Source organism: Streptomyces sp. NPDC051578 (assembly GCF_044454045.1).
GTDB lineage: Bacteria > Actinomycetota > Actinomycetes > Streptomycetales > Streptomycetaceae > Streptomyces.
In genome coordinates this window covers 1-56,406 of record NZ_JBITDH010000013.1, presented here as the reverse complement: position 1 = coordinate 56,406, position 56,406 = coordinate 1, and the positions used below count along the sequence as shown (strand labels likewise).

The following is a 56,406-nucleotide window of genomic DNA, read 5'->3' as shown; positions in this document are numbered from 1 at the left end:
TAGACGCTGACCGCGTCGCGCGGGTTCTCGCTGCGCAGGCCCTTGACGTACTCCACCACCGGCCGCGTGATCTCGCGGTACGGGGAGTCGAGGATCTTGAGCGGTACGTTGATCCCGCGCCGCTCCCACTCCGCCTTGAGCGCCTTGGTCTCGGCCGGGTCGACGCTGATGCTGAGCGCCTCCAGGGTGTCGGAGCGGGTCAGCTTGGCGAAGGCCAGGGCGCGCAGCGTCGGCTTGTGCACCTTGGAGACCAGGACGATCGAGTGGACCCGCGAGGGCCGCACGCTGTCATCGCTCGGCCCCTCGTCGGCGGCGATCTCGTCGGCGACGCGGTCGTAGTGCTTGCGGATGGCGGTCATGGTGCCGTAGAAGATCAGCATTCCCAGCAGGGCGACCCAGGCCCCGTGGGTGAACTTGGTGGCGAGGACCACGACCAGCACCAGGCCGGTGAAGAAGGCGCCGAAGGCGTTGATCGCGCGGGAGCGGAACATCCGACGCCGCACGGCCTGGTCCTTCTCGGCCCTCAGGTGCCGGTTCCAGTGCCGGACCATGCCGGTCTGGCTGAGGGTGAAGGAGACGAAGACGCCGACGATGTACAGCTGGATCAACTTGGTCGAGTCCGCGCCGTAGATCCAGACCAGCAGGACGGCGGCGCCCGCGAGCAGCACGATGCCGTTGGAGAAGGCGAGGCGGTCACCGCGGGTGTGCAGCTGGCGCGGCAGGTAGCGGTCCTGGGCGAGGATCGAGCCGAGCAGCGGGAAGCCGTTGTACGCCGTGTTGGCGGCCAGGAACAGCACGAGTGCGGTGGCGGCGGCGAGCACGATGAACAGGAAGCTGCCGTTGCCGAAGACGGCCTCGGCCACCTGGGAGATCACCGGGTTCTGGACGTAGCCCGTGCCGACCTCGGCGCCGTTGTGGAGCAGGTCCGTCGCGGGCTTCTCGGCCATCCTCACGTGAGTGGCCATGGCCAGGGCGATGATGCCGCAGAACATCGTCACGGCCAGGCCGCCCATCAGGGCGAGGGTGGTCGCGGCGTTCTTGCTCTTGGGCTTGCGGAACGCGGGCACGCCGTTGCTGATCGCCTCGACGCCGGTCAGGGCGGCACAGCCCGAGGAGAAGGCCCGCAGCAGGAGGAAGACCAGCGCGAAGCCGGCCAGGCCCTGGTGCTCCGCCTTGATCTCGAAATCCGCGGTGGGCGCCTTCATGGTCTCGCCGAGGACGAGGCCCCGCCATGCACCCCACGCGATCATGATGAATACGCCCGCCACGAAGACATAGGTGGGAATCGCGAAGAGTCGCCCCGATTCCTTCATGCCGCGCAGATTCATCAAAGTGAGGAGCAAGATCATCCCAATCGCGCAGAGCACTTTGTGCTCGACGACGAAGGGGATGGCGGAGCCGAGGTTCTCGACGCCGGAGGAGATCGACACGGCGACGGTCAGGACGTAGTCGACCAGCAGCGCGCTCGCGACGGTCAGACCGGCCTTGGGGCCGAGGTTGGTGTTGGCGACCTCGTAGTCACCGCCGCCGCTCGGGTAGGCGTGGACGTTCTGCCGGTACGACGCGACCACGGTGAACATCAGCACCACGACCGCGAGCGCGATCCAGGGGCTGAAGTGGTACGCCGACACGCCCGCGATCGACAGGACCAGCAGCACCTCCCCGGGGGCGTAGGCCACCGAGGAGAGCGGGTCCGAGGCGAAGACGGGTAGGGCGATCCGCTTGGGGAGGAGCGTTTCTCCGAGGCGGTCGCTGCGGAGCGCCCGGCCGATCAGGATCCGTTTGGGCACGTCGGTCAGTTTGGACACGCCAAGGATCGTAAGCGTTCGAAAACCGGCTGACGAACCCCCCGCCCCTATTCGCGGGCAATCAAGCTCCAATGAGCCCCCACCCGCACCCCAAACGGCCACACTGGTGACCGCCCGTGTGTAGCTTGGGCCATGGTCTGAGACCCTGTTTAGCCAGAGCATGCAATGAGGCTGGTAATCAGCGAGCCGCTGTCAGCCGGAAGGACGGCCGTGCACATCGTCATCATGGGCTGCGGAAGGGTGGGCTCCGCCCTCGCGCAGACCCTGGAACAGCAGGGTCATACGGTCGCAGTCGTCGACCAGGACCCCACCGCATTCCGTCGACTGGGGGCATCGTTCGGCGGTCGCCGCGTGACCGGGGTCGGCTTCGACCAGGACACCCTGCGGGAGGCGGGCATCGAGGAGGCGGGTGCCTTCGCCGCCGTCAGCAGTGGTGACAATTCCAACATCATCGCCGCCCGCGTGGCCCGCGAGATGTTCGGTGTGGAGAACGTCGCGGCCCGCATCTACGACCCCAAGCGCGCCGAGGTCTACCAGCGCCTGGGCATCCCCACCGTGGCGACCGTCCGGTGGACCGCCGACCAGATGCTGCGCCGGCTGCTGCCCTCGGGCGCGGAGCCGCTGTGGCGCGACCCGAGCGGCGGTGTGCAGCTCGCCGAGGTGCACACCTCCGCCGCCTGGATCGGGCACAAGGTCAGCACGATCCAGGAGGAGACCGGCGTCCGCGTGGCGTTCCTCACCCGGCTGGGCGAGGCCATGCTGCCGACTTCGCAGACGGTCCTCCAGGAGGGCGACCTCGTCCACGTGATGATGCGCACGGACGAGATCGAGAAGGTTGAGGCGGTCTTCGCCCAGGGGCCCGAGGAGGCACACGCATGAGGGTCGCGATCGCCGGAGCCGGCGCCGTCGGCCGCTCCATCGCGGGCGAGCTGCTGGAGAACGGCCACGAGGTGCTGCTGGTCGACAAGGCACCGACCGCCATCTCGGTGGAACGCGTGCCGCAGGCCGAGTGGCTGCTGGCCGACGCCTGTGAGATCACCTCGCTCGACGAGGCCGCGCTCCAGCGCTGCAACGTGGTCATCGCCGCCACGGGTGACGACAAGGTCAACCTGGTCGTCTCCCTGCTCGCCAAGACCGAGTACGGGGTGCCCCGGGTCGTGGCACGGGTCAACAACCCGAAGAACGAGTGGCTCTTCAACGAGTCGTGGGGCGTCGACGTCGCCGTCTCCACGCCCCGCCTGATGTCGGCCCTGGTCGAGGAGGCCGTCAGCGTCGGTGACCTGGTGCGGCTGCTGCGCTTCAGCCACGGCGACGCCAACCTCGTCGAGCTGACGCTGCCGTCCGACTCCTCGGTCGCGGGCACGCAGATCAGCGAGATCAGCTGGCCCGAGGACACCTCGCTGGTCACGATCATCCGGGGCAACCGGGTACTCACCCCGCACGGCGAGGAGACCCTGGAACCGGGTGACGAGCTGCTGTTCGTGGCCGCCCAGGCCCGCGAGGAGCAGCTGGAGGAGCTCCTCCAGGCCCGTCACTGAGGCGCGGCGCACGCGCGAGGGGCCGCCGACCACATCGTGGCCGGCGGCCCCTCCGCCGTCTCAGGAGTCCGGCCCCCGTGTCACGCCCGTCGCTCGCGCGCCGCGGCCTTCGCCGCCTTCTCGGCGGCCTCCTCGGCCTCGTACTCGGCGATGACGTCGATGGGCGGCGGCGCCTTCGCCAGGAACACCCAGGTGAAGTACACCGCGAGCACCATCGGCGGCAGCTTGAGGGTGATCAGCACCCACCCGAGCTGGGTCGCGTCCCCCCACCAGTACAGCGGGAAGAGGATCGCGTACTTGGCGAGGAAGATGATCCCCCACGCCAGGCTGGCCTTGGTGTACGCCTTCTTGCGCCCCGGGTTGCGCGTGCGCCAGGACAGGTTCTCCTTGAACACCGGCCCGAGGATGACTCCGAGCAGCGGGAAGCCGATCAGCGCCGAGAGCGTGAAGGCCACCCCCAGCCCCGCCCCGTAGATCATGCCGGGCAGGTAGAAGCCCTTCGCGGTGCCGGTGAAGAGCGCGAAGGCCACGCCCACGCCGACGCCGAAGACGCCGCTGAACGCGTGCTTGACGGTGTCCTTGCGCAGCAGCCGCACGATCACCAGCACGACCGCGACGACGGCGGCCGCGATGGCGGACATCACCACGTTCTTGTTGATCGTGTAGATCATCACGAAGAGCAGGCCGGGGAGCATCGTCTCCACGGTGCCCCGGATCCCGCCGAAGGCGTCGAAGAGCGCTGCCTGCGTCGCTGCCTTCTGGTCGTCGGCGGGACCGGCCGGGCCGGCGCCGTCCGGGGCGGGGATGTTCGGTTTGTCGAGTGACGTCACCGGCTACTGCTCCTGTCCGAGCGGTCGGAGTTCGTACTTCGGGTTGAAGAGGACCCGGCGCCCGTGACTCATCGCGATCCGCCCGGAGGCGATCATGCGCCGCCCGGGCTCGATTCCCACGATCGAGCGACGCCCGAGCCACACCACGTCCAGCGCGGCCGAGCCGTCGAACAGCTCGGCCTCCAGGGCGGGCACACCGGCCCGCGGACGCAGGGTGACCGTCCGCAGCGTACCGGTCACCTTGACTATCTCCCGGTCGTAGGAGTCGCAGATCCGCGTGCATCCCGCGGCTTCTGCGTCCTCCTGCAGCTCCGCCGAATGCAGCTCCTCCTGGGAGGTGGAAAGACGCTCTATCATCCGGCGGAACCGGCCCGCCGGCCTGGCCGGTTTCGCGGGCTTCTCGGGACGCGGTTCAGCACTCATACAGGAAGCGTACCGGCGCGCCCGCTACCTCTCGAAGCGGTATCCCATGCCCGGTTCCGTGACGAAGTGCCGCGGGTGCGAGGGGTCCGCCTCCAGCTTGCGGCGCAGCTGCGCCATGTAGACCCGCAGGTAGTTGGTCTCGGTCCCGTAGGAGGGGCCCCAGACCTCGCGCAGGAGCTGCTTCTGGCTGACCAGTTTCCCGCTGTTGCGCACGAGGACCTCCAGCAGGTGCCACTCCGTGGGGGTCAGGCGCACGTCGCGCCCCTCGCGCACCGCCTTCTTGGCGGCCAGGTCGACGGTGAAGCCCTCGGTCTCCACGACGACCTCGTCCTCCCCGGCGCCGGTGGAGGGTTCGGCGCGGCGGACCGCCGCGCGCAGCCGGGCCAGCAGCTCGTCCATGCCGAACGGCTTGGTGACGTAGTCGTCGGCGCCGGCGTCCAGCGCCTCGACCTTCTCGTCGGAGCTGTGGCGGGCGGAGAGCACCAGGATCGGCACCCGCGTCCAGCCGCGCAGTCCCCTGATCACCTCGACGCCGTCCATGTCGGGCAGGCCCAGGTCGAGGACGACCACGTCGGGGTGGCGGGCCGCGGCGATCTCCAGGGCGCCCGCGCCGTCGGCGGCGGCGTCGACCTCGTACTTGCGCGCCTTCAAGTTGATCACGAGGGCTCGGACGATCTGCGGCTCGTCGTCCACCACGAGCACTCGGGTCATCGAGGGCCTGCTTTCTGTTCCACGGAGGGGAGGTCGAACGGATCAACAGGTTGATCCACATGTGCCACGCGATCAATGTGGTCAAGCTGGTCAACGTGAGGGGACCCGGCCGGGGTTCCCCGGGCTGCCGCCCGCAGGGTCAGCACCATCGTGAGCCCGCCCCCGGGGGTGTCCTCGGCCGCGAGGGTGCCGTCCATGGCCTCGGCGAAGCCGCGGGCCACCGCGAGTCCGAGGCCGACCCCCGCTCCGCGCGGCGCGTCCCCGTGCCGCTGGAAGGGGGCGAAGATCCGGTCCTTGGCCTCGTCCGGCACCCCGGGCCCGCGGTCCACGACCCGTACCTCGACGCGGTCGCCGAGGAAGCTCGCCGCGACCACCACCGGCTGTCCCTGCGGGCTGTACTTGACGGCGTTCTCCACCACGTTGGCCACCGCCCGCTCCAGCAGCCCCGGGTCCACCGCCACCATCGGCAGCGTCTCGGGGACGTCCAGCACCACGCTGTCCTCGGGTACGCCGCCCAGCGCCATCGGTACCACCTCGTCGAGGTCGATCTCCCGGATCAGCGGGGTGACGGTGCCGGTCTGGAGCCGGGACATGTCCAGCAGGTTCCCCACGAGGTGGTCGAGCCGGTCGGCGCCGTCCTCGATCCCTTCGAGCAGCTCGGCCCGGTCCTCCTGCGACCACTCCACGTCATCGGAGCGCAGCGAGGACACCGACGCCTTGATGGAGGCGAGGGGGGTGCGCAGGTCGTGGCTGACGGCGGCCAGCAGCGCGGTCCGGATGCGGTTACCCTCGGCCAACCGGCGGGCCTCCTCGGCCTCCCCGACCAGCCGCTGGCGGTCCAGCACCACGGCGGCCTGCGCGGCGAAGGCGCCCAGCACCCGGCGGTCCTCGGCCGGCAGGACCCGCCCGGACAGGGCCAGCGCCATGTGGTCGCCGATCGGCATGTCCACGTCGGCGTCCTCGGGCCGGGCGACGGGGGCGGGCCCGACGCTGCCGGCGGGCTTCCAGGGCTCCACGTCGTCCGCGCGCTCCAGCAGGGCCACGGACTCCATGGCGAAGGTCTCCCGCACCCGCTCCAGCAGCGCGTCCAAGCTGGTCTCCCCGCGCAGCACGCTGCCCGCGAGGAAGGACAGGATCTCGGACTCGGCACGCAGCCGCGCGGCCTGCTGGGTGCGCCGGGCGGCGGCGTCCACGACGGAGGCGACGGCCACCGCCACCCCGAAGAACACGGAGATGGCGACGATGTTCTTGGGGTCGGAGACGGTGAAGCGGTGCAGCGGCGGCGCGAAGTAGTAGTTCAGCAGCAGGGAGCCGAAGGCCGCCGAGGCGAGGGCGGGCACGAGGCCGCCCAGCAGGGCCGCCGCCACCGTCAGGGCGAGGAAGAGCAGCATCTCGTTGGCGAGGCCCGGGTCGCCGCTCATGTGCGTGAGCAGCACCGAGAGCAGGGCCGGGAACACCACCGCGACCACCCAGCCCGCGACGATCCGGGTCCGGCCGAGCCGGGCGGCCGAGCGGACCACCGGCAGCCCGCGTCCCTTGGCGACCTCTTCGTGGGTGACGATGTGCACGTCCAGGTCGGACCCCGAGTCGCGGGCCACGCAGGCTCCCACGCCCGGTCCGAACACGTACTGCCAGGCCTTGCGGCGGCTTGAGCCCAGCACGATCTGGGTGGCGTTGACCCCGCGGGCGAACTCCAGCAGGGCCTCGGGGATGTCGTCGCCGATCACATGGTGAAACGTTCCGCCGAGGTCCTCCACGAGGGTCCGCTGGACGGCCAGTTCCTTGGGCGAGGCGGAGGTCAGACCGTCGCTGCGGGCGATGTACACGGCCAGCACCTCGCCGCCCGCGCCCTTCTCGGCGAGGCGGGCGGCGCGCCGGATCAGGGTCCGCCCCTCGGGGCCGCCGGTGAGCCCGACGACGATCCGCTCGCGCGCCTGCCAGGTGGAGCGGATGCCGTGCTCGCCGCGGTACTGCCGCAGGTACTCGTCGGCCCGGTCGGCCACCCACAGCAGGGCCAGCTCCCGCAGCGCGGTGAGGTTGCCGGGCCGGAAGTAGTTGGACAGGGCCGCGTCGACCTTGTCGGGCTTGTATATGTTCCCGTGGGCCATCCGGCGGCGCAGCGCCTGGGGCGACATGTCGACCAGCTCGATCTGCCCGGCCCGCCGCACCACCTCGTCGGGCACGGTCTCCCGCTGCCGCACCCCGGTGATGGACTCGACCACGTCCCCGAGGGACTCAAGGTGCTGGATGTTCGCCGTCGACACGACGTCGATGCCGGCCTGGAGCAGTTCCTCGACGTCCTGCCAGCGTTTGGCGTTGCGCGAGCCGGGGACGTTCGTGTGCGCCAGTTCGTCCACGAGGGCCACCGAGGGCCGCCGGGCCAGGACCGCGTCCACGTCCATCTCGGTGAAGACGGCGTCGCGGTGGCGGAGCTCGCGCCGCGGCACCTGCTCCAGCCCGTGGAGCAGCACCTCGGTCCGCTGCCGGCCGTGGTGCTCGACGAAGCCGACGACGACGTCGCCTCCCCGCTCGACCCGCCGGTGGCCCTCCGAAAGCATGGCGTACGTCTTGCCCACACCGGGTGCCGCGCCGAGGTATATCCGTAGCTTGCCGCGTCCCATGCGCCCATTCTCGGGGACGTCCGCGCACTTCACCGACCGGTGGGGCGCCGTACGCCCATCCCTGACGGATCCCTGACGCGGCCGCCCTCGGCGCGGCCCGGAAGGCCCGGGAGGCCCGGGAGGCCCGGGCAGCCCGGGCCCGCGAAGAGACGCCAAGGCCTGCCAAGGCCTGCCCCTGCCTGTGGAGACACGAGAAGGCCGGTGGGCCGCACCCGCGAGGGGTACGGCCCACCGGCCCGTAAAGCCGTGCACAGCGTGAACAGCCGTGAACAGCAGGAGCGGGGGTCAGCGGACCTCGGTGATCTCCGGCCCGCGCTCCAGCTGGCCCATGTCACCGCCGAAGCGGGAGCCCTCCGCCTCGCCGGTCTGCTGCACGCCGTCCGGCACCATCTGGGCGTCGTTCGGCAGCTTGAGGACGATCGGGTCGCGGGGCGCCATCGGGCCCTCGCCGCGCACGACGACGGTGTCCCGGAAGATCTGCTCCAGCACACCGCCGGCCTCGGGGCGCACCGCGGCCTGGCCGGAGATGACGCCGCGCAGGAACCAGCGCGGGCCGTCGACGCCGACGAACCGCACCAGCTGCGCACCGGTCTGCCCGTCGGGCAGCGGTACGGGTACCTGCGCGCGCAGCTCCCAGCCCAGGGGGCCCTCGACCTCGTCGATGATTCCGCCCTGCTGGGTGATGCCCGCGGCGATCTCCTCGCGGACCTCGCCCCAGATGCCTTCCTTCTTGGGCGCGGCGAAGGCCTGCAGCTGCACCGCGCTGTCGCCCAGGACGACGGTCGCGGCGACGATGGCGTCGCCCGCGACCTCCACGCGCAGCTCCATGCCCTCGACACCGGGTACGAGGATGCCGCCGAGGTCGACCCGGCCGTCTTCCGGCTTGCCGGGCACTTCGGAGACGTCCCAGGGGCCGTCGGGCCGGGGCGCCGGCGGCAGGTTCACTCGGCGGGGCGTGGCGTCGTCGAGCCGGTCGGCGTCGTTCTGCTCATCGCCGTGCTCGTTCTCGACGACCTGCTCGGCCGCGCCGCCGTCGTTGACGGAGTCGTTCTTCTTGCGACGTCCGAACACGTCACTGTCCTTCCCGGTCGGTTACGACCGAAGCGTAGCCATTCCCACCCTGCTGACCAGCTCCGGATCCGGCCACGGCCGCATGACCGCCGGTGGAGCCGAAACCCCCCTCGGCCCGGGCCGAGCCGGGAAGTTGCGCCACCTCGTGGAAGCGCACCTTCTCGACCCGCTGGACAACCAGCTGGGCAATGCGGTCGAAACGCTCGAACCTGACGCTCTCGCGCGGGTCGAGATTGACCACGATCACCTTGATTTCCCCACGGTACCCGGCATCCACCGTCCCCGGGGCATTCACGAGCGCGAGCCCGCAGCGGGCGGCCAGGCCCGAGCGGGGATGCACGAAGGCGGCGTACCCGTCGGGCAGGGCGATCGAGACGCCGGTGGGCAGTACGGCCCGCTCGCCGGGCGCCAGCTCGGCGGCCTCGGTGGTCACCAGGTCGCAGCCCGCGTCGCCGGGGTGGCCGTAGGAGGGCAGCGGCACCTCGGGGTCGACGCGGCGGATCAGCACGTCGACCGGTGCGTGGTCGTTCTGAGTCATCAGGGGTTCACCTCGAAGGCGCGCGAGCGCCTGACCTGGTCCGGGTCGGCCATTGCCGCCCGGATCTCCTCGGGCCGTCCGTTGTCGATGAAGTGGTCGACCTTCACCTCGATGAAGAGGGCTTCGGCGCGCACGGCGACGGGCCCCTGCGGGCCTCCTATTCGGCCGACCGCCGTGGAGTAGATCTTCCGCCCGGCGACGGCGGTGACCTCGGCCTCCAGGTACAGCACGGTGCCCACGGGGACCGGCCGGACGTAGTCGGTCTCCAGTCGCCCGGTCACCGCGATGACGCGCAGCAGCCAGTTCAGGGAGCCCAGCGTCTCGTCGAGCGCGGTGGCCAGTACGCCTCCGTGCGCGAGACCGGGCGCGCCCTGGTGGGCGGGCTTGACGGTGAACTCGGCGGTGACGCGAACGCCCTCGCCGGCCCGGGCCTCCAGGTGGAGGCCGTGCGGCTGGCCGCCGCCGCAGCCGAAGCAGTGCTCGTAGTGCGCACCGAGGAGTTCGCCGGGGGCCGGCGCGTCGGGGTGCCGGACCGGCGCCGTGGCGTCCGCCGGGGGCGTCAACGCTGTGTTTCGTCCACTCACAGCCGCTGACCTTACCCGCGCGGCTACCCGCCGGTCGCCCCGTGGCAGGCTTGAGGCCATGCAGCTCTCCACCGCGCACCACGACGAACGCCTGACCGCCCCCCGCTCCTGGTGGGCCATCGCCGTACTCACCGGCCTGGCGTGCGCCCTGATGCTGCTCCCGCTGGGCACGCTGCCGCTGCTGGCCGGGCTGGTCGGGGGCACGGCGCTGGCGGGGATGCTGGTGAGTTCGTACGGCTCCGCGCGCGTGCGCGTGGTGAACGGTGCGCTGGCGGCGGGCGAGGCCCGGATCCCGGTGGCGGCCCTGGGTGAGCCGGAGGTCCTGGACGCGGAGGAGGCCCGGGCCTGGCGCACGTACAAGGCCGACCCCCGCGCGTTCATGCTGCTGCGCAGCTACGTCCCGACGGCGGTCCGCGTCGAGGTCACCGACCCGGCGGACCCGACCCCCTACGTCTACGTCTCCACCCGCGAGCCCGAGGCCCTGGCGGCGGCGATCCGCTCGGCGCGGACGCAGGCCGGCTGACGGCTGGTCCGGGAGGACCTAGCGGCGCTCTTCGGGACCGGGGCCCTCGATGGCGGCCCTGGTGGCCTCGGGAAGGGGCTCTGAGGCCCGCTCAAGGGGCGGCAGCTGGGGGAGGGCGTCCCAGGGCACGGCGCGGGCCCGCAGGTCGTCCCGGACCTTGTGGGCGAGCTTGCGGGTGTCGCGGCGGTTCATGACCGCGCCGACGGCCGCGCCCACCATGAAGGGCATCAGGTTGGGCATGTTGCGGACCATCCGCTTGGTGATCTGCTGGCGCAGTTCGCGCTTCATCTGACCGCCCAGCGCCGCGTTCAGCGTCGTCGGCTTGGTCAGGTCCACCCCGCGCTCCTCCGTCCAGGACGTGAGGTAGGCGAAGGTGCGCTCCTTGAGGTTCCCGGGGGGCCGCAGCCCGTAGACCTCGTGGAGTTCGGCGATCAGTTTCAGTTCGATCGCGGCGACCCCGGTGACCTCCGCCGCCAGTTCCGCCGGCATCGCGGGCGGCACGGGCAGCATCGCCGCGGCGCCGACACCGGCTCCTACGGCGGACGTGGCGTGGGCGGCGCCGGCGATCAGCTTGTCGGCGAGCCGGTCGGGGTCGAGGCCCGGGAACTGCGCGCGCAGGGTCGCGAGGTCCCGAACCGGAACGCGCGGTGCGTTCTCGATGACGCGGTCGGTGATGTACAGGGCGGCGGCCTTCGCACCTTCGCCGCCCTTGCGCACACCGTTCCTGACGGCTTGCATCCGACGGGTCCCGGACGTACGGGGCCCGTCGCCGGCCGCCTTGGCCGACGGCACCGCGGGGGCGGTGTCGGAGGGCACGGCGGGATCGCCGGAGGTCGCGTGGCCCGTCTCCGAGCCCGTTTCCACCCGCGTCTCCGCTGGATCACCAGACTTCCGGAAGCGGTGCTTCCGGAAGGGCGACGACCCTTTCACGGCCGAGGCCTCTCAGTCGCAGTCGCGACAGATCGGCTGGCCGTTCTTCTCGCGCGCCAGCTGGCTGCGGTGGTGCACCAGGAAGCAGCTCATGCAGGTGAACTCGTCGGCCTGCTTGGGCAGGACCCGGACGGCCAGCTCCTCGTTGGAGAGGTCGGCACCGGGAAGCTCCATGCCCTCCGCCGCGTCGAAGTCGTCCACGTCCACGTTCGAGTGGGACTTCTCGTTGCGTCGAGCCTTCAGCTCTTCGATGCTGTCGTTGTCTACGTCGTCGTCGGTCTTGCGCGGAGTGTCGTAGTCCGTTGCCATGGTTCGCTCTCCCCCTCTGGGATTTAGCGGTGTCTCAGCGCACGTAACGCGCGAGAGGCCGGACTTGTGCCCGACCTGAGGCGGAGATTTTGCCTCACATCAAGGTCTGTTACTCAATCGACACCCAGCCGGACCCCCGAAGGAGCTTGTGGCTGGGATGACGACCGGGACCGTACACGGTCCGGAGGCCGCCTTGCACAAACGCCACCCCGTGTATTTCCCGCCATTTGGGGGGCCGGAAACCCGGACTTCCCGGGCTTTCCGGCCGCCCTGGGGTCACGGAACGCGCACGGCCGGACACCCGCTCATGTGATCGATCACACAGTGGCGATCTGACCGTTGAGCCGGGAATTCAGCCGATAGCGAACGCGGGCGCGTCCTGGTCACAGGGGCAACGTGACACGCATCACGAGGCCACCGCCCTCCCGGGGCGTCGCCTGGATGCGGCCGCCGTGTGCGCGCGCCACGGAGCGCGCGATGGACAGACCGAGCCCCACACCCTTGTCGCTGCCCGTTCGCTCCGTACGCAGCCGCCTGAACGGCTCGAAGAGGTTGTCCACCTCGTACGCGGGAACCACGGGACCCGTGTTCGATACGAGCAGCACCGCCTGGCCGTGCTGGACCTCGGTCGTGACCTCCACCCAGCCGCTCTCCGGCACGTTGTAGCGGACGGCGTTCTGCACCAGGTTCAAGGCGATCCGCTCCAGCAGCACGCCGTTTCCCTCGACGACGGCGAGCGAGCGCTCTCCGCGGATCTCCACGCCCTTCGCCGCGGCCTCCGCCCGCGCCTGGTCGATGGCGCGGGAGGCGACCTCGGCCAGGTCCACGGGCTTGCGCTCGACGATCTGGTTCTCGCTGCGGGCCAGCAGCAGCAGCCCCTCGACCAGCTGCTCGCTGCGCTCGTTGGTGGCCAGGAGCGTCTTGCCGAGCTGCTGCAGCTCCACCGGTGCCCCGGGGTCGGAGAGGTGGACCTCCAGCAGCGTCCGGTTGATCGCGAGCGGTGTGCGCAGCTCGTGCGAGGCGTTCGCGACGAACCTCTGCTGGGCCGTGAAGGCCCGCTCCAGCCGGTCGAGCATCTCGTCGAAGGTGTCGGCGAGCTCCTTGAGCTCGTCGTCCGGCCCGTCCAGCTCGATCCGCCGGGTCAGGTCGGTGCCCACCACCCGGCGGGCGGTACGCGTGATCTTGCCCAGCGGCGAGAGGACCCGGCCCGCCATCGCGTAGCCGAAGGCGAAGGCGATGATGCTCAGACCCAGCAGGGCCATCAGCGAGCGGCTCAGCAGGTCGTCCAGGGCGTGCCGGCGCTGGTCGAAGATGCACTGGCTGATCGCCGAGTAGAACTGGTCGAACGACATGTCTGCGCCCACGCCGGAGCAGGTCGTGCTGGTGACCTCGATCTTCGTGCCGCCGACGATCTTGAAGGGCAGGGCGTTGCCCTCCCGCAGGGCCTGCGCCGCCAGCAGATAGATGATCGACAGCAGCAGGATGCCCGCGATCAGGAACATCCCGCCGTAGAGCAGGGTGAGGCGTATGCGGATGGTCGGCCGCAGCCACGGGAAGGGACCCTCGGGCTGGCCGGGGTCCCAGGTCGGTTTCGGGGGTGCCGCTGGTGGCGCCGGAGTCGCTGCCATGGCGTCAGATCCGGTATCCGGAACCCGGCACGGTCACGATGACGGGCGGCTCTCCGAGCTTGCGGCGCAAGGTCATGACCGTCACCCGCACCACGTTCGTGAACGGGTCGGTGTTCTCGTCCCAGGCCTTCTCCAGCAGCTGCTCGGCGGAGACCACGGTCCCCTCGCTGCGCATCAGGACCTCCAGCACCGCGAACTCCTTCGGCGCCAGCTGCACCTCACGGCCCTCGCGGAAGACCTCGCGCCGGTTCGGGTCCAGTTTGATCCCGGCGCGCTCCAGCACGGGCGGCAGGGCGACCGTCGTACGCCGGCCCAGGGCGCGCACGCGGGCGGTCAGCTCGGTGAAGGCGAACGGCTTGGGCAGGTAGTCGTCCGCCCCGAGCTCCAGCCCCTCGACCCGGTCGCTGACGTCCCCGGAGGCGGTCAGCATCAGCACGCGCGTGGGCATGCCGAGCTCCACGATCTTGCGGCAGACGTCGTCCCCGTGCACCAGCGGGAGGTCCCGGTCGAGTACGACCACGTCGTAGTCGTTCACTCCGACGCGCTCGAGGGCCGCGGCGCCGTCGTACACGACGTCCACGGCCATGGCCTCCCGGCGCAGGCCGGTGGCCACCGCATCGGCGAGCAGCTGCTCGTCCTCGACGACGAGTACGCGCACGTCGTTTCCTTCCTTCGAGCCCAGAAGGGCACACGTGTATTGCGTCGCCCATCCTGCCCGTTTCGGCGGTAAACCGGCTGTAAGGCGCCATGCGCCGCCCGCCGGGGCCGGTTCCGTGCGGACGGAGGCGATGATTCGGTGGGCTCACGAGGTTTCTGCGCCCAGGGTGCCGGGGAGGACGATGGAACACCCCATCCACTCCTGACGGCGGACTGCCACGGGCAGCACCGCCGCGACCCACGAAGAGGGGGCGCACCCACCATGGACGCATTCACCGCGGGTCTCCTGCAGCGCATCAGGGCCACGCAGTCGGACCTCAGCAAGGCCCGTGAGACGGGCGACGACTACCTCGCGGATGTGGAACAGGCGGAGCTGGAAGACCTCCACCGCCTCGCGGCCGAGCACGGCGTTCCGGTCACCGCCGCCTGACCGAGAGCCGCCTCACCGACAGCTGCCTCGCCGGGAGCCGCCTGACGCAAGGCGCCTGACCGACACCTCTTGACCCCCGGCACTTCTTCTCGGACCCCGGCCGCCCCACGGCGGCCGGGGTCCGCCCATGCCGGCGGCTGCGCGCGGTCAGTCGTGCCAGGCCCCGGCTTCCTCCAGCAGCGGCTGCAGCGAGGCGAACACGGCCGGGGTGGCGGCCAGCGCCAGCTCCCCCGAGGCCGGCCCGCCCGGCCGGCCGCCCGTCACGGCGCCCGCCTCCCGGGCGATGAGCGCGCCCGCGGCGAGGTCCCAGGGGTTCAGCCCCCGCTCGTAGTACCCGTCGAGCCGCCCGGCGGCGACGTCGCAGAGGTCCAGGGCCGCCGACCCGGCGCGGCGGATGTCCCGCACCCGCGGCAGGATCCGCCGGACCACCTCCGCCTGCTGCTCCTTGCGGCCCTGGAGGTAGGCGAACCCGGTCGCCACCAGCGCCTGGTCCAGCGGCGCGGCGGCGCGGCACCGCAGCCGTACGTCCCCCAGCCAGGCCCCTTCGCCGAGCACCGCGTGGTACGTCTCCCCGCGCATCGGCGCCGCCACCACGCCGACCACCGTCTCGCCGCGGTACTCGGCGGCGATCGACACGCTCCAGCTGGGCAGCCCGTACAAGTAGTTCACGGTGCCGTCCAGCGGGTCCACGACCCACCGCACACCGCTCGTCCCGGGGCTGTCGGCGCCCTCCTCGCCGAGCAGCCCGTCCTGCGGCCGGCGCTCCGCGAGGATGCCCGTGATCAGCTTCTCCGCCGCGATGTCCATCTCGGTCACCACGTCGATCGGACTGGACTTGGTCGCCGCCACCGCCAGGTCCGCCGGCCGCCCGTCCCGCAGCAGCTCGCCCGCCCTCCGGGCGGCTTCGCGGCCCACGGCCAGCAGTTCGGCCCTCAGCGCGGCCGGGTCGTGTTCGTCGGTACCCATGCTTCGTCCCACTCCCTACGCGTACGGACTGTCAGCGCCCGCGGCCGCCGGCCGGGGTGCCCGCGCGGGACAGCAGCCCACCGCGCAGAGGTCGTGGCTGGGGCCGAGCGACCCCAGCGCGCACCGCTCCACCGCTTCGCCGCGTTCGGCGGCGGCCCGCTCCAGCACGAGGTCCCGTACCGCCGCCGCGAACCGCGGGTCGGCGCCGACCGTCGCCGACCGGGCCACGGGCAGGCCCAGTTCGGCGGCCTTCGCCGTCGCCTCGGTGTCGAGGTCGTACAGGACCTCCATGTGGTCCGAGACGAAACCGATCGGCACCATCACCACCGCCGGGGCGCCCGCCTCGTGCAGGGCCTCCAGGTGGTCGCAGATGTCGGGCTCCAGCCAGGGGATGTGCGGGGCGCCGCTGCGCGACTGGTAGACGAGCTCCCAGGGCAGTTCGGTGCCCGTCTCGGCGCGCACCGCTTCCGCGATCAGCCCGGCGACCTCCAGGTGCTGCCTGACGTACGCGCCCCCGTCACCGTGCTCCGGGGCGGGGCCGGAGGAGTCGGCGGCCGCGGTCGGGATGGAGTGGGTGGTGAAGGCCAGGTGCGCGCCGGCGCGCACGCCCTGCGGCAGGGCGGCCAAAGAGTCGAGTACGCCCTCGACCATCGGCTGCACGAAGCCCGGGTGGTTGAAGTAGTGCCGCAGCTTGTCCACCTTCGGCAGCTCGGCCACGCCCTCCTCGGCGAGGGTGGCGAGCGCGTCGGCGAGGTTCTCCCGGTACTGGCGGCAGCCGGAGTACGAGGCGTACGCGCTGGTGGCGAGCACCGCGATGCGGCGGCGCCCGTCGGCGGCCATCTCCCGCAGTACGTCGGTGAGGTAGGGGGCCCAGTTCCGGTTGCCCCAGTACACGGGCAGGTCGAGGCCGTGCTCGGCGAAGTCCTTGCGCAGGGCGTCCAGGAGCTCGCGGTTCTGGCCGTTGATGGGGCTGACGCCGCCGAAGCGGAAGTAGTGCTGCCCGACTTCCTTGAGCCGCTCGCGCGGGATGCCGCGTCCGCGCGTGACGTTCTCCAGGAACGGCACGACGTCCTCGGGGCCCTCGGGGCCGCCGAAGGAGAGCAGGAGCAGGGCGTCGTAGGGGCCGGCGTCGGGGGCGCGGAGCTGGTCGGACATGCCTCGAATCCTGCCACCAGGCGGCTGCGGCGGGAAACGGACCCGGGAGCCGACACGGCGCACCACGCAAGTAAGGTCACCCTTACTGAGTCCGTTTTCTCGCCATGCGGGTGCCTTGTCGGCGGTCGTAACCTGTTCAGGCCTTTGACATCCTTACGGAGGGCCCGTGCCCAGTCCCTACCGCGCGATCTTCGCCGCCCCCGGCACCAAGGGGTTCAGCGCCGCCGGCTTCATCGGCCGCATGCCGCTCTCCATGGTGGGCGTCGGCATCCTGACCATGATCTCGGAGATCACCGGCCGCTACGGGCTGGCGAGCGCGCTCACCGGCACCCTTGCCCTCTCCGCCGCGGCAGTCGGCCCCCAGATCTCCAAGCTGGTCGACCGCCACGGGCAGCGGCGGGTGCTGCGCCCCGCGACCCTCTTCGCCGTCGCGTCGGTGGCCGGGTTGCTGGTCGCCGCGGCGAACGGCTGGCCCGACTGGACCCTCTTCGTCTTCTCCGTCCTCGCGGGATGCGTGCCGAGCGTCGGCTCGATGGTCCGCGCCCGCTGGACGGCGATCTACCGGGACACCCCGAGCCTGCACACCGCGTACTCCTTCGAATCCGTGGTGGACGAGGTCTGTTTCATCTTCGGGCCGATCGTCGCCATCTCCCTGTCCACGACCTGGTTCCCGGAGGCCGGGTCGCTGGTGGCCGCCCTGTGCCTGCTGGTGGGCGTGTGGTGGCTGACGGCGCAGCGCGCCACGGAACCGGAGCCGCACCCGCACGACGGGCGCGGGAACCGGTCCTCGGCCCTGCGCTCCCCCGGACTCCAGGTGCTCGTGGCCACGTTCGTGGCGACCGGGGCGATCTTCGGCTCGATCGACGTCGCCACGCTCGCCTTCGCCGACGAGCGCGGCCACAAACCACTCGCGAGCGTGATCCTCGCCGTGTGGGCCCTCGGCTCCTGCCTCGCCGGGATCGTCTTCGGCCTGCTGCACCTCAAGGGAACGGCCGAACGTCGATGGGTACTGGGCATCTGTGCGATGGCCGTGAGTATGATCCCCCTCCTACTGGCCGGGAACTTGCCGTTTCTGGCCGTGGCGCTCTTCGTCTCGGGCCTCGCCATCGCTCCCACGATGATCACCACGATGGCCCTGATCGAGGCGCACGTACCACGCGCGAAGCTGACCGAGGGCATGACCTGGATCAGCACCGGCCTCGCGGTCGGTGTCGCGGTCGGCTCCTCCGTGGCCGGCCTGGTCATCGACGCGGCCGGCGCCAAGAGCGGGTACGTCGTCTCCATATCGGCGGGTGCGGCCGCGGCCGCGGTGGCGTTCGCGGGTTACCGCCGGCTGACGAGGCCGGCGCAAGGGGAGGAGCCAGCTACCGATGGGGACGGCGACAGCAGGGCGGAACGGGCGGGCCGGGGCGGCGGGGACGCCGACCGGGTGGCGTAACTGGGCGGGGAACGTCAGCGCGACGCCCGCCCGGGTGGTGACCCCGGCCTCGGTCGGGGAGCTCCAGGAGGCGGTCCGCGGGGCCGCCGGGGACGGACTGCGGGTGAAGGCCGTCGGCACCGGCCACTCCTTCACCGCGGCCGCCGTGACCGACGGGGTGCTCATCCGCCCCCAGGCGCTGCGGGGCATCACGGCGGTCGACCGGACCGCCGGCACCGTCACGGTGGCGGCGGGCACGGTGCTCAAGGACCTGAACGCGGCCCTCGCCCGGGAAGGCCTGTCGCTCACGAACATGGGCGACATCATGGAACAGACGGTCGCGGGCGCGATCAGCACCGGCACCCACGGCACCGGCCGCGACTCGGCCTCCATCGCCGCGCAGATCCGCGCCCTGGAGCTGGTCACCGCGGACGGCAGGCTGCTGTCATGCTCCGAGAAGGAGAACCCCGAGGTCTTCGCGGCGGCACGGATCGGCATCGGCGCGCTCGGCATCGTCACCTCGGTGACCTTCGCGGTCGAACCGCTCTTCTTCCTGACCGCCCGTGAGGAGCCGATGGGCTTCGACCGGGTGACGGCCGAGTTCGACGAGCACGTGGCGGAGAACGAGCACTTCGAGTTCTACTGGTTCCCGCACACCGGCAACTGCAACACCAAGCGGAACAACCGCAGCCAGGGCCCGGCCGCCCCGCCCGGAGCGGTCAGCGCGTGGGTCGAGGACGAGCTGCTGTCCAACGGCCTCTTCCAGGCGGTCAACTCGCTGGGCCGCGCCGTTCCGGCGGCCATCCCCTCCATCGCCCGCGTCGCGAGCCGCGCCCTGTCCGCGCGGACCTACACCGACATCCCGTACAAGGTGTTCACCAGCCCGCGCCGGGTGCGTTTCGTGGAGATGGAGTACGCCCTTCCGCGCGAGCACGCCGTCGGGGTCCTGCGGGAACTCAAGGCGATGGTCGACCGCTCCGACCTGCGGATCAGCTTCCCCGTGGAGGTGCGGACGGCTCCGGCGGACGACATCACCCTCTCGACGGCCTCGGGGCGCGAGACGGCGTACATCGCGGTGCACATGTACAAGGGCACGCCGTACCAGGCCTACTTCACGGCGGCCGAGCGGATCTTCACCGCGCACGAGGGGCGGCCGCACTGGGGCAAGGTGCACACCCGGGACGCCGAGTACTTCGCCGGTGTCTACCCGCGCTTCGGCGAGTTCACCGCCCTGCGCGACCGGATGGACCCGGACCGGCTGTTCGGCAACGACTACCTGAGGCGGGTCCTGGGCGCCTGACGGCGGCTCAGGAGGAGCTCGGCGTCGGTACGGGTGCCGGGGTGGGCGACGAGGACGGGGTGGGCGTGGGCTTCGGGGTGGGCACGGGGTCCGGTTCCGGCGGGCTCGGGGTCGGCGTCGGCGTCCGGTCCGCGGGGCGGGAGGGGGCCGGGTCGGGCTCCGGGTTCCGGCCGCCGCGGGAGCGCCCGGGGTCCGGGGAGGCCCCGCCCTTGCCGTCCTTGCCGTCCTCGCGCTCGGGAGGGGACTGCCGGTGGTCGGCGGCCTTGCGGGTGCCGCCGGAGAGGAGGGTGCCGCCGCCGTCGCTGACCGAGGTGCCGGCCGCGGCCTCGTAGACGCCGAGCCCGCCGACGGCCAGCGCGAAGGCGGCCCCCGATGCCAGCGCCGTGCGCTTCCAGCCTCGTACGCGGGTGCCGTGGACGGTGGCCCCGCCGAACTCCCCCGCCGCCGGGGGCCGCGGCGGGCCGGCCTCGGGCCGGACGCCCGTGCGCAGGCGGTCGCCGGTACGGAGGCGGTCACCCGTGCGCAGGCGGTCGCCGGTACGGGGGCGGTCGCCGATGCGCAGGCGGTCGCCGGTGCTGCGGAACACGTGCTGGATGACGGGGCCGCCCGCGGTGGCGACCACGCTCACGACCCCGGCGCCCAGGATGGTCCCGTACACACCCAGCTTCGACGCGAGCAGTGCCGCCGCGACGGTGGCGAGGGAGGAGCCGGCGATCTGAGCGACGCTCAGATCGAGCTTCTTCTTCTCCGGTGCGGTGCCGTCGTGTGCCATCCCGTGTCTGCCCTGCCTCTCGCGCCTCTCTTCTTCCGGTCGTTACAGACACCCGGACGAAAGGGATAGTTCCGTTTCTGCGGATTCTGTGAAGCAAGACACCAGAAAACGGACCGCTGCGCAGGTGGGCCACGCCCGGACCCCGGTTCAGGGCAGGCCAACTCCCGCCGCCCGGGACAACTTCGGCGGCGCGGCGGTCCACCCAGGTGGCCCGAATGGAGTACTGTGGCGAGCCCTGGGGCCGTCCTTCCTTTCGGATGTCCGGACCCGGGAGAGGGGGCCGACGATGGAGAAACGGCACTCAAGACCGGCGATGCCGCGGTGTTGCACGGGTTTCTGATGCGCACAGTAATCGTTCGGTCACTGTGCGTGCCCAACAGGTAACCGTGCCATAACGGCGATCAAGGGCGCATGCCCGACACGCCGGTTTAACTCGGCAAGGTTGTGGCAGGCTGCACCCGGGCAGGCCACACTCGACTAGCGGAAGCAGCGACGCACGTGACGTCGGCAGGCACCACCCGGGAGGTCCCCATGCCCGAACTGCGTGTCGTGGCCGTCTCCAATGACGGCACACGACTGGTGCTCAAAGCTGCCGACAGCACGGAGTACACGCTTCCGATCGACGAGCGTCTGCGGGCTGCCGTGCGCAACGACCGCGCGCGCCTGAACCAGATCGAGATCGAGGTGGAGAGCCACCTCCGCCCCCGGGACATCCAGGCCCGCATACGGGCCGGTGCCTCCGCTGAGGAGGTCGCCCAACTCGCGGGCATCCCCGTCGACCGGGTACGCCGCTTCGAGGGCCCGGTCCTCGCGGAGCGCGCGTTCATGGCCGAGCGGGCCCGCAAGACGCCGGTGCGCCGTCCCGGCGAGAACACCGGGCCGCAGCTCGGCGAGGCGGTGCAGGAGCGGCTGACGCTGCGCGGGGCCGACAAGGAGTCCGTGCAGTGGGATTCGTGGCGCCGCGACGACGGCACCTGGGAAGTCCTGCTGGTCTACCGGGTCGCCGGCGAACCGCATTCCGCCAGCTGGTCGTACGACCCGCCGCGCCGGCTGGTCGTGGCCGTGGACGACGAAGCCCGCTCCCTGATCGGCGAGTCCGACGACCTGCCGGCGACGCCGGAGCCGAGCTTCCCGTTCGTACCCCGCATCGCGCGGCTGCCGCGCGACCGGCCGCTGGACCGCACGCTCGACCGCCAGCCGGAGCGGAGCGCCGCTCCGGCACCGGAGCCGGAGGAGGAACGGGACACGCTGACCAGCCTGCTGGAGGCGGTCCCGAGCTTCCGGGGCGACATGGTGGTCCCGGAACGGCCCGACGACCCGGCGGAGGAACCGGAGGCGGAGGAGCCCCCGGCCGCCTCGGCGGGCGCCGGCAGCGCGTACGCCGACGTCCTGATGCCCCGCACCGTGGCTGGCCACCGTGAACGCCTCACCGGCACCACCGACCGCCAGGCGGAAGCCGACGGCGTCCGCCCGGGCCGCCGCGCGGCGGTCCCGAGCTGGGACGAGATCGTCTTCGGCACCCGCCGCAAGAAGCAGGAGTGACGGGGGCCCGGAACGCATAAGGCGTACCCGGGCCGTTCCGCGCGGCCCCCGCACGCCCGCCCCGGCCCCCGCACCGCTCAGCCGGCGGAGCCACCGGTCGCGACCGGGCGCCCCGGGTCCGAGGACCAGTCCGACCAGCTGCCCGCGTACAGGGCCGCCGGGATCCCCGCCACCTCCAGCGCCAGCACCTCGTGCGCCCCGGACACCCCCGACCCGCAGTACACGCCGACCGCCGCCCCCGCCGCGGCGCCCAGCGCCCCGAACCGCTCCCGCAGCGCCGGCGCCGCGAGGAAACGCCCGTCCGGCCCCACGTTCTGCGTGGTCGGCGCCGACACCGCCCCCGGCACGTGGCCGCCGACCCGGTCGATCGGTTCGACCTCGCCCCGGTACCGCTCCCCCGCCCGCGCGTCCAGCAGGATCCCGGACCGGGCCAGTGCGGCCGCCCCGTCCGCGTCCAGCACCTCCATCGCTCCCGGGTTCGGCTTGAAATCGCCCTCCCTCGGGGACGGTTCCTCGGTCGTCAGTTCCCCTCCGGCCGCCGTCCAGGCGGGCAGGCCCCCGTCGAGCACCCGTACCCGCCCGTGCCCCGTCCAGCGCAACAGCCACCAGGCCCGGGCCGCGGCCCACCCCAGCCCCCCGTCGTAGACGACCACCGGGGTGCCCGACGAGACCCCGGCCCGCCGCATCACCGCCCCGAAGTCCTCCGGGTCGGGCAGCGGGTGGCGGCCGCCCAGCCCCGTCCCGCTGACGGGACCGGCCAGTTCGCGGTCGAGGTCCACGTACACCGCACCCGGCAGGTGCCCCGCCTCGTACGCGGGCCGCTGATCGGGGCCGCCCAGCTGCCAGCGCACGTCCAGGAGCACGGGCGCGGTGGTTCCGGTCAGCTCGACCATCAGTTCGGGAGCCGAGATAATCGCAGTCATGGGCCCATCTTCCTCCCCCCGGCCCGACCCCACGTAACAAGCCGGACATCAACGCGCCGCAGCGCACCGCAACGCGCCGCACCGATCCGGCCATCTCTCGCCCACCCGCGACCCGTCCGGCCCGGTCGAGCCGCGCCGGAGCCCGCGAAGTGGAAGCATCGGAGCGCGACACGGGGGCAGGGCTACGACGGAGGAGACGGCTGACATGAGCGAGGCACCGGAAACGACCAGGCGCCCGCCCGGCGCACCCTGCTGGGTGAGCCTGATGGTCCACGGCCTCGGCACCACCGAGGACTTCTACGCCGACCTCTTCGGCTGGGAGTACGTCCCGGGTCCCGTCCCGTTCGGCCCGTACGTCCGTGCCTTCCTCGACGGCCAGGAGGTGGCGGGCATCGGCGAGATGCCGCCGGACCGGCACCTGCCGGTCGCCTGGACGACGTACTTCGCCACGGATGACGCCGACTGCACGGCCGAGTCGATCCGCGCGTGCGGCGGGACGGTCGCGGTGGGCCCGCTGGACGCGGGCAACGCGGGCCGGCTCGCCATCTGCTCCGACCCGCTCGGGGCGATCTTCGGGATCTGGCAGGCCGGCGCCCACCTCGGCGGCGGACTCCACGGGCACCCGGGGACGCCGGTCTGGAACGAGCTGCTGACCCAGGACACCTCGACCGTCGGCAAGTTCTACGAGCACGTCTTCGGCCACGAGGCCCGGGAACACCCCGACGCCTCGGCGGACTTCGACTACCTCGTCCTGAGCCTCCAGGGCCGTCCGGTCGCCGCCGTGCACGGCGTGGGCCGCGCCCTGCCGCACGACCGGGGCTCGCACTGGATGACGTACTTCGAGGTGACGGACCCCGACGCGGCCGCCGCCCGGGTCACGGAACTCGGCGGACGCGTCATCCAGCCTCCGCGTGACCGGCTCAGCGGCCGGGTGGCGACGGTCGCGGACCCGGAGGGCGCGGTGTTCACCCTCGTACGGTCCTGGCCGCAGCCCTCTCAGGGCTCCTAGGCCGCCTCTTTCGGTACCTCGCCTAGCCCTCCCGCCCCCACGGGCGCAGCTTCTGCGGGTTGCGGACCGCCCAGATGCGGGTGACGCGCCCGTCGCGGACCTCGAACGAGGCGACGGTCATCACGACACCGGCGCGCTGGGCCACCAGGCCCGGCACGCCGTTGACCGACCGCTCCAGGAGTTCGAGTCCGGGAGCCTTGTCGGCGATCGCGACCATGTACTGGGCGATGCGCGCGCCGCCTTCGACCGGGCGCAGGGCGGCGCCGGCCATCCCGCCGCCGTCGGCGGTCATCACGGCGGCCGGGTTGAGGAGACCGACCAGGGCTTCTATGTCCTTGGTCTCCCACGCCTCCTTGACGTGCCTCACCACGTCGCCGCGGCCGGCCGTCGCCACCGGAGCCGCCGCGGCCCCCACCCGCCGCCGGGCGGAGGCAGCCAGCTGCTTGCAGGCCGCGGGGGTGCGGCCGAGGACGTCGGCGATCTCGGCGAACGGGTACCGGAAGACGTCGTGCAGCACGAACCCGACCCGCTCGGCGGGCGTCATCGACTCCAGGACGACGAGGAAGGCCATGGTCACCGACTCGTCCAGGACGATCTGGTCGGCGGGGTCCGCGGGGCCGGTGGCGTCGGCTGCGCCCGTGCGGTCCCACTCGGTGCGGTCGGGCAGCGGCTCGGGCAGCCACGCGCCGACGTAGCGTTCGCGGCGGGCCCGCGCCGAGCCGAGCAGGTCCAGGCAGATGCGGCCGGTCACCGTCGTCAGCCAGGCGCCCGGGGACAGGATCTCCTCCTGCCGGCTCCGCGGCAGCCCGTACCAGCGCGTGTAGGCGTCCTGTACGGCGTCCTCGGCCTCCGTCGCCGAACCGAGCAACCGGTAGGCCACGTTGATCAGTTGGCGCCGCTCCCCGGCTATCCCGTCCGCGCCGGTCCCGACCGTCCCCATCCTTGCGTCCGCCCCCTCGCCTTACCTTTCGCAGCCCTGTCTCGTCGGGCTGGTGAGACCTTATCGATCTACTGCCCGAGGGCGGAAAAGGGGCTGACATGGCCACTCAGGTGACGGCGACGGCGAGCGCGCGGCGCGGCGCCTCGTTCCTGCGGATAGCGATCGCCCTGCAGACCCTGACGATCTTCCTCCAGGCGGTCTCCGCGGGACTGCTGCTGACCACGTCCTACGGGGAGACGGTCCACGGTGTCGGCGCACGCGTGATGTACGGGGCGTCGATGCTGTACGTGCTCGCGGCGGTGCTGGCGTGGAAGCCGGGCGGCGGCCCGTCGCGCCCCGTCTGGCACGCGTCGGGATTCCTCGTACTCGCCTCCGTGCAGGTCGTGCTCGGCATCGCGCACGTCCCGTCGGTCCACCTCCCCCTGGGCGTCCTGATGTTCGGTCTGAGCGTCCTGGCACTGGCCCGGCGCTGAGGTCCGGGAGTCTCAGCGACCGAGGGCGAGGCGCAGGGTGATCCCGTACCTCGTCCGCAGCCGGCGCAGTTCCCAGACCGACAACGCGGTCACCGAGACGGGCGGCCCGATGAGGAAGAGGATCCGCACGGGCAACGGCGCGAGCACCGGCACGTCGTCGAACAGCTGCAGTACGAACATCGCCCACACCAGCACCGGCGTGATCAGCGGGGGCAGCACCTCGTGGACATCGCCGGTGCGGAAGGCGTGGTGGACGCAGAGCACCGCGGAGGCCATGCCGAACGGCAGCAGGAACAGCGCCAGCAGCCCGGACCCGAAGCCCATCAGGTTCATGGAGCCGGCCGTCCCCCGGCTCACGGCGAGCCACAGCAGCAGCGCCGTACCGAAGAGGGTGCCCAGGGCGGTCAGCGGCCCGCGCAGACGCCCGCGGTAGAACGCGGGGCCCGGCGGCCTGGCGCTCATCACGAAGACGGCGAGGGCGATCGGGCCCAGCACCAGCAACAGGGCCGCACTGATGACGACTTCGCCGACCTTGTCGTTGAGGATCGACCCGGCCGACTCGCGCAGCGGGTAGGCGAAGAGCAGCCAGCAGGTGGCCGCGATGCCGATCGCGGTTCGGGCGATCTGGGCCCGCTCGATGGACTCGTCGACGATCCGGTCCGGCCGCCCCGGCCGGTAGATCCGCGCCGCCAGCACGAACGGGAGCAACAGGAAGGTGACGCACCCGTTCCTGTCCCGATTGCGCGGCCCCGCCCCCGGTCTGTCCGTGTAGATGCTCAACTCTCCGGCCCCCATGACGATGATGATCACCGCATGATAGGACGGGCCGTCAGTTCAGGCGGAGTTGACCGGGAGGACGTCCGGGGACAGGGCGCCGGCGTTGGCCGCGGCGGAGGTCATGCGCCGGCGGTGGTGACGGCGGCACAGGACCTCGTAGCCGATCTCCTCCGCCGGGCGGTTCACGTCGCCGACCACGACCTGGGCGCCCTCGACCACCATCTCGCCGCCCACCGTCCGGGCGTTGTGGGTGGCGCGGGCCCCGCACCAGCACAGGGCCTCGACCTGCAGCTGTTCTATCCGGTCGGCGAGCTCGATCAGGCGCTGGGAGCCGGGGAAGAGCTTGGTGCGGAAATCCGTGGTGATGCCGAACGCGAAGACGTCCATGTCGAGATCGTCGACGATACGGGCGAGCTGGTCGATCTGGTCGGGGGCCAGGAACTGGGCCTCGTCCACGATCACGTAGTCGGCCTTGCCGCCCTTGGAGAGCTGGTCCACGAGGTACGCGTACAGGTCCATGCCCTCCCCCGCCTCGACCGCCTCGGTGACGAGCCCGAGGCGCGAGGAGAGCTTGCCCTGCCCGGCCCGGTCGTCCCGCGTGAAGATCACGCCCACCAGGCCGCGCGCCGAGCGGTTGTGGGTGATTTGCAGAGCCAGCGTGCTCTTTCCGCAGTCCATGGTTCCGGAGAAGAACACCAGCTCGGGCATGGGGAGTACGGGACCTTTCGGGTCGTGGTCTGGTCTGATCTGGTCTGGGCGAGGGGGCGGGGCGGGGCGGTGTCGCCGGGTCAGGTGCGGACTTCGAGGAGGGGGACCAGTTGCTCCGCCGCCGTCATGGAGCCGTGCATGCCGACGAGCGCGGACTCGTTCGGCTCGTTGCGGCTCGCGGTGATCGCGACATCGGCGTGGGCGGCGGCGATCACGTCGCCGATCCGGCCGAGCACGCGCTCGTCGCACTCCCCCGGAGGTCCGAACCAGCCCAGTTCCAGGGCCTCTTCGCGGCTCGCGACCCAGAAGCGGTCGCCGAGCACCTCGCGCCAGACGGTCAGTACGTCGGCCTCGGCGCCCGGCACCGCGTACACGTGCCGCGCCCGGCCCTCGCCCCCGAGGAGGGCCACGCCGGCGCCCAGCTCCCAGTCGTCGTCGAAGTCGATCCGGGAGTCCTCGTCGAAGGGGACGTCCACCATGCCGTGGTCGGAGGTCACGTACAGCGCGGTGCGCGGCGGCAGTTGTTCGGCGAGCCGCTGCACGAGCCGGTCGACGTACATGAGTTGGCCGCGCCAGGCGTCGGAGTCCACGCCGTGCCGGTGGCCCGCGCCGTCGAGTTCGCTGTAGTACGTGTACACGAGCGAGCGCTCACCGGCGGCGAGCTGGATCGCCGCGAGGTCCATCCGCTCCTCCCCGGTCATCCGGCCGTGGAAGGTGCCGCCGCTGAGGGCGATCTTGGTGAGCGGGGTGGACTGGAACGCGGGCGCGGACACCTGCGCGGTGTGCACCCCGGCCGCGTCCGCGAGCTGGAAGACGGTCGGGTACGGCTGCCAGGCCTTCGGCTGGGTCCATGGCTGCCAGCGGAGCTGGTTCATCAGTTCGCCGGAGGCCGGGTTGCGTACGGCGTAGCCGGGCAGGCCGTGCCGGGCCGGAGGCAGGCCGGTGCCGACGGAGGCCAGCGAGGTGGCGGTGGTCGCCGGGAACCCGGCGGTGATCGGGAGGCCGGTGCCGCCGCGCGAGCCGGTGAGGAGGGAGGCCAGGTACGGGGCCTCCTGCGGGTGAGCCTTGATCTGCTCCCAGCCCATGCCGTCGACCAGGAAGACGCAGTTGCGGTCGGCCGGGGTCAGCTCGGCGATCCCGGCGGTGAGGCCGGGGACGCCCTGGCCGGCCGCGAGGGTCGGCAGGAGGTCGGCGAGGGAGCCGGCGCCGTACTGCGGTACCGGGGCGCCGGCGACGTCCAGCAGCTCCGGCTCGTCCCAGTTCGGCGGTGCGGAGTAGGACATCAGCGGGCGGCGGCCGTGGCCGCGGTCGCCTCGGACAGCGCCTGTGCGAAGACGAGGGTCTGGCGGACGGTCTCGGGGCCGTCACCCGCCTCGCTGACGCGCAGGCTGAGGTCGTCGGCGGTGGAGTTGCCGGTGTAGCCGTGGTCGGAGTCGCAGTTCGGGTCGCCGCAGGCAGCGGGCTCCAGGTCGATGCGCGAGACGGCGCCCCAGCCGATGGTCAGCACGACCTCGCGGGGCAGGGTGCCGGGGGTGTAGGACTCCGGGTTCGCGACGACGCGGCTGAGCACCACCGAGGAGATGCTGCTGAGCTTGACCGATTCGGTGGAGGTGGTCGCGTACGGGGACGGGGACCCGGCGTCGGCCGCCTGCTCGTCGGTGTGGCTCACGATGAAGCGGTTGTGGGTGAGCACGAGGACGGTGACGTGGCGGCGCACCTCGTTGGAGTCGAAGGTCGTCTCCTGGTGCACCAGGTACGACGAGATCGGCTCGCCGCCCACCGCGGCCTCCACGGCCTCGGCCACGAGGGCCGGGTAGTAGCCGCTGCGCTCGATCGCCGCGCGCAGCCCCTGGGTCGTCGTACCGGATTTCGCCATGGGGTCCATCCTAAGGCCCGTCCGGGCGACCTGGACCGCGCCGGGACCCCGTCTAGTAGCCGGGGTAGCTGGGCAGGGTGCGCGGTCCGAGGTCGCCGCGGGCGGGGGGACGGGCCACGCGGACGGTGGCGCTCAGCACCGAGAGCCCCTCGGTGGCGACCACGACCGGCTCCAGGGACACGCCGGCCACCTCCGGGTGGTCGTCGACCAGCCGGGACACCCGCAGCAGGAGCTCTTCGAGGGCCGGGGTGTCGACGGGGTCGCTGCCGCGCCAGCCGAAGAGGAGGGGCGCGGCGCGGATGGAGCGGATCAGGCCGGCGGCGTCACGGTCGGTGGCCGGGACGAGCCGGTGCGAGGTGTCGCCGAGCAGTTCGGAGGCGACGCCGGCGAGCCCGAAGGAGAGGACGGCTCCGGCGGCGGGGTCGATGACGCAGCGCACGACGGTGTCGACGCCGCGGGGCACCATCGCCTGGACGACCGGGAGCAGCTCCTGGGGCTTGCCGAGGAGTTCGGTGAGTTCCTCGTAGCTGCGGCGCAGTTCGGCCTCGGTGGTGAGGTCGAGGCGTACGCCGCCGAGGTCCGCGCGGTGGCGCAGGTGCGGGGCGGTGGTCTTGAGGGCTACGGGGTAGCCCAGCACCCGGGCGGCCCGGGCGGCGGCGTCGGCGCTCGGCGCGGGGAGGGTGGTGTGCAGGAGGATCCCGTAGCGGGCGAGGAGGGTGCGGGCGTCGGCCTCGGAGAGGGTGAGGACGGCGTCGTGGGAGACGCCCGCGAGGAGGGCGGCGAGCTGGGCGGCGGCTCCGGCCTCGTCGATGTCCTCGAACTCGGGGACCTGGCCGGCGTCCGCGTTGGCCCGTCGCCACTGTGCGTAGCGCACGGCCTCGGCGATGGCCCTGACGGCGCGCTCGGCCGCGGGATACGCGGGGATGCCCGCCTGCACCCCGTCGGCGGCGGGCGGGACGGCGGACGACGCGGCCGCCGGGTCCGCGGTCGGCGCCGACTCCGGGCCCTCCGGCGTCTGGGGTGTCCGAGGCGTCAGAGGTGTCCGGGGCGAGGGGGCCGCCGGTTGGGCGCGGCCCGGCGAGAGGGCTTCGGCCAGGGCGCCCAGTTCCACGTGGACCACCGCCACCGGCTTGCCCGGGCCCGCCGCCACCGCCTCCCGCAGCGCCCCCGCCAGATCGCCGGCCAGCTCCTGCTCCCGCACCCACGGGATCGCCGTCACCACCACCGCGTCGTTGTCCGGCGAGGCCAGCGCGACGGCCAGGGCCGCCCGGAAGTCCTCCGGCGAGGCGGCCGTGGTCAGGTCCAGCGGCGCCAGCGGCCGCAGCCCCTCCGTCAGGCAGGCGTCGTACGTGAGCACCCCCAGCGACTCGGAGTTGCCGAGGATCGCCACCCTCGGCCCGGCCGGCAGCGGCTGCCCGGCCAGCAGCAGGCCGACGTCGACCAGTTCGGTGACGGTGTCGACCCGGATGACGCCCGCCTGCCGCAGCAGCGCCGAGACCGTCGCGTCGGGCAGCCGGGTCCCGGGTACGACGTGCCCGGCCGGGGTGTGCCGCCCGCCGCGGGCCACGACCACCGGCTTGACCGCTGCCGTCCGCCGGGCGAGGCGGGTGAACTTGCGCGGGTTGCCCAGGGTTTCGAGGTACATCAGCGCCACATCGGTGGCGTCGTCGTCGTACCAGTACTGGAGGATGTCGTTGCCCGAGACGTCCGCGCGGTTGCCCGCCGAGACGAACGAGGACAGCCCCGCGCCCCGCCGCAGCAGCCCGGACAGCAGGGCGATCCCGATCGCGCCGGACTGGGTGAACAGGCCGATCCGGCCCCGCTCCGTGGCCGGCGCCGGGGCCAGCGAGGCGTTCAGTTCCGTCTCGGGCGCGGTGTTGATCACCCCGAAGGCGTTCGGCCCGATCAGCCGCATCCCGTAGGACCGGACCTGCCGCAGCAGGTCGCGCTGGCGCTCCTGTCCGGCCGGCCCGCTCTCCCCGTATCCGGCCGACAGCACCACCAGTCCCTGTACGCCGTGCTCCCCGCACGCCGTGACCGCGTCCGGCACCCGATGCGCCGGGACGGCGATCACCGCGAGGTCGACCGGGGCCGCGATGCCGGCGAGGGAGCGGTAGGCCCGTACGCCGTCCAGCAGGTCGGTGTCGGCGGCCTCGTTGACCGCGTAGAGGTGCCCGTGGAAACCGGCGTCCCGCAGGTTGCGCAGGACCGCGGCCCCGACGCCCGCGCCGGAGCGGCTGACTCCGATCACCGCCACCGAGCCGGGGGCCAGCAGCCGCTGGACGGAGCGGGCTTCGGCGCGCTGTTCACGGGCGCGCTGCACGGCGAGCGACTCGGCGGTGGGTTCGAGGTCGAGGGTGAGGTGGACGGAACCGTCTTCGAAGCTGCGCTTCTGCTGGTAGCCGGCGTCCGTGAACACCTTGATCATCTTGCTGTTGGCGGGCAGCACTTCGGCGGCGAACCGCCGGATGCCCCGCTCGCGGGCCACCGCGCCGATGTGTTCGAGGAGCGCGGAGGCCACTCCGCGGCCCTGGTGGGCGTCCTGGACCAGGAAGGCGACCTCGGCCTCGTCGGCGGGGGCGGACGCGGGCCGGCCGTCGGGGCCGATCCGGTCGTAGCGGACGGTGGCGATGAACTCTCCGCCGATGGTCGCGGCGAGGCCGACCCGGTCCACGTAGTCGTGGTGCGTGAAGCGGCGCACGTCGCGGTCGGAGAGCCGGGGGTACGGCGCGAAGAAGCGGTAGTACTTCGACTCGTCGGAGACCTGTTCGTAGAAGCTGACCAGCCGTCCCGCGTCATCGGTGGTGATGGGCCGGATCCGGGCGGTGCCGCCGTCGCGCAGGACGACGTCCGCTTCCCAGTGGGCCGGGTACGAGAGGTCCGACTCGGTGGTCATGAGCACACCCTAAGGGGCGCATCCCCCGGTCGGCGCGTGCGCGGCGCATGCGGCACATCGGGGCGAACCGGTGCAAGCTGGGGAAGGTCGAACGGCGGAGGATCCAGGCCGAAGGTCGGTCCGAGCATTCCGGGTGTCGTGAGAGACTGGTCTAGACAACCGTAAGAACCTGAAGGGCATCACCATGGCAGAGCGCCGCGTCAACGTCGGCTGGGCCGAGGGCCTGCACGCTCGTCCCGCCTCGATCTTCGTCCGTGCGACGACCGCTTCCGGCGTCCCGGTGACCATCGCGAAGGCGGGCGGCGACCCCGTCAACGCCGCTTCCATGCTGGCGGTCCTGGGCCTGGGCGCCCAGGGCGGCGAGGAGATCGTCCTCGCGTCCGAGGCCGAGGGTGCCGAGGCCGCTCTGGACCGCCTGGCGAAGCTCGTCGCCGAGGGCCTCGAGGAGCTCCCGGAGACGGTCTGATCCCGTCCCCGGCCCTTCGGGTCGACTGCACGCGGCGCAGCCGCGGCCCCGGACCACCGGGAGCCGCGGCTGCGCTGTTTTCCGGCCATGATTTCGACCGCGCACGCGGCCCTTATTCCGGACGACGAAATCATCCGGCCGGCCGCGCATTCACGTCACCGTGCAGCAGAATTCCGACTCCACACGAACGGGGCGCCGAAAAGGGACCGGATGCCTTTGTATACGGCTTCTGTTAATGACGGCCGCTCGCCATGTTTACGGCAGGTTGCGAAGTCCTCACCCGGGAATCCCGCAGCCGGTGGGATCCGGCCGCGCGTTCCACGTGCAGCCCGGTCAGCGTCCGGGCGCGCTCGGCGTCGCCCCGCGCCACCGCGTCCACGATGGCGCCGTGCTCGGCCCAGGAGTCGGCCGGCCGGGCCGGCGGCCGCACCACGTACATCCAGGCGATCTTGTGCCGGGTCTGGGTCAGCACGGAGATCAGCCCGGGGCTGGCCGAGGCCTGCGCCAGCGTCTCGTGGAACCAGCCGCCCAGGGCGCGCAGGTCCTCTCCCCGCCCGTTCCCGGCCCGCTCCCGGCCCAGCCGGACCAGACCGCGCAGCACCTTGAGGTGGCCCTCGGTGCGCCGGCGGGCGGCCCTCGCGGCGGCGAGCGGCTCCAGGAGCGCCCGTAGCTCCAGCAGGTCCGCCGCCTCCTGCGCGGTGGGCTCGGCGACGCAGGCCCCCGCGTGCCGGCGGGTGGTGACGAAGCCCTCGGCCTCCAGGGTGCGCAGCGCCTCGCGGACGGGGACGCGCGAGACTCCGTATCGGCGGGCGAGGACCTCCTCGGTCAGCCTGCCGCCCGGTTCGAAGACGCCCGAGACGATGTCGTCACGAATTGCGGCGCATACCGCGTGCGCAGGAATACGCAAGACCGGACTCCGCTCTCATTCCGACTGCCGGTTACCGGCGTTGCCACCATGACCGTACTGCGACTCTATTGCAACACACGACGATTTCCGAGAACGGCCGGAAATACGAAACATTTGCCGAGTGCGGACGGGCCGGCGGGCGGGCGGGCGGAGAAGCGTGGCGGGAGGCGGGCGACCGGAGGCGGCGTCGGGCGATGGGGATACGCGCGAGGCCCCGGCTCGGTGAGCCGGGGCCTCGGACGCAGCGGAGCGGGTGCGGTCAGACGCTGACGCCGTGCGAGCGCAGGTACGCCACCGGATCGATGTCCGTGCCGTACGTTGCGCCGGTACGGGCCTCGAAGTGCAGGTGCGGGCCGCTGGAGTTGCCCGTGGAGCCGGACAGGCCGATCTGCTGGCCCGGGGTGACCTGCTCGCCGACGGAGACGCTCAGCGAGGACATGTGCCCGTACTGGGTGTAGGTGCCGTCGTTGTGCCTGATGACCACGTTGTTGCCGTACGCGCCACCCCAGCCGGCCTCTACGACGGTGCCCGCGCCCACGGCGTGGACGGTGGTGCCGGAGGCGGCGTGGAAGTCGATGCCCGTGTGGCTGCCGGAGGACCACATGCCGCCGCCCGCCTTGTACTGCGTGCTGACGTACGAGCCGTCGACCGGGGCCACGAAGGTGTTGAGGCGCTTGCGTTCCTCCTCGCGGGCCGCCCGCTCGGCGGCGTCACGCTCGGCCTTGGCCTTGGCCTCCGCGAGGCGCTTGGCCTCGGCGGCGCGGGTCTTGGCCTCGGCTTCGGCCTGCGCCTTGGCCGCGGCGGCCTCGGCGGCGCGGTTCTGGGACTCGGCCTGGGTCTGGATCTCGTTCTGGAGGTCCTCGGCGACGACCACGGCGCCGAGACCGGTGTCCTCGATCGAGGGGGCCGCCGCCTTGTCCGCGGCGAACGCGGGGCCGGCGAGGGTGCCGACGACGCCGGTGGTGGCGAGGGCGGCTATGCCGGCGTAACCGGCGGTCTTGCGGCTCAGACGACTGGAACCACGGTGCTTACCGGCGGCACGACTGCCAAACGCCATGAAGGGTTTGATCCTTTCCTTCCCTCTCGCCTACCGGGTTAGCTGACGGGTTCGGAGCAGGAAGGTCTCCTACGGGCCCCTCTTGCGAGGTGTCCGATTCACCCCAGGGACGCATGTGGGTCCCCGGCTCCCCAGGCTCGCGCCTGACGGGGACTCGGCGATCGCTGTCCGGTGCCGCGGGTGCGGCGGGCACAACTGACGGACAGCACGGCCGACGCTAGGCGGATCATCAGTCAATCTCCAAACAGACACGCGCTTTTGTTACCTACGCCACACCACATACGATCAACCACACCACCAAACAGACAAAAAGGGACTCCGGCGGACAAGCCGCCGGAGTCCCGTTCACCAATCAGGTGCCCGCTCCCGTCAGTTGGTGACGACGGTGACCTCGCCGATCCCGAGGGCCCGGACCGGCTCCTCGATCTGCGCCGCGTCCCCGACCAGGACCGTGACCAGCCGGTCCACCGGGAACGCGGCGACGGCCGCCGAAGTGGCCTCCACCGTGCCCGTCGCGGCGAGCTGCGCGTACAACCGCGCCTGGTAGTCGTCCGGCAGCTCCTGCTCGACCTGGTCGGCCAGGGTGCCCGCGATCGAGGCCGCCGTCTCGAACTTCAGCGGGGCCACGCCCACCAGGTTCTGTACCGCGACGTCCCGTTCGGCGTCGGTCAGGCCGCCCTCCGCGAGGGTGCGCAGCACCGTCCAGAGGTCGTCCAGCGCCGGGCCGGTGTTGGGCGTGTCCACCGAGCCGCTGATGGCGAGCATCGAGGCGCCCTTGCCGTCGGCGGTCGAACGCAGCACCTGGGCGAAGGCGCGCACGCCGTAGGTGTACCCCTTCTCCTCGCGCAGCACCTTGTCCAGGCGGGAGGTGAGGGTTCCGCCCAGGCAGTACGTGCCGAGCACCTGGGCCGCCCAGACACGGTCGTGCCGGTCGGGGCCGATGCGGCCGATGAGCAGCTGCGTCTGGACCGCGCCGGGCCGGTCCACGATGACCACGCGGCCGGTGTCGTCGGCGGTCACCGGGGGCACGGGCAGCGGCTCGGCGCTGCCGCCGGTCCAGCCGCCCAGGGTGTCCGCGAGGACCGCGTCGAGGTCGATGCCGGTCAGGTCTCCGACGACCACCGCGGTGGCGGTGGAGGGGCGCACGTGGGCCTCGTAGAAGGCGCGTACGGCTGCGGAGTCGATCCGGGCCACCGTCTCCTCGGTGCCCTGGCGGGGCCGGGACATCCGCAGGGTGCCCGGGAAGAGCTCCTTGGAGAGCTCCTTCGCGGCGCGGCGCTGCGGGTTGGCCAGCTCGTGCGGGATCTCGTCGAGCCGGTTGCGCACCAGCCGGTCGACCTCGCCGTCGGCGAAGGCGGGGGCGCGCAGCGCCTCGGCGACCAGGCCGAGGGCCTTGGCGAGGCGGGAGGCCGGGACCTCCAGGGAGACCCGGACGCCCGGGTGGTCGGCGTGCGCGTCGAGCGTGGCGCCGCAGCGCTCCAGCTCGGCGGCGAACTCCTCGGCGGAGTGCTTGTCGGTGCCCTCCGACAGGGCGCGGGCCATGATGGTGGCCACGCCGTCCAGGCCCTCGGGCTCCGCGTCCAGCGGGGCGGCGAGGTTGATCTCGACGGCGATCACCTGCTGGCCGGGGCGGTGGCACCGCAGCACGGTCAGGCCGTTGGGCAGCGAGCCGCGCTCGGGGGCCGGGAAGGCCCAGGGCTTGGCCTCGCCGGCCTGCGGCTGCGGGTGGAGGGTCATCGTGACGGCTGCGGTGTCGCTCACTGCTCCGCCCCTTCGTTCTCGGTCTCGTCGGTCTCGTCGGACTCCGCAGAGAGCGGCTCGTACACGAGCACCGCGCGGTTGTCGGGGCGCAGCCGGGCCGCGGCCACGGCCTGCACTTCCTCGGCGGTGACGTCGAGGACGCGCTGGACGGCGGTCAGGGCGAGCTGCGGGTCGCCGAACAGCACCGCGTAGCGGCACAGTTCGTCGGCGCGCCCGGCCACCGTGCTCAGCCGGTCCAGCCACTCGCGCTCCAGCTGCGCCTGCGCGCGCTCCATCTCCTCGGCCGTCGGACCCTCGGCGGCGAACCGCGCGAGTTCCTCGTCGACCGCCGCCTCGATGGCGGGCACCTCGACCCCGCTGGAGGTCTTCACGTCCAGCCAGCCCAGGGAGGGCGCCCCTGCGAGCCGCAGCAGGCCGAAGCCGGCCGCGACGGCGCTCTGGTCGCGCCGGACCAGGCGGTTGTGGAGGCGGGAGGACTCTCCGCCGCCCAGGATGGTCAGCGCCACGTCGGCGGCGTCGCACTCGCGGGTGCCGTCGTGCGGAAGCCGGTAGGCGGCCATCAGCGCGCGGGCCGGGACCTCCTCGACGATCTCCTCGCGGAGCTGGCCGCCCATGACCTCGGGCAGCGAGCCGTCGCGCGGAGGCTGCTTGCCGTCGTGCGCGGGGATGGTCCCGAAGTACTTCTCGATCCAGGCGAGCGTCTGCTGCGGGTCGATGTCGCCGACCACCGACAGGACGGCGTTGTTGGGCGCGTAGTACGTACGGAAGAACGTACGGGCGTCCTCCAGGGACGCGGCGTCCAGGTCGGCCATGGAGCCGATCGGCGTGTGGTGGTACGGGTGGCCCTCCGGGTAGGCGAGGGCGGTCAGCTTCTCGAACGCCGTGCCGTACGGGACGTTGTCGTACCGCTGGCGGCGCTCGTTCTTGACGACGTCGCGCTGGTTCTCCATGGACTCGTCGTCCAGGGCGGCCAGCAGCGAGCCCATGCGGTCCGCCTCCAGCCACAGCGCGAGCTCCAGCTGGTGGGCGGGCATCGTCTCGAAGTAGTTGGTGCGCTCGAAGCTGGTGGTGCCGTTGAGCGAACCGCCGGCGCCCTGGACGAGCTCGAAGTGCCCGTTGCCCGGTACGCTCGCCGAGCCCTGGAACATCAGGTGCTCGAAGAGGTGAGCCAGACCGGTCCGCCCCTTGACTTCGTGGCGGGAGCCGACGTCGTACCAGAGGCAGACGGCGGCGACCGGAGTCAGGTGATCCTCGGAAAGCACCACGCGCAGGCCGTTGGCCAGCCGGTGCTCGGTCGCTGTCAGGCCGCCGGAGCCGGCCTGAGCTGTGGCCGTGTGACCCATGGGCATGTGGTCCCTTCGATCGCGATGCAGAGATTTCTGTCAGACCTGCCACTGTATGCAAGCGCGTCGGCAACCGGAGAAGTTCCCGGCTTCCCTCCCCGGGCTCCTGCCCGGGGGGACCCCAGGGTCGGAGTCGGCGTTGTCGGTGCCACGGGCCACAATGGTCCGCGTCGACGTCGACACCGGGCGAAACCGGCCGGATCCCCGGCCGGACCGTAGGCCGGACCGGCAGACTTCGGTACGAACCCGTCAGACCAGACCGCCAGACCAGACCGTCAGACCCCGAGTACACCCTTTCTTGGTTAAGGAGCCGCGCAGCGATGGCCCGCCGCAGCACGAAGACCCCGCCGCCGGAGGATTTCGAGGAGAAGATCCTCGACATCGACGTCGTCGACGAAATGCAGGGCTCCTTCCTCGAGTACGCGTACTCGGTGATCTACTCCCGTGCCCTGCCGGACGCCCGCGACGGCATGAAGCCCGTGCACCGGCGCATCGTCTACCAGATGAACGAGATGGGCCTGCGCCCCGACCGCGGGTACGTCAAGTGCGCCCGCGTCGTGGGCGAGGTCATGGGCAAGCTGCACCCGCACGGCGACGCGTCGATCTACGACGCCCTCGTACGCATGGCGCAGCCGTTCTCGATGCGGCTGCCGCTCGTCGACGGCCACGGCAACTTCGGTTCGCTCGGCAACGACGACCCGCCGGCCGCGATGCGTTACACCGAGTGCAAGATGGCCGACGCCACGTCACTGATGACGGAGTCGATCGACGAGGACACCGTCGACTTCGCCGCCAACTACGACGGCCAGGAGCGCGAGCCGGTCGCCCTGCCCGCCGCGTACCCGAACCTGCTGGTCAACGGCGCGTCCGGGATCGCGGTCGGCATGGCCACCAACATGCCGCCGCACAACCTCGGCGAGGTCATCGCGGCCGCCCGGCACTTGATCCGCTACCCGCAGGCGGACCTGGAGGCGCTGATGCGCTTCGTGCCGGGTCCCGACCTGCCGACCGGCGGACGGATCGTGGGCCTGTCCGGCATCAAGGACGCCTACGAGAACGGCCGCGGGACGTTCAAGATCCGCGCGACGGTGGCCGTGGAGAACGTGACCGCCCGCCGCAAGGGCCTGGTCGTCACCGAACTGCCCTTCACGGTCGGTCCCGAGAAGGTCATCGCGAAGATCAAGGACCTCGTCGGTTCGAAGAAGCTCCAGGGCATCGCCGACGTCAAGGACCTCACCGACCGCTCGCACGGCCTGCGCCTGGTCATCGAGATCAAGAACGGCTTCCACCCGGAAGCCGTACTGGAACAGCTCTACAAGCTGACGCCGATGGAGGAGTCCTTCGGCATCAACAACGTCGCGCTGGTCGACGGGCAGCCGCTGACGCTGGGCCTCAAGGAGCTGCTGGAGGTCTACCTCGACCACCGCTTCGAGGTCGTCCGGCGGCGCAGCGAGTTCCGCCGGGGCAAGCGGCGCGACCGCCTGCACCTGGTCGAGGGCCTGCTGGTGGCCCTCATCGACATCGACGAGGTCATCCGGATCATCCGGGACAGCGACAACTCGGCCCAGGCCAAGGAACGGCTGATCGAGCGGTTCTCCCTGAGCGAGATCCAGACGCAGTACATCCTGGACACCCCGCTGCGCCGGCTCACCCGCTTCGACCGGATCGAGTTGGAGTCCGAGCGCGACCGGCTGACCGGCGAGATCGACGAGCTGACCGGGATCCTGGAGTCCGACAGCGAGCTGCGCAAGCTGGTCTCCTCCGAACTGGCCGCGGTCGCGAAGAAGTTCTCCACCGAACGGCGTACGGTCCTGCTGGAGTCGGGTGCCGCGCCGGTCGGGGCGGTTCCGCTGGAGGTCGCGGACGACCCCTGCCGGGTGCTGCTGTCCTCGACGGGCCTGCTGGCGCGTACGGTGACCGCCGAACCGCTGCCGCTGGAGGAGGGCGGGCCCCGCGCCAAGCACGACCTGATCGTCTCGCAGGTCACCGCCACGGCCCGGGCCGAGGTCGGCGTGGTCACCTCCTACGGGCGGCTGCTGCGGCTGTCGGTGATCGACCTGCCGCAGCTGCCGGACACCCACACCGCGCCGAACCTGGCGGGGGGCGCCCCGGTCGCCGAGTTCCTGTCGGGCCTGGAGGCGGACGAGCAGGTGATCTGCCTGCTCTCGCTGGACGAGTCCTCGCAGGGCCTGGCGCTGGGCACCGAGCAGGGCGTGGTCAAGCGGGTCGTGCCGGACTACCCGGCGAACAAGGACGAGCTGGAGGTCATCACCCTCAAGGAGGGCGACCGGATCGTCGGAGCGGTCGAGCTGAGCACGGGCGAGGAGGACCTGGTCTTCATCACCGACGACGCCCAGCTGCTGCGCTACCCGGCGGGGCAGGTGCGTCCGCAGGGCCGCCCGGCGGGCGGCATGGCGGGCATCAAGCTCTCCGAGGGCGCCAAGGTGATCCACTTCTCGGCGGTGGACCCGGGCCGCGAAGCCATGGTGTTCACGGTGGCGGGCTCCCACGGGACGCTGGACGACTCGGTGCTGTCCGGGAAGCTGACCCCGTTCGACCAGTACCCGCGCAAGGGCAGGGCCACCGGCGGCGTGCGCTGCCAGCGGTTCCTCAAGGGCGAGGACGTGCTGACGCTCGCCTGGGCGGGCAACGCCCCGGTCCGCGCGGCGACGGCCACCGGCGCCCCGGCCGATCTGCCGGCGGTCGACCCGCGCCGGGACGGCTCGGGCACCGCCCTGCCTTCCGCCGTCGCGGCGTTGGCGGGGGGCGCGCTGTAGCGGAAGCAGTCGGTTCGGGTGGTACGGACGGGGGACGTACCACCCGAATGCCGACTAGTGTTTTCCCGTTGGTGCTTGTGGTGGGGGCGGGGGAATGCTGATGAGCCGTCAGTCGGGTGGGATGATCGGGGACTGGGCGGAGGCTCAGCGCAGGCAGCAACGGACACAGTTGATCCAGCAGCGCGAGGCCGAGCGCCGACGGCGGGCTTGGGACCGGGACGTGAGCCGGGGCCAACGCGAACAGCAGGCCGCCTACCGGCAACGCCGTGAAGCCGAGGCGCGGAGCCGCACAGAGTGCATAGAGGCCGAGGTCGCGGCGCTGCAGAACCTGCTGGCGCAGGGCTGCCGGGCGACTGCCTTCCGTATGGCCTCGCTGGTGCGGAGCGAGGTGCTCGAACCCTTCCGTCCGGGTCCCTTGGCCCACCCGGTGGCGATGCCTCGCATCGAGCAGTTCCAGCAGCAGAGCAGCGGCATGGCGCTGGGCTCCTACCGGCGGGTGCAGGCGGAGCGCGAGGAGCAGGCCCGGTACGTGCGGGCCCGGCAGAAGGCCCAGTCGGCAGAGACCCGGCGTCAGCAGCAACTGGCAGAGAACCGCCAGCAGTACGAGCGGTGGGCGGCCGCGCAGCTCGCCGCGATCCGGGCACACAACCGCGGGCTGGACGAGCTGGCCGCCGCCCTGCGGACCGGGGACGCCGAGGCGGCGGTCGAGTACTTCTCGGCCGCCCTGTACGCGTCCGCGGCATGGCCCGAGAACCTGCCCCGGCAGGTGTCCGCCGCGTACGACCGGGCGGCCCGGCAGCTGGTGCTGGACTGGGAGCTGCCGCGCTTCGAGGTGGTACCGGAGACCAAGGCGGTCCGGTACGTGCCGAGCACGGACCAGGACAAGGAGACCGCCCGCCCCGTCACGCAGCGCCGGGCGCTGTACCGGGACCTGCTGGCGCAGTGCGTGCTGCTGGTGCTGCGCGAGCTGTACGCGGCGGACGAGTTCGGCGCGCTGGACTCGGTGGTCGTCAACGGGTTCGTGGACGACCATGATCCGGTGACGGGGCGGGAGGCGCAGATCGTCCTGGCCACCGTGCGGGCCGAGCGCGAGGCTTTCGCCGGGCTGCGCCTGGAGCAGGTGAGCGCGGTGGACTGCCTGCTCGACGGGCTGGGCGGGCAGCTGTCGGCCCGGCCGGACCAGCCGGCGGCGGTACGGCCCGGGCGCAGGCCCGGCGAGGTCGGTGGCGTCGTCAGCCACGGCGGGCACGCGGGCGGCGGCGAGGAGGAGCCCGACCTGTTCACCATGGACCCGATCGCCTTCGAGAACCTGGTCGCCGAGCTGTTCCGGGCGATGGGCATGGAAGCGGTGACCACGCAGCGGTCGGGTGACGGCGGCGTGGACGTGGAGGCGCTGGACCCGGCGCCGATCCGGGGCGGGCGGATCGTCGTCCAGGTCAAGCGCTACCGCAACACGGTCCCGCCGACGGCGGTGCGGGACCTGTACGGCACGGTCCAGGACAGGGGGGCGAACAAGGGGGTGCTGGTCACCACCGCGTCCTTCGGGCCGGGGTCGTACACCTTTGCCAACGGCAAGCCCCTGGAGTTGGTTCCCGGGACCGAACTGGTGGCGCTGCTCCACCAGCACGGGCTACGGGGCCGCCTGGGCGACGGCGGCCGCCCGGCGGCCGGGGCGGAGCGCGGTGCGGCGTCGACGCCCACCCCCGCTCCGACGCCCACCCCCGCTCCGGCGTCCACGCCCGTGACGGACCCGGCCGCGTACAACGTCCTCGGCATGTCATGGTCCGGCAGCGTCGCGCTGGACGTCTGCGCGCTGGTCTGCGAGGGCAGCCGGGTGCTGAGCGAGGACCACTTCGTCTTCTTCAACAACCTCCGGACCCCCGACGGTTCCGTGCGGTCCGGGACGCACACGGCGCCCGACAAGGCGGCCGTGGAGGTCGACTTCGACGCCCTGCCGGAGCGCGCCGACCGCCTGGTGCTCGTCGCGGCCGTAGACCCGGAGGTCAATCCGGACGCCGACCTCGCCGGTTTCACCGAGGCCCGGATCCGCCTCCTCGACTCCGCCGGCCAGGAACTCGACCAGCTGGAGGTCTCCGACGGGCGGCACGGCGAGACCGCCCTGGTGCTGGGCTCCTTCCGTCGCCGCCCGGGCGGCGACTGGAAGTTCGTGATCGGCGGCAAGGGCTACCGCGGTGGCCTGGGCGACCTGCTCGGCGACTTCGGCATCGAGGTCGCCTGAGCCCTTCCAGCCACTCGGGCCCTGTCGGGGCTAGTAGCTCTGCTCCGGCTCGTCGGCGCAGGTGTCGTCGGGCGCGGCGTCCTCTTCCCGGACGGGCCGGGCGGCGTACCGCAGCACGCCCCACATGCTCTCGGGGCTCAGCCGTCGCGGCTGCGGCTCGCGGCAGGCGTCCAGTTCGCGGAGCAGGCCGGCGCCGTCCATGTCGGAGCCGATCAGGACCAGCTGCGTCAGCCGTGCCGCGCCCCGCGGCCAGGGGGCGGTGGCGAAGCGCAGGAAGCGGCCCACGGCATGGACCTCGTGGCGTTCCTCGTGCCCGGGGACGCCGAAGTAGACGTAGCCCTTGATCCGGTAGAGGCCGGCCGGGCGGCGGTCGAGGAAGTCGATGAACCGGCGCGGGTTCATCGCCTGCTCCGATACGAATTCCACGCTCTCGTACCGGGCGTGGACGTGCCCGGCGTGGCCGTCCTCGTCGTCCGCGGCTTCGCCTGCCAGCAGGTCCTCGAAGGACAGCTGGCCCCGCGGCTCGGTCCAGGGACGGCGGTCGAAGAGCAGTTCGGGGTCGACGCGCCCGTGGTCGACGGTCACCACCGGGGTACCGGGTCCGCACACCGCGGCGAGTTCCGCCACGATGCGGGTCCGCTCGGCGGCGTCGATCCGGTCGGTCTTGTTCAGGACCACGAGGTCGGCGACCGCGAGGTGGCGGTCGGTCTCCGGGTGCCGGGCCCGCGTCGCGTCGAACTCCGCGGCGTCCACGACCTCCACCGTTCCGCCGTAGCGGATCGCCGAGTTCTCGCTGGCCATCAGCATCCGGATCAGTTCCTGCGGTTCGGCCAGGCCGCTGGCCTCGATGACGATGACGTCGATCCGGTGCGCGGGGGCGGAGAGCTTCTCCAGGTACGCGTCGAGTTCGCTTCCGTCGACCGCGCAGCACAGGCAGCCCCCGCCGAGCGAGACCATCGAGTCGCCGAGCTGCCCGGCCACCGCCATCGCGTCGATCTCGATCGTGCCGAAGTCGTTGACGACGACTCCGATGCGCGTGCCGCCGCGGTGGGCGAGGAGATGGTTGAGCAGGGTGGTCTTGCCGGATCCGAGGAATCCGGCGAGGACCACGACGGGGATGGTGGGAGCGCTCCGGTCGGGCTGCCTGGTGGTGGGTGATGTCGGGTGCACCCGGCCGATCGTAGTCAGCCGAGGGCGGGGACCGGCTGGGGCGGGGTGGGGCCGCTGTAGCGGGCGGTGGGACGGATGATCTTCGAGTCGGCGGCCTGTTCGAGGACGTTCGCGCTCCAGCCGACGACGCGGGCCGCGCAGAACGTCGGGGTGAACATCTCGCGCGGCAGCCCGCACAGTTCCATGACGACGCCCGCGTAGAACTCCACGTTGGTGTGCAGCTCACGGTGCGGCTTGAGTTCGGCGAGGATCTCCTCGACGTGCCGTTCGACCTCGACGGCGAAGTCCACCAGCGGCCCGCCGAACTGCCGGGCGATGTCCCTCAGCATCCGCGAACGCGGGTCCTCGGTGCGGTAGACGGGGTGGCCGAAGCCCATGATCCGGTCCCCGGCCAGGACGCGTTCGCGGATCCACGGGTCGATCCGGTCCGCCGTGCCGATCGCGTCGAGGGTATCCAGGGCCCGGCTCGGGGCGCCCCCGTGCAGCGGACCGGAGAGTGCCCCGATCGCCCCGGTCAGGCAGGCGGCGACATCGGCGCCCGTGGAGGCGATGACGCGGGCGGTGAAGGTGGAGGCGTTGAAGCCGTGGTCGATCGTGGAGATCAGGTACTGCTCGACCGCGCGGGCCTTGGCCGGCTCGGGCTCCTGCCCGGTCAGCATGTAGAGGTAGTTGGCGGCGTACGGGAGGTCGTCCCGCGGGTCCACCGGCTCCAGGCCCTGCCCGAGCCGGTGCAGCGCGGTGAGCAGCGTCGGCACGGCGGCGCAGGCGGCGAGCGCGTCGGCCTCCCGGCGGTCGGGGCTCAGGTCGTAGACGGGCCGGAAGCCGGCGGAGGCACCGAGCAGGGAGAGCGCCGTGCGCAGGCCCGCGAGCGGGCCGGACAGGGCGGTGGCCCGGGCGAGGGCGGGCAGGGCGTCGCGGACCTCGACGGGCAGGTGGCGCAGCGGGGCGATCTCGGCGGCGAAGGCGGCGCGCTCGGCGGCGTCCGCGGGCAGGGCGCCCCGGAACATCAGCTGCCACACGTCCTCGAAGCTGCGGCTGGTGGCGAGCTCGACGGCCGAGTACTGGCGGTAGTGGTAGAAGCCTTCGAGGCCTCGGACGTCCCCGAGCTGCGTCTCGGTGACCACGACTCCCGCGAGTCCGCGGGGTACTTCGACGGTGAGGTTCATGGATCGACCATCCATCATGGATTCAATCCTTGTCAATATTGATTGAATCAATCTATGTAGGGTGTCCGTCATGAACGAGCAGGCGGACGGCGAGCGACGGCTCACCACCCAGCAGGCGGCGGAAGCGCTCGGAGTGAAGCCCGCGACCGTGTACGCGTACGTGAGCCGGGGCCAGCTGACCAGCCGCCGGGACCCGGTCGGCCGCGGCAGCAGCTTCGACGCGCGCGAAGTCGAGGCACTGGCCCGGCGCAACCGGCGCGAGGCGGCAGGTCCCCCGGCCGCCCCGGGAGAACTCTCGGTCCGGACCTCCCTCACCCTGATCGAGGACGACCGGTACTACTTCCGCGGCGTGGACGCGGTCGAACTGGCCTCGCGGCACCGCTACGAGGAGGTCGCGGAGTGGCTCTGGACCGGGAAGCCGGCCCCCGGCGCCCGGTTCACCGCACCGCCGGAGCCCCTGGCGGCCGCGCGCCGCTCGGTGGCGGCGCTGCCCGAGCACAGCGGTCCCGTCGACCGGCTCCGGGTGGCGGTCGCCGCCGCGGCCGTGGCGGATCCGCTGCGGTTCGACCTATCCGAGACCGCCGTACTGGGCGCCGCACGCGGCCTGATCCCGACGCTGGTCGGCGCGCTGCCCGAGGTGGGGCCCGCCCAGTGGGGCGGTGACGCCAGACTGGCCCGGCGGCTGTGGTCCCGGCTCACACCCCTGGAGCCCGACCCGGACGCCCTGGCGGTGCTGGACCTCGCGCTGGCCCTCCTGGCCGACCACGACCTGGCCGCCTCCACCCTGGCCGTCCGCGTGGCGGCGTCCGCGCGGGCCCACCCGTACGCGGCGGTCTCGGCCGGACTCGGGGCCCTCGAAGGGCCCCTGCACGGAGCCGCCGGGCGGCTGGCCCACATGATGCTGGTGGAGGTCCTGGAGCGGGGCGCGGCGGCGCCGGTGGTGGCGGAGTACCTGCGGGCGGGACGCCGGGTACCGGGACTCGGCCACCGGCTCTACCGGGGGCAGGACCCGCGCGCCGGGGCGCTGTTCGCGCGGCTGGAGCAACTGCCTCAGGCCTCCCCCGCACTCCGGGCGGCGCAGGACGTTGCCGAGGTGATGGCCCGCCACGGCGGCGGCCTCTACCCCAACGTCGACCTGGCGGTGGCGGTGCTGACGGTGTCGTACGCCATGCCGGCCGAGGCGGGCGAGACGGTGTTCGCGGTGTCCCGGACGGCGGGCTGGATCGCCCACGCCCTGGAGGAGTACCAGGAGCGCCCGCTCCGCATGCGCCCGAGTGGCCACTACACCGGCCCGCGGCCACCCCGCCCCCTTCCGTGACGGGTGGGCCGGGCCCCACGGCCGGCGGACTGCGACGTCCCTCACTCCGGCCGCCCTACCGGAGCCGATGAGCAGCCCGCACCACCGGTGGACCGGCCGGCCGTGCACCCCGCCGAGGACCTCCGGTTCCCGCCCCGGCCCGGCGCCGCGACCGCCGACGTCCCCGCGGGCAGCGGCGTCCGGAGCGGCTCCGGCCCGCCCCCGGCGGACCGACCGCAGCGCGGACCGGGATTCCGCTTGTGCCGAAGCCGACCTACGGTGCTACCCATGCGGTTCCTCCTCACCGGCGCTCGGCGCCTCGGGCTGCCCAGACGGGCCGTCTCGCAGATCCTGCTGACGCAGCTCGCCATCGCCGCCGGGGTGGCGGTGCTGGCCACCGGGCTGTTCCTGGCGCCGCTCGGCTCGCAGCTCGACGACCAGGCCATGCGCCGGGCCCTCGCGATCGCCCAGAGCGCGGCGGCCGACCCGGCGCTGGCCACCGGCCTGCTGGACTCCGCCCCCGTCCCGGACAGCCCGGTGCAGGCGGCTGCCGAGCGCATCCGCCGGGCGACGGGCGCCGAGTACGTGGTCGTCGTGGACCTGAACGGGATCCGCCGCTCCCACCCCAGCCCCGACCGCATCGGGAAGCCGGTCTCCACCGACCCGGGCGACGCCCTCGCCGGCCGCGAGGTGATGGAGATCGACGAAGGCACCCTGGGCCGCTCGGCCCGCGGCAAGGTGCCGTTGGTCGCCGCCGACGGGGAGATCGTCGGCGCCGTTTCGGTCGGCATCGCCTACGACAGCGTCCGGGAGCGGCTGATCGGTGCCATCCCGGGCCTGCTCGCCTACGCCGGCGGCGCCCTCGCGGCCGGGGCACTCGCCGCCTACCTGCTCTCCCGCAAGATCCAGCGGCAGACCCGCGACCTGGCCTTCTCGGACATCTCCGCCCTGCTCGCCGAGCGGGAGGCCATGCTGCACTCCATCCGCGAAGGCGTGATCGCGCTCGACCGCGACGGCCGCGTCCGCCTGGTCAACGACGAAGCCGCCCGGCTGCTGGGCCTCGCGCCGCACTCCGCCGACGCGCTCTCCGGGCGCGCGCTGGACGACGTACTCGGCGCGGGCCGCACCGCCGACGTCCTCTCGGGCCGGGTCACCGGCCGCGACCTGCTGACCGTCCAGGGCTCCCGGGTGCTGGTGGCCAACCGGATGCCGACCGAGGACGGCGGCGCCGTCGCCACCCTGCGCGACCGCACCGAGCTGGAGCACCTGGCCCGGGAGCTGGACTCCACCCGAGGCCTGATCGAAGCCCTGCGCGCGCAAGACCACGAGCACGCCAACCGGCTCCACACCCTCCTCGGCCTGCTGGAGCTCGGCCTCCACGACGAGGCGGCGGAGTTCGTGACCGAGGTCGCCGGAGTGCACCGCAGCACCGCCGAACAGGTCACCGAGAAGGTCCGCGACCCGCTGCTGGCCGCCCTCCTCGTGGGCAAGGGCGCGGTCGCCGCCGAGCGGGGCGTCTCCCTGCGCCTCGCCGACCGCACCTTGCTCCCGGACGGCCTCATCGATCCGGGCGGCCTCGTGACCATCACGGGCAACCTCGTCGACAACGCCCTGGACGCGGCCTCGGCCTCGGCGGCGCCCTGGGTCGAGGTGGAGCTCCGCGCCGAAGGGCGCTCGGCGCTGCTCCACGTCCGGGACAGCGGCCCCGGCGTCCCCGCCGGCCACCGCGAGGAGATCTTCACCGAGGGCTGGTCGACCAAGCAACCCTCTGCGCACCGCGAACGCGGACTGGGGCTCGCTCTGGTGCGCCGCCTGGCCGAGCGGCAGGGCGGCACGGTCCGGGCCGGCGGGACAGCGGACGGAGGGGCGGAGTTCTCCGTCGTACTCCCGGAGGCCCTGCGATGAACGAGACCCCGATGCACGTATTGGTCGTCGACGACGACATGCGTGTTGCCCGGATCAACGCGGCGTACGTGGCGAAGGTTCCCGGTTTCCGGGTTTCCGCCGAAGTCCACTGCGCGGCCGAGGCGATGGAGTTCCTGGAGTCCCATCCGGTCGACCTGATCCTCCTGGACCACTACCTCCCCGACGAGAACGGCCTGGACCTGGTGCGTCGCCTGCGCCAGAACGGCCACCGCACCGACGTCATCATGGTCACCGCCGCCCGGGACCTGTCCACCGTCCAGGCCGCCATGCGCCTCGGCGCCCTCCAGTACCTCGTCAAGCCGTTCACCTTCACCGGGCTCCGCACCCGGCTGGAGGCGTACCGGGCCCTGCGGCACGCCCTGGAGGCCGGCGGCGAGGCCGAACAGGCCGAGGTGGACCGCCTGTTCGGCGCGCTGGCGGCGGCCGAAAGCCCCAACGACCTGCCCAAGGGCCACTCGCCGACCACCGCCGAACTGGTCCGCCAGGTCCTGCGCACCGCGGCCGGGCCGCTGTCGACCCAGCAGATCGCCGACCGGGCGGGCATCAGCCGCCAGACCGCCCAGCGCTACCTCAAGCTGCTGGACCGCTCCGGCCGGGTCACGCTCGCCCTGCGCTACGGCGAGACCGGCCGCCCGGAACACCGCTACAGCTGGCGGCCCCAGGACCGCGGCCCGGCGTAGGGCCCGTCCGGGCGCCGGAGAAGACCGCCCGGGCAGGGACCGGCGCCGTCACACCGCGCCCGCCCCGGTCAGCGACCGGACCTCCGTCTCCGCGTGCTTCGCCGCGTCCGGTGCCTCCGCCGAGGTGAGCGTGCCCAGCCAGCCCGCGAGGAACCCGAGCGGGATCGACACGATCCCGGGGTTCTGGAGCGGGAAGTACTGGAAGTCCGCTCCCGGGAACAGGGACTCCGGACTGCCGGAGACCACCGGGGACAGCACGACCAGCACCACCGCCGGCACCAGCCCCCCGTACACGGCCCAGACCGCACCCCGCGTGGTGAACTCCCGCCAGAACAGCGAGTACAGCAGCACGGGCAGGTTGGCGGACGCGGCCACCGCGAAGGCCAGCCCGACCAGGAACGCCACGTTCAGGTCCTGGGCCAGCAACCCCAGTGCGATCGCCATCGCCCCGATCCCGACAGCCGCGGCCTTGGCCACCGCCACCTCGCTGCGCTGCCGGCCGTGGCGGTGCTTGAGCGACGCGTACAAGTCGTGCGCGACAGAGGCCGAGGACGCGAGGGTGATCCCGGCGACCACCGCGAGGATGGTCGCGAAGGCGATGGCAGCGACGAAGGCGAACAGCACCGCGCCGCCGGTGGAATCGAGGCCCCCGCCCAGGTAGCCCGCGAGCAGCGGAACCGCCGTGTTCCCGGAGGCGTTGGACGCCCGTACCCGGCCGGGCCCGAGCAGCGCGGCCGCTCCGAACCCGAGCACGATGGTCATCAGGTAGAACCCGCCGATCAGCGCGATGGCCCAGACGACGGACCGCCGCGCCGCGCGCGCCGTGGGCACGGTGTAGAAGCGGGACAGGATGTGCGGAAGGCCGGCCGTGCCCAGGACGAGGGCGAGGCCCAGACTGATGAAGTCGAAGCGAGCGGTCCAGTCCGCCCCGTACTTGAGGCCGGGGCCGAGGAACCGGGCGCCGTGGCCGCTGCGCTCGGCGGCGCTGGTCAGAAGCTGGTTGACGTCACCGTGGAAGCGCAGCAGCACCAGTACGGTCAGGGTGATCGCGCCGCCCATCAGCAGCACGGCCTTGACGATCTGGATCCAGGTGGTGGCCCGCATGCCGCCGAACGACACGTAGACCACCATGAGCGCGCCGACACCGATCACGGTCAGGGTCTTGGCGGCGGTGCCCGAACCGCCGATCAGTAGCCCTACCAGACTGCCGGCGCCGACCATCTGCGCGACGAGGTACAGCACGGACACCACCACCGAGGAGGTGCCGGCGGCGATCCGGACCGGCCTTTGGCTCATCCGGGCCGCGACCACGTCGGCGAGGGTGAACCGCCCGCAGTTGCGGACCAGTTCGGCGACCAGGAAGAGGACCACCAGCCACGCGACGAGGAATCCCACCGAGTACAGCATGCCGTCGTAGCCGAACAGGGCGATGAGGCCGGAGATGCCGAGGAAGGAGGCGGCCGACATGTAGTCGCCGGCGATGGCGAACCCGTTCTCCAGCGGGGAGAACAGGCGCCCGCCGGCGTAGAACTCCTCCGCCGAGCCGTGCCGGTTGCGGCTCACCCAGGTGGTGATGCCCAGGGTGATCGCGATGAAGACGCTGAACAGGACCAGCGCGAGGGCCTGGTGTTCGGTGCTCAACGGCCCTCCTCCCGGGCGAGGTCGTGCTGCCGGCCCCGTTCCTGTTCGAAGACCGTCCAGCGCAGGTCGAGCGCGGCCCGGTCGCGGCGCAGCCGCGCGTGCCGGGCGTAGGCCCAAGTCAGGAGGAAGGTGGTGAGGAACTGGCCGAGGCCCGCGAGCAGTGCCACGTTGACCGCGCCCACGACGGGCCGGGCCATCAGGCCGGGCGCCGCGGTGGCGGCGACCACGTAGGCGACGTACCAGAGGAAGAAGCCGGCGGTCGCGGGGATGACGAACCCCCGGTAGCGGCTTCGCACTTCCCGGAAGGCCTCGCTGCGCTGCACTTCGAGGTAGATGTCGCGGGCGCCGGGTGCGGACCGGTCGTCGGCCGCCCGGCTCGCGGGATCCGTCGCGGCGCCCTCGTCCCAGCCGACTGCCGGCGCGTCGTACCAGGGGTCGTCCAGCCGGATCGTTCCGGCATCACGACCTTCGTGCTTGTCCACCGAACTCTCCTTGTCCGCGACCGCATTGGCCGCGCGCCACAAGGATGGGGCAATGGGGGCTTTCCGGACGGCCTTACCGGCGCTCTTCACTCGTTCAGGTGATGGGCGAAGAGCGCCGGGGCCCCGGGATCGGCCCGGGAACGGCTCAGGCGTCGATGCGCGAGCGGTCCAGGGTCGCGGCGGAGCCGGTGATGAACTCCTTGCGCGGGGCGACCTCGTTGCCCATGAGGAGGTCGAAGACCGACTCGGCGGAGTCCAGGTCGCCGATGTTGATCCGGCGCAGCGTCCTGTGGCGCGGGTCCATGGTGGTCTCCGCGAGCTGGTCGGCGTCCATCTCGCCGAGGCCCTTGTAGCGCTGGATGGCGTCCTTGTAGCGGATGTTCTTGCGCTGATACTCCAGCAGCGTCTGGCGCAGCTCGTTGTCCGAGTACGTGTAGACGTACTTGTCCTGGCCCTTCTTGGGCTGGACGAGTTCGATCCGGTGCAGCGGCGGCACGGCCGCGAAGACCCGCCCCGCCTCGACCATCGGCCGCATGTACCGCTGGAAGAGCGTGAGCAGCAGGCACCTGATGTGCGCGCCGTCCACATCGGCGTCGACGAGCAGGACGATCTTGCCGTAGCGGGCGGCGTCGATGTCGAAGGTCCGGCCCGAGCCGGCTCCTATGACCTGGATGATCGCGCCGCACTCGGCGTTCTTGAGCATGTCCGAGACCGAGGACTTCTGGACGTTGAGGATCTTGCCGCGGATCGGCAGGAGCGCCTGGAACTCGGAGTTGCGGGCGAGCTTGGCCGTGCCGAGGGCCGAATCGCCCTCGACGATGAACAGCTCACTGCGGTCGACGTCGTCACTGCGGCAGTCGGCCAGCTTGGCGGGCAGCGAGGAGGACTCCAGCGCGGTCTTGCGGCGCTGGGCCTCCTTGTGCTGGCGGGCCGCGATACGGGTCCGGGCGGCCGCGACGATCTTCTCCATGACGGCGCGGGCCTGCTGCTTGTCGTCGCGCTTGGTGGAGGTCAGGAACGCCTTGAGTTCCCTGGCGACCACGGCGGCGACGATGCGGGTGGCCGCGGAGGTCCCGAGGACCTCCTTGGTCTGGCCTTCGAACTGCGGCTCGGCGAGGCGGACGGTGACGACCGCCGTCATGCCCTCCATCGCGTCGTCCTTGACCACGTCGTCCTCGGCGACGCGCAGCAGCTTCGCCGAGCGCAGCACCTCGTTGACGGTCTTGGCGACCGAACGCTCGAATCCGGAGACGTGGGTGCCGCCCTTGGGCGTGGCGATGATGTTCACGAAGGACTTGACGTTGGTCTCGTACCCCGTGCCCCAGCGCAGGGCGATGTCGACGCCGAGCTCGCGGGTGACCTCGGTGGGGGTCATGTGACCGCGCTCGTCCAGGACGGGGACGGTCTCCTTGAACGTCCCGGTGCCGGTCAGCCGCAGCACGTCGCAGACGGCCTTGTCCTGGGCGAGGTACTCGCAGAACTCGCTGATGCCGCCGTCGAAGCGGAAGACCTCCTCGGTCTTACCGGCGCCGTCGATGGCCCGCTCGTCGCGGACGACGAGCGTCAGGCCGGGAACGAGGAAGGCCGTCTGGCGGGCGCGCTGGTAGAGCGTCTCCAGGTTGAGCCGGGCGTCCTTGAGGAAGATCTGGCGGTCGGCCCAGTAGCGGACCCGGGTGCCCGTCTTGCCCTTGGCGATCCGCTTGGTCTTGCGCAGGCCGTTGGCGGGGTCGAAGGGGCTGTCGGGGCCCTGTTCGGTGAACATCCCGGGCACACCGCGGCGGAAGCTGATGGCGTGCGTCGAGCTGCCGCGGTCGACCTCGACGTCGAGCCGGGCGGAGAGCGCGTTGACGACCGAGGCGCCGACCCCGTGCAGGCCGCCGGAGGCCGCGTAGGAGCCGCCGCCGAACTTGCCGCCGGCGTGCAGCTTGGTCATGACGACCTCGACGCCCGAGAGGCCGGTCTTGGGCTCGACGTCGACGGGGATGCCGCGGCCGTTGTCGCGGACCTCGACGGAGGAGTCCTCGTGGAGGATCACCTCGATGTGGTCGCAGTAGCCGCCCAGGGCCTCGTCGACGGAATTGTCGATGATCTCCCACAGGCAGTGCATCAGGCCTCGGCTGTCGGTCGAGCCGATATACATGCCGGGGCGCTTGCGGACGGCCTCAAGACCTTCGAGGACGAGCAGGTGCCGCGCGGTGTAGTTGGAACCGTCCCGGTCTGCTCCGGACAGCAGCGCGCTGGAAGGCACGGACGTGTCGGCGGTCACGCAGTTCGCTCCTCGCTGAATTTCTTTTCTGGCCCGGTTGGGCGCAGGGGTGGCTCGGTCGCCCGTCAGAGGGTACCGAGGCCTGGTAGAGCCGATGCAACGCCACCCTCGTCGCTTCCCCAGCCTAGTGCAGATCCGCACGGATGTTCGATCCCCCGAGGGGGTGACGCAAACATCACGTTCCCTTCGACGCATGAACCATTTAGGGTTCGGGCACGTCCTCATGAACAACCGGCGCTCATGCCGGCGAGGACGGAACTGCAACAAGCGAACGACTGACAACGCGAAACCGTAAAGCAACGCAATACGGCTCCTTCGCCGCCAACCGGCAACAGCCGGCCAGCTTCGGAAGGAAGTTTCGAAAGAAAGCCGCGAGCGGGAACGTTTTCGGCCTGGTTGGATGTTGACCCTGGTACGACAGCTCGTCGAGCTAGAGAAGAGGCGACGTGACTACTGTTCTGACACCCGCGACCCCGCTGACGGCCGCTGACCGATGCGACCGTTGCGGCGCCCAGGCATATCTGCGCGTCGTCCTGCTGAGCGGTGGTGAACTGCTCTTCTGCGCCCACCACGGGCGTAAGTTCGAGCCGGAACTCAAGAAGATCGCCGCGGAAATACAGGATGAGACCGAGCGGCTTACGTCCGCTCCGGCTGCCAATGCCGCCGACACCGAGGACCGCTGACACAGGCCTACCCTCGCATCCGACGAGCCAGGACCGGCCAGGCCGGTCGACGGGCGGCTCCCCCTGAGACCCAGGGGGAGCCGCCCGTCCTCATTTCCGCCGGTGCGCCGAGGGGCCGGCGGGCAGCCCCTAGAGCCCTTCGAGGGGGGCTGGGCGGCGCGCTGAGCCCCTCGGGGCGCCCGCCACGGGCTGCTGCCGATCGACGCGCTGCACGGCCCTCTCGGAGCCGCTCACGAAGCCGGCCATCGCGGAGATCCGGGTGTACACCCCCGGACTGTCGGCGCGCCCGCAGCCCCGCCCCCAGGACACCAGGCCGATGAGCCGCCCCTGGGCGACGAGCGGGCCGCCGCTGTCGCCCTGACACGCGTCCTTGCCGCCCTCCTGCTCTCCCGCGCACACCATGGACTCCGGCAGGTACTGCCCGTCCGAGTCGCCCGGGTACGCCTTGGCGCAGACCTCGTCCGACAGCACCGTGACGTGCGCGGCGCGCAGCCCGTAGGCGTAGTCGCCGAACCCGCTCGTGTCCCCCCAGCCGTACACGGCCGCCTGCGTGCCGGGCTCGTACGCCGGATGCCCGGCCGCGGCCATGGGGAGCACGTACTGGGCCGGGACCGCCTCGGCGAGTTCCAGCACCGCGATGTCCCCCGCGTTGCTCTTGGGGTCGTACTCCGGGTTCACCCGGGCCGACCGCACGGCGATCTCGCGCCCGTCGGACGCCCGCAGCTCCGTACGCCCCGTGATCACCCGCAGGTCGGGCACCGCCTCGACGGGACCGCCCAGCACCTGCCGCCCGAGGCAGTGCGCGGCGGTCACCACCTTGGCCGGGGCGACGAGGACGCCGCCGCAGAACTGGCCGCCCCGCGTACCTCCGAACCGGTCACGGCTGGCCAGGGCCACGACCCACGGGCTGTCCGCCACCTTCACCGGCTGGCCGCCGATCACCACCCCGTCCGCCGCCGCCCGGGGCAGCTGGGCCGGATGCGCCGCGGCCGCTCCCGCCACCAGCGTCAGCACGCCCGCCAGGGCACGGGCAAAGAAACGACGCATGAGGCCTCCTGACTCCGGGTGTGCATGACTCCACCCAGAGTGGGATGCCCGGTGGCCGTGCGCACCCGCGCGGCCACCAGCGCCGCCCTGCGCCGTACGCGGGCGGGCCGGTCAGTCGAGGTAGTCGCGCAGGACCTGGGAACGGGACGGGTGGCGCAGCTTCGACATGGTCTTGGACTCGATCTGGCGGATCCGCTCGCGGGTGACCCCGTAGACCTTGCCGATCTCGTCCAGCGTCTTGGGCTGCCCGTCGGTCAGGCCGAAGCGCATCGACACCACGCCCGCCTCGCGCTCGCTGAGCGTGTCGAGCACCGAGTGCAGCTGCTCCTGCAGGAGCGTGAAGCTGACGGCGTCGGCCGGGACCACGGCCTCGGAGTCCTCGATGAGGTCACCGAACTCGCTGTCGCCGTCCTCGCCCAGCGGGGTGTGCAGGGAGATCGGCTCGCGGCCGTACTTCTGGACCTCGATGACCTTCTCGGGGGTCATGTCGAGTTCCTTGGCCAGCTCCTCCGGGGTGGGCTCGCGGCCCAGGTCCTGGAGCATCTGGCGCTGCACGCGGGCCAGCTTGTTGATCACTTCGACCATGTGCACGGGGATGCGGATGGTGCGGGCCTGGTCGGCCATGGCGCGGGTGATCGCCTGCCGGATCCACCAGGTCGCGTAGGTGGAGAACTTGTAGCCCTTGGTGTAGTCGAACTTCTCGACGGCACGGATCAGGCCCAGGTTCCCCTCCTGGATCAGGTCCAGGAAGAGCATGCCGCGGCCGGTGTAGCGCTTGGCGAGCGAGACCACGAGGCGGAGGTTGGCCTCCAGCAGGTGGTTCTTGGCCCGGCGGCCGTCCTCCGCGATGATCTCCAGCTCGCGCTTGAGCTTGGGCGCCAGCTTGTCCGAGTTCGCCAGCTTGTCCTCGGCGAAGAGGCCCGCCTCGATCCGCTTGGCGAGCTCGACCTCCTGCTCGGCGTTGAGGAGGGGAACCTTGCCGATCTGCTTGAGGTAGTCCTTGACGGGGTCGGCGGTGGCGCCGGCCACGGCGACCTGCTGCGCCGGGGCGTCGTCCTCGTCGTCCGAGATGACGAAGCCCTTGTTCTCGCCGCCGTCGTCCTCCTCCTCGGACTCGGCCTTGACGGCGGGCCCCTCCTCCGGGGTCTCCTCGTCGGCTTCGTCCGCGTCCTTCTTCGCCGCGGTCTTCTTCGCCGCCGCCTTCTTGGCCGTGGCCTTCTTCGCAGGCGCGGTCTTCTTGGCCGCCGCCTTCTTCGCCGCGGTCTTCTTCGCGGCGGGTTCGGCTGCGGGTTCTTCCACCAGGGCGTCGGCGGCGTCCGGCACCGCCGTCGCGGGGTCCGCCGTCGCGGGGTCCGCCGTCGCGGGCTCCGATGCCGCGGGCTCGGCGGCCCGCGCGGCCTCCGTCTTCGCCGCCACGGTCTTGGTCGCCGTCCGCTTGGCCGGGCTCTTCGCTGCGACGCTCTTGCGGGGGGTGCGCTTGGGCGACTCCGCGGCACTGACCATCAGCGTCACACCCTCTTCCTCGAGGATCTGGTTGAGGCTGCGCAGAACATTCTTCCACTGGGTCGCAGGAATCTGGTCAGCCTCGAAGGCCCGACGCACGTCATCGCCGGCGATCTGCCCCTCGGCCTTGCCCCGCTCGATGAGCGCCATCACAGACTCGGAATCGGCGATCTCCGGCGGGAGCGTACGGGATGTGCTGGCCGACACGAACAACCTCTCGGAACGATGGGAACGGCTTCCGACCCCGGCCTGGTGGTGCTGGACCGTGGCCGACGACCACCGACTGGGAATGGGCCGGGGGCGCGGGCAGGGGCCGGGGAGCTGCACAGCACCCGCAAGGGGCTGTCTTCCCTCCGTCGGCCATCACCTCTTGAGTCATCGCGTGACGTCGCGGAGCGTTACGCCCAATCTTCGTGGCCCGAGTCACACCACTTTTCCGTCAATGCCGGTCATACGGTCATACGCGCACTTCGCGAGGCTGTCCGTCAGGCTGCGCCGAGTGCCCCCACACCGGTGGGGGGGGGGGGGGCGGGGGCCCCCCCCCCCGGGGGGGGCCCCCCCCGGGGGCCCCCCCCCGGGGCCCCCCGCCCCCCCCCCCGGGGGGGGCGCCCCCCCGGCCTCCGGCGGAGACCGCGCCCGG

General features: G+C 72.1%; 49 protein-coding genes and 1 riboswitch (1 of these 50 only partly in view). Of the genes, 16 read left to right on the top strand and 33 right to left on the bottom strand.

Going from position 1 to position 56,406, the window contains the following annotated elements:
• Positions 1-1,808 carry the 5' portion of an APC family permease gene (locus tag ACIA6C_RS31190; protein ID WP_399280924.1) on the bottom strand. 241 nt of this gene lie to the left of the window's left edge, so 1,808 of the gene's 2,049 nt are visible here — the first part of the coding sequence; it begins with the start codon at positions 1,806-1,808; its stop codon lies off the left edge, out of view.
• Positions 1,809-2,018: 210 nt separating this feature from the next.
• On the opposite strand from ACIA6C_RS31190, the gene ACIA6C_RS31185 reads away from it, so the two are divergent.
• Positions 2,019-2,687 (top strand): TrkA family potassium uptake protein, encoded by a 669-nt coding sequence (locus tag ACIA6C_RS31185; RefSeq protein ID WP_361131459.1) that lies wholly within the window; start codon positions 2,019-2,021, stop codon positions 2,685-2,687.
• Positions 2,684-3,346 carry a TrkA family potassium uptake protein gene (locus ACIA6C_RS31180; RefSeq protein ID WP_366078666.1) on the top strand — a complete coding sequence of 221 codons (663 nt, stop codon included), beginning with the start codon at positions 2,684-2,686 and terminating at the stop codon, positions 3,344-3,346. The genes ACIA6C_RS31185 and ACIA6C_RS31180 overlap by 4 nt, the downstream gene beginning before the upstream one ends.
• 80 nt (positions 3,347-3,426) lie before the next feature.
• Here the strand turns inward: ACIA6C_RS31180 and ACIA6C_RS31175 are convergent, their stop codons facing one another.
• The 7 genes from ACIA6C_RS31175 to ACIA6C_RS31145 form a co-directional block, all read right to left on the bottom strand.
• Positions 3,427-4,176: a DUF3159 domain-containing protein gene (locus ACIA6C_RS31175; protein ID WP_399280921.1), complete on the bottom strand. Its 750-nt coding sequence runs from the start codon at positions 4,174-4,176 to the stop codon at positions 3,427-3,429.
• Positions 4,177-4,179: 3 nt separating this feature from the next.
• Positions 4,180-4,599, bottom strand: coding sequence for an OB-fold nucleic acid binding domain-containing protein (locus ACIA6C_RS31170; protein ID WP_190186167.1), 420 nt, complete (start codon positions 4,597-4,599; stop codon positions 4,180-4,182).
• A gap of 24 nt (positions 4,600-4,623) precedes the next feature.
• Positions 4,624-5,310, bottom strand: a complete 687-nt coding sequence (locus tag ACIA6C_RS31165; RefSeq protein ID WP_399280919.1) for a response regulator — start codon at positions 5,308-5,310, stop codon at positions 4,624-4,626.
• Entirely contained in the window at positions 5,307-7,931 is a 2,625-nt protein-coding gene (locus ACIA6C_RS31160) for an ATP-binding protein (RefSeq protein ID WP_399280917.1), read from the bottom strand. Before ACIA6C_RS31160 ends, ACIA6C_RS31165 begins: the two co-directional genes overlap by 4 nt.
• 285 nt (positions 7,932-8,216) lie before the next feature.
• Complete coding sequence (locus tag ACIA6C_RS31155; protein ID WP_361131445.1) at positions 8,217-9,002, bottom strand: DUF3710 domain-containing protein; 786 nt, start codon at positions 9,000-9,002, stop codon at positions 8,217-8,219.
• Position 9,003: 1 nt separating this feature from the next.
• Entirely contained in the window at positions 9,004-9,540 is a 537-nt protein-coding gene (gene dut, locus ACIA6C_RS31150) for a dUTP diphosphatase (protein ID WP_399280914.1), read from the bottom strand.
• The gene (locus ACIA6C_RS31145) at positions 9,540-10,124 is read right to left on the bottom strand and encodes a PaaI family thioesterase (RefSeq protein ID WP_361131439.1); all 585 of its coding nucleotides are present in this window, start codon (positions 10,122-10,124) and stop codon (positions 9,540-9,542) included. The genes dut and ACIA6C_RS31145 overlap by 1 nt, the downstream gene beginning before the upstream one ends.
• Before the next feature lie 58 nt (positions 10,125-10,182).
• Between ACIA6C_RS31145 and ACIA6C_RS31140 the strand changes: the two genes are divergently transcribed.
• Entirely contained in the window at positions 10,183-10,647 is a 465-nt protein-coding gene (locus ACIA6C_RS31140) for a DUF3093 domain-containing protein (protein ID WP_366078672.1), read from the top strand.
• Positions 10,648-10,665: 18 nt separating this feature from the next.
• Here ACIA6C_RS31140 and ACIA6C_RS31135 read toward each other — a convergent pair whose 3' ends face one another.
• The 4 genes from ACIA6C_RS31135 to ACIA6C_RS31120 form a co-directional block, all read right to left on the bottom strand.
• Entirely contained in the window at positions 10,666-11,577 is a 912-nt protein-coding gene (locus tag ACIA6C_RS31135; protein WP_399280911.1) for a hypothetical protein, read from the bottom strand.
• 12 nt (positions 11,578-11,589) lie between these two features.
• Positions 11,590-11,886, bottom strand: a complete 297-nt coding sequence (locus ACIA6C_RS31130) for a DUF4193 domain-containing protein (RefSeq protein WP_136212598.1) — start codon at positions 11,884-11,886, stop codon at positions 11,590-11,592.
• A 383-nt stretch (positions 11,887-12,269) separates the two neighbouring features.
• Positions 12,270-13,514, bottom strand: coding sequence for a sensor histidine kinase (locus ACIA6C_RS31125; protein ID WP_399280909.1), 1,245 nt, complete (start codon positions 13,512-13,514; stop codon positions 12,270-12,272).
• Between the two features lie 4 nt (positions 13,515-13,518).
• Positions 13,519-14,172: a response regulator transcription factor gene (locus ACIA6C_RS31120; RefSeq protein ID WP_030036265.1), complete on the bottom strand. Its 654-nt coding sequence runs from the start codon at positions 14,170-14,172 to the stop codon at positions 13,519-13,521.
• Between the two features lie 261 nt (positions 14,173-14,433).
• Between ACIA6C_RS31120 and ACIA6C_RS31115 the strand changes: the two genes are divergently transcribed.
• Positions 14,434-14,601: a hypothetical protein gene (locus ACIA6C_RS31115; RefSeq protein ID WP_361131427.1), complete on the top strand. Its 168-nt coding sequence runs from the start codon at positions 14,434-14,436 to the stop codon at positions 14,599-14,601.
• A 147-nt stretch (positions 14,602-14,748) separates the two neighbouring features.
• Here ACIA6C_RS31115 and ACIA6C_RS31110 read toward each other — a convergent pair whose 3' ends face one another.
• The gene (locus ACIA6C_RS31110; protein ID WP_399280906.1) at positions 14,749-15,567 is read right to left on the bottom strand and encodes an inositol monophosphatase family protein; all 819 of its coding nucleotides are present in this window, start codon (positions 15,565-15,567) and stop codon (positions 14,749-14,751) included.
• Between the two features lie 15 nt (positions 15,568-15,582).
• Positions 15,583-16,722 (bottom strand): ferrochelatase, encoded by a 1,140-nt coding sequence (locus tag ACIA6C_RS31105; RefSeq protein ID WP_399280904.1) that lies wholly within the window; start codon positions 16,720-16,722, stop codon positions 15,583-15,585.
• Between the two features lie 166 nt (positions 16,723-16,888).
• Here ACIA6C_RS31105 and ACIA6C_RS31100 point away from each other — a divergent pair, with 166 nt between their 5' ends.
• Both ACIA6C_RS31100 and ACIA6C_RS31095 read left to right on the top strand, forming a co-directional pair.
• Positions 16,889-18,160 carry an MFS transporter gene (locus ACIA6C_RS31100; protein WP_399280902.1) on the top strand — a complete coding sequence of 424 codons (1,272 nt, stop codon included), beginning with the start codon at positions 16,889-16,891 and terminating at the stop codon, positions 18,158-18,160.
• Complete coding sequence (locus ACIA6C_RS31095) at positions 18,093-19,439, top strand: D-arabinono-1,4-lactone oxidase (protein ID WP_399280900.1); 1,347 nt, start codon at positions 18,093-18,095, stop codon at positions 19,437-19,439. The genes ACIA6C_RS31100 and ACIA6C_RS31095 overlap by 68 nt, the downstream gene beginning before the upstream one ends.
• A 7-nt stretch (positions 19,440-19,446) precedes the next feature.
• Here ACIA6C_RS31095 and ACIA6C_RS31090 read toward each other — a convergent pair whose 3' ends face one another.
• On the bottom strand, positions 19,447-20,211 hold the full coding sequence (locus tag ACIA6C_RS31090; RefSeq protein ID WP_399280898.1) for a hypothetical protein: 765 nt from the start codon (positions 20,209-20,211) through the stop codon (positions 19,447-19,449).
• Positions 20,212-20,742: 531 nt separating this feature from the next.
• Here ACIA6C_RS31090 and sepH point away from each other — a divergent pair.
• The gene (gene sepH / locus ACIA6C_RS31085) at positions 20,743-21,753 is read left to right on the top strand and encodes a septation protein SepH (protein ID WP_361131409.1); all 1,011 of its coding nucleotides are present in this window, start codon (positions 20,743-20,745) and stop codon (positions 21,751-21,753) included.
• 77 nt (positions 21,754-21,830) lie between these two features.
• Here the strand turns inward: sepH and ACIA6C_RS31080 are convergent, their stop codons facing one another.
• Positions 21,831-22,676 (bottom strand): sulfurtransferase, encoded by an 846-nt coding sequence (locus ACIA6C_RS31080; RefSeq protein ID WP_399280896.1) that lies wholly within the window; start codon positions 22,674-22,676, stop codon positions 21,831-21,833.
• Positions 22,677-22,881: 205 nt separating this feature from the next.
• Here ACIA6C_RS31080 and ACIA6C_RS31075 point away from each other — a divergent pair, with 205 nt between their 5' ends.
• Complete coding sequence (locus ACIA6C_RS31075; RefSeq protein ID WP_399280894.1) at positions 22,882-23,685, top strand: VOC family protein; 804 nt, start codon at positions 22,882-22,884, stop codon at positions 23,683-23,685.
• A 22-nt stretch (positions 23,686-23,707) separates the two neighbouring features.
• On the opposite strand, the gene sigJ is transcribed toward ACIA6C_RS31075, so the two are convergent.
• On the bottom strand, positions 23,708-24,625 hold the full coding sequence (gene sigJ / locus ACIA6C_RS31070; protein WP_399280892.1) for an RNA polymerase sigma factor SigJ: 918 nt from the start codon (positions 24,623-24,625) through the stop codon (positions 23,708-23,710).
• Between the two features lie 98 nt (positions 24,626-24,723).
• On the opposite strand from sigJ, the gene ACIA6C_RS31065 reads away from it, so the two are divergent.
• Positions 24,724-25,098, top strand: a complete 375-nt coding sequence (locus ACIA6C_RS31065; protein ID WP_366078684.1) for a hypothetical protein — start codon at positions 24,724-24,726, stop codon at positions 25,096-25,098.
• Between the two features lie 12 nt (positions 25,099-25,110).
• On the opposite strand, the gene ACIA6C_RS31060 is transcribed toward ACIA6C_RS31065, so the two are convergent.
• From ACIA6C_RS31060 to ACIA6C_RS31040, 5 genes are all read right to left on the bottom strand, one after another.
• Positions 25,111-25,908 carry a hypothetical protein gene (locus ACIA6C_RS31060; protein WP_399280890.1) on the bottom strand — a complete coding sequence of 266 codons (798 nt, stop codon included), beginning with the start codon at positions 25,906-25,908 and terminating at the stop codon, positions 25,111-25,113.
• Positions 25,909-25,932: 24 nt separating this feature from the next.
• The gene (locus ACIA6C_RS31055) at positions 25,933-26,583 is read right to left on the bottom strand and encodes a thymidine kinase (protein ID WP_361131392.1); all 651 of its coding nucleotides are present in this window, start codon (positions 26,581-26,583) and stop codon (positions 25,933-25,935) included.
• Positions 26,584-26,663: 80 nt separating this feature from the next.
• Complete coding sequence (locus ACIA6C_RS31050; RefSeq protein WP_361131389.1) at positions 26,664-27,866, bottom strand: nucleotide pyrophosphatase/phosphodiesterase family protein; 1,203 nt, start codon at positions 27,864-27,866, stop codon at positions 26,664-26,666.
• On the bottom strand, positions 27,866-28,459 hold the full coding sequence (locus tag ACIA6C_RS31045) for a DUF5998 family protein (RefSeq protein WP_361131386.1): 594 nt from the start codon (positions 28,457-28,459) through the stop codon (positions 27,866-27,868). The genes ACIA6C_RS31050 and ACIA6C_RS31045 overlap by 1 nt, the downstream gene beginning before the upstream one ends.
• A gap of 52 nt (positions 28,460-28,511) precedes the next feature.
• Positions 28,512-31,355 carry a GNAT family N-acetyltransferase gene (locus ACIA6C_RS31040; protein WP_399280887.1) on the bottom strand — a complete coding sequence of 948 codons (2,844 nt, stop codon included), beginning with the start codon at positions 31,353-31,355 and terminating at the stop codon, positions 28,512-28,514.
• A gap of 184 nt (positions 31,356-31,539) precedes the next feature.
• Between ACIA6C_RS31040 and ACIA6C_RS31035 the strand changes: the two genes are divergently transcribed.
• Positions 31,540-31,821, top strand: a complete 282-nt coding sequence (locus ACIA6C_RS31035) for an HPr family phosphocarrier protein (RefSeq protein ID WP_079430157.1) — start codon at positions 31,540-31,542, stop codon at positions 31,819-31,821.
• Positions 31,822-32,053: 232 nt separating this feature from the next.
• Here the strand turns inward: ACIA6C_RS31035 and ACIA6C_RS31030 are convergent, their stop codons facing one another.
• The 4 genes from ACIA6C_RS31030 to ACIA6C_RS31015 form a co-directional block, all read right to left on the bottom strand.
• A complete protein-coding gene (locus ACIA6C_RS31030) occupies positions 32,054-32,728 on the bottom strand; it encodes a GntR family transcriptional regulator (protein WP_399280885.1) in 675 nt (224 codons plus the stop codon).
• A gap of 259 nt (positions 32,729-32,987) precedes the next feature.
• Positions 32,988-33,785, bottom strand: a complete 798-nt coding sequence (locus ACIA6C_RS31025; protein ID WP_366078703.1) for a M23 family metallopeptidase — start codon at positions 33,783-33,785, stop codon at positions 32,988-32,990.
• A gap of 12 nt (positions 33,786-33,797) precedes the next feature.
• Positions 33,798-33,955: riboswitch (cyclic di-AMP (ydaO/yuaA leader) on the bottom strand.
• Positions 33,956-34,154: 199 nt separating this feature from the next.
• Entirely contained in the window at positions 34,155-35,522 is a 1,368-nt protein-coding gene (locus tag ACIA6C_RS31020; protein WP_399281005.1) for a M16 family metallopeptidase, read from the bottom strand.
• Positions 35,523-35,542: 20 nt separating this feature from the next.
• The gene (locus ACIA6C_RS31015) at positions 35,543-36,889 is read right to left on the bottom strand and encodes a pitrilysin family protein (RefSeq protein ID WP_361131374.1); all 1,347 of its coding nucleotides are present in this window, start codon (positions 36,887-36,889) and stop codon (positions 35,543-35,545) included.
• Positions 36,890-37,209: 320 nt separating this feature from the next.
• Here ACIA6C_RS31015 and ACIA6C_RS31010 point away from each other — a divergent pair, with 320 nt between their 5' ends.
• Both ACIA6C_RS31010 and ACIA6C_RS31005 read left to right on the top strand, forming a co-directional pair.
• Positions 37,210-39,666, top strand: coding sequence for a DNA topoisomerase IV subunit A (locus tag ACIA6C_RS31010; RefSeq protein ID WP_366078704.1), 2,457 nt, complete (start codon positions 37,210-37,212; stop codon positions 39,664-39,666).
• A gap of 100 nt (positions 39,667-39,766) precedes the next feature.
• Complete coding sequence (locus ACIA6C_RS31005; RefSeq protein WP_399280882.1) at positions 39,767-41,905, top strand: restriction endonuclease; 2,139 nt, start codon at positions 39,767-39,769, stop codon at positions 41,903-41,905.
• Between the two features lie 30 nt (positions 41,906-41,935).
• On the opposite strand, the gene ACIA6C_RS31000 is transcribed toward ACIA6C_RS31005, so the two are convergent.
• Together ACIA6C_RS31000 and ACIA6C_RS30995 are read right to left on the bottom strand one after the other, a co-directional pair.
• Positions 41,936-43,075: a CobW family GTP-binding protein gene (locus tag ACIA6C_RS31000; RefSeq protein ID WP_399280880.1), complete on the bottom strand. Its 1,140-nt coding sequence runs from the start codon at positions 43,073-43,075 to the stop codon at positions 41,936-41,938.
• Between the two features lie 14 nt (positions 43,076-43,089).
• Entirely contained in the window at positions 43,090-44,256 is a 1,167-nt protein-coding gene (locus ACIA6C_RS30995; RefSeq protein ID WP_399281003.1) for a citrate synthase/methylcitrate synthase, read from the bottom strand.
• Positions 44,257-44,311: 55 nt separating this feature from the next.
• Here ACIA6C_RS30995 and ACIA6C_RS30990 point away from each other — a divergent pair, with 55 nt between their 5' ends.
• From ACIA6C_RS30990 to ACIA6C_RS30980, 3 genes are all read left to right on the top strand, one after another.
• Positions 44,312-45,559: a citrate synthase gene (locus ACIA6C_RS30990; protein ID WP_399280878.1), complete on the top strand. Its 1,248-nt coding sequence runs from the start codon at positions 44,312-44,314 to the stop codon at positions 45,557-45,559.
• Positions 45,560-45,826: 267 nt separating this feature from the next.
• Positions 45,827-47,443, top strand: coding sequence for an ATP-binding protein (locus tag ACIA6C_RS30985; protein ID WP_399280876.1), 1,617 nt, complete (start codon positions 45,827-45,829; stop codon positions 47,441-47,443).
• On the top strand, positions 47,440-48,144 hold the full coding sequence (locus tag ACIA6C_RS30980) for a response regulator (RefSeq protein ID WP_399280874.1): 705 nt from the start codon (positions 47,440-47,442) through the stop codon (positions 48,142-48,144). Before ACIA6C_RS30985 ends, ACIA6C_RS30980 begins: the two co-directional genes overlap by 4 nt.
• A 48-nt stretch (positions 48,145-48,192) precedes the next feature.
• Here the strand turns inward: ACIA6C_RS30980 and ACIA6C_RS30975 are convergent, their stop codons facing one another.
• The 3 genes from ACIA6C_RS30975 to ACIA6C_RS30965 form a co-directional block, all read right to left on the bottom strand.
• Complete coding sequence (locus ACIA6C_RS30975) at positions 48,193-49,785, bottom strand: cation acetate symporter (RefSeq protein ID WP_399280872.1); 1,593 nt, start codon at positions 49,783-49,785, stop codon at positions 48,193-48,195.
• Complete coding sequence (locus tag ACIA6C_RS30970) at positions 49,782-50,267, bottom strand: DUF485 domain-containing protein (protein ID WP_399280870.1); 486 nt, start codon at positions 50,265-50,267, stop codon at positions 49,782-49,784. Before ACIA6C_RS30970 ends, ACIA6C_RS30975 begins: the two co-directional genes overlap by 4 nt.
• 145 nt (positions 50,268-50,412) lie before the next feature.
• Positions 50,413-52,533: a DNA topoisomerase IV subunit B gene (locus ACIA6C_RS30965; protein WP_361131347.1), complete on the bottom strand. Its 2,121-nt coding sequence runs from the start codon at positions 52,531-52,533 to the stop codon at positions 50,413-50,415.
• A gap of 446 nt (positions 52,534-52,979) precedes the next feature.
• Here ACIA6C_RS30965 and ACIA6C_RS30960 point away from each other — a divergent pair, with 446 nt between their 5' ends.
• A complete protein-coding gene (locus tag ACIA6C_RS30960; protein ID WP_030239625.1) occupies positions 52,980-53,216 on the top strand; it encodes a hypothetical protein in 237 nt (78 codons plus the stop codon).
• Between the two features lie 129 nt (positions 53,217-53,345).
• On the opposite strand, the gene ACIA6C_RS30955 is transcribed toward ACIA6C_RS30960, so the two are convergent.
• Complete coding sequence (locus ACIA6C_RS30955; RefSeq protein WP_399280868.1) at positions 53,346-54,263, bottom strand: S1 family peptidase; 918 nt, start codon at positions 54,261-54,263, stop codon at positions 53,346-53,348.
• 111 nt (positions 54,264-54,374) lie between these two features.
• Entirely contained in the window at positions 54,375-55,973 is a 1,599-nt protein-coding gene (locus ACIA6C_RS30950; protein ID WP_399280866.1) for an RNA polymerase sigma factor, read from the bottom strand.
• Positions 55,974-56,406: the final 433 nt, after the last annotated feature.

Excerpts from the sequence above, each read along its gene's own strand:
- ACIA6C_RS31130 (WP_136212598.1), bottom strand. The coding sequence starts at position 11,886 with ATGGCAACGGACTACGACACTCCGCGCAAGACCGACGACGACGTAGAC.
- ACIA6C_RS31005 (WP_399280882.1), top strand. The coding sequence starts at position 39,767 with ATGAGCCGTCAGTCGGGTGGGATGATCGGGGACTGGGCGGAGGCTCAG.
- ACIA6C_RS31015 (WP_361131374.1), bottom strand. The coding sequence starts at position 36,889 with ATGGGTCACACGGCCACAGCTCAGGCCGGCTCCGGCGGCCTGACAGCG.
- ACIA6C_RS31065 (WP_366078684.1), top strand. The coding sequence starts at position 24,724 with ATGGCCACTCAGGTGACGGCGACGGCGAGCGCGCGGCGCGGCGCCTCG.
- ACIA6C_RS31180 (WP_366078666.1), top strand. The coding sequence starts at position 2,684 with ATGAGGGTCGCGATCGCCGGAGCCGGCGCCGTCGGCCGCTCCATCGCG.
- ACIA6C_RS31110 (WP_399280906.1), bottom strand. The coding sequence starts at position 15,567 with ATGGGTACCGACGAACACGACCCGGCCGCGCTGAGGGCCGAACTGCTG.
- ACIA6C_RS30985 (WP_399280876.1), top strand. The coding sequence starts at position 45,827 with ATGCGGTTCCTCCTCACCGGCGCTCGGCGCCTCGGGCTGCCCAGACGG.
- ACIA6C_RS31075 (WP_399280894.1), top strand. The coding sequence starts at position 22,882 with ATGAGCGAGGCACCGGAAACGACCAGGCGCCCGCCCGGCGCACCCTGC.
- ACIA6C_RS31095 (WP_399280900.1), top strand. The coding sequence starts at position 18,093 with ATGGGGACGGCGACAGCAGGGCGGAACGGGCGGGCCGGGGCGGCGGGG.
- ACIA6C_RS31105 (WP_399280904.1), bottom strand. The coding sequence starts at position 16,722 with ATGTCCGACCAGCTCCGCGCCCCCGACGCCGGCCCCTACGACGCCCTG.
- sepH (WP_361131409.1), top strand. The coding sequence starts at position 20,743 with ATGCCCGAACTGCGTGTCGTGGCCGTCTCCAATGACGGCACACGACTG.
- ACIA6C_RS31170 (WP_190186167.1), bottom strand. The coding sequence starts at position 4,599 with ATGAGTGCTGAACCGCGTCCCGAGAAGCCCGCGAAACCGGCCAGGCCG.
- ACIA6C_RS31140 (WP_366078672.1), top strand. The coding sequence starts at position 10,183 with ATGCAGCTCTCCACCGCGCACCACGACGAACGCCTGACCGCCCCCCGC.
- ACIA6C_RS31055 (WP_361131392.1), bottom strand. The coding sequence starts at position 26,583 with ATGCCCGAGCTGGTGTTCTTCTCCGGAACCATGGACTGCGGAAAGAGC.
- ACIA6C_RS31010 (WP_366078704.1), top strand. The coding sequence starts at position 37,210 with ATGGCCCGCCGCAGCACGAAGACCCCGCCGCCGGAGGATTTCGAGGAG.
- dut (WP_399280914.1), bottom strand. The coding sequence starts at position 9,540 with ATGACTCAGAACGACCACGCACCGGTCGACGTGCTGATCCGCCGCGTC.
- ACIA6C_RS31115 (WP_361131427.1), top strand. The coding sequence starts at position 14,434 with ATGGACGCATTCACCGCGGGTCTCCTGCAGCGCATCAGGGCCACGCAG.
- ACIA6C_RS30955 (WP_399280868.1), bottom strand. The coding sequence starts at position 54,263 with ATGCGTCGTTTCTTTGCCCGTGCCCTGGCGGGCGTGCTGACGCTGGTG.
- ACIA6C_RS31050 (WP_361131389.1), bottom strand. The coding sequence starts at position 27,866 with ATGTCCTACTCCGCACCGCCGAACTGGGACGAGCCGGAGCTGCTGGAC.
- ACIA6C_RS31025 (WP_366078703.1), bottom strand. The coding sequence starts at position 33,785 with ATGGCGTTTGGCAGTCGTGCCGCCGGTAAGCACCGTGGTTCCAGTCGT.
- ACIA6C_RS30995 (WP_399281003.1), bottom strand. The coding sequence starts at position 44,256 with ATGGATGGTCGATCCATGAACCTCACCGTCGAAGTACCCCGCGGACTC.
- ACIA6C_RS31045 (WP_361131386.1), bottom strand. The coding sequence starts at position 28,459 with ATGGCGAAATCCGGTACGACGACCCAGGGGCTGCGCGCGGCGATCGAG.
- ACIA6C_RS31125 (WP_399280909.1), bottom strand. The coding sequence starts at position 13,514 with ATGGCAGCGACTCCGGCGCCACCAGCGGCACCCCCGAAACCGACCTGG.
- ACIA6C_RS31165 (WP_399280919.1), bottom strand. The coding sequence starts at position 5,310 with ATGACCCGAGTGCTCGTGGTGGACGACGAGCCGCAGATCGTCCGAGCC.
- ACIA6C_RS30990 (WP_399280878.1), top strand. The coding sequence starts at position 44,312 with ATGAACGAGCAGGCGGACGGCGAGCGACGGCTCACCACCCAGCAGGCG.
- ACIA6C_RS31080 (WP_399280896.1), bottom strand. The coding sequence starts at position 22,676 with ATGACTGCGATTATCTCGGCTCCCGAACTGATGGTCGAGCTGACCGGA.
- ACIA6C_RS31090 (WP_399280898.1), bottom strand. The coding sequence starts at position 20,211 with ATGGCACACGACGGCACCGCACCGGAGAAGAAGAAGCTCGATCTGAGC.
- ACIA6C_RS31020 (WP_399281005.1), bottom strand. The coding sequence starts at position 35,522 with ATGACCCTCCACCCGCAGCCGCAGGCCGGCGAGGCCAAGCCCTGGGCC.
- ACIA6C_RS30980 (WP_399280874.1), top strand. The coding sequence starts at position 47,440 with ATGAACGAGACCCCGATGCACGTATTGGTCGTCGACGACGACATGCGT.
- ACIA6C_RS31035 (WP_079430157.1), top strand. The coding sequence starts at position 31,540 with ATGGCAGAGCGCCGCGTCAACGTCGGCTGGGCCGAGGGCCTGCACGCT.
- sigJ (WP_399280892.1), bottom strand. The coding sequence starts at position 24,625 with ATGGGGACGGTCGGGACCGGCGCGGACGGGATAGCCGGGGAGCGGCGC.
- ACIA6C_RS31040 (WP_399280887.1), bottom strand. The coding sequence starts at position 31,355 with ATGACCACCGAGTCGGACCTCTCGTACCCGGCCCACTGGGAAGCGGAC.
- ACIA6C_RS31160 (WP_399280917.1), bottom strand. The coding sequence starts at position 7,931 with ATGGGACGCGGCAAGCTACGGATATACCTCGGCGCGGCACCCGGTGTG.